Annotated in this window: 59 protein-coding genes, 1 tRNA gene and 2 pseudogenes (2 of these 62 only partly in view); 35 read left to right on the top strand and 27 right to left on the bottom strand. The window is 66.9% G+C overall.

Annotation, left to right across the window (positions count from 1 at the left end):
- The 3 genes in view from NLF94_RS05620 to cofG are tightly spaced (at most 47 nt apart) and all read left to right on the top strand, a layout consistent with a single transcriptional unit that may run on beyond the window.
- Positions 1-151, top strand: partial view of a hypothetical protein gene (locus tag NLF94_RS05620; protein WP_254840487.1) — the end only. It extends 608 nt beyond the left edge of the window; the window shows 151 of its 759 coding nt (coding positions 609-759); its start codon lies off the left edge, out of view; the stop codon is at positions 149-151.
- Positions 152-760 (top strand): 2-phospho-L-lactate guanylyltransferase, encoded by a 609-nt coding sequence (gene cofC, locus NLF94_RS05615; RefSeq protein WP_254840486.1) that lies wholly within the window; start codon positions 152-154, stop codon positions 758-760. It abuts the gene before it with no gap.
- Positions 761-807: 47 nt separating this feature from the next.
- Positions 808-1,890, top strand: a complete 1,083-nt coding sequence (gene cofG, locus NLF94_RS05610) for a 7,8-didemethyl-8-hydroxy-5-deazariboflavin synthase subunit CofG (protein ID WP_254840485.1) — start codon at positions 808-810, stop codon at positions 1,888-1,890.
- 16 nt (positions 1,891-1,906) lie between these two features.
- On the opposite strand, the gene NLF94_RS05605 is transcribed toward cofG, so the two are convergent.
- Both NLF94_RS05605 and cofH read right to left on the bottom strand, forming a co-directional pair.
- Positions 1,907-2,311, bottom strand: a complete 405-nt coding sequence (locus tag NLF94_RS05605) for a hypothetical protein (RefSeq protein WP_254840484.1) — start codon at positions 2,309-2,311, stop codon at positions 1,907-1,909.
- Between the two features lie 135 nt (positions 2,312-2,446).
- Positions 2,447-3,796, bottom strand: coding sequence for a 7,8-didemethyl-8-hydroxy-5-deazariboflavin synthase subunit CofH (gene cofH / locus NLF94_RS05600; protein WP_254840483.1), 1,350 nt, complete (start codon positions 3,794-3,796; stop codon positions 2,447-2,449).
- Positions 3,797-3,924: 128 nt separating this feature from the next.
- On the opposite strand from cofH, the gene NLF94_RS05595 reads away from it, so the two are divergent.
- Positions 3,925-5,580: a class I adenylate-forming enzyme family protein gene (locus tag NLF94_RS05595; RefSeq protein WP_254840482.1), complete on the top strand. Its 1,656-nt coding sequence runs from the start codon at positions 3,925-3,927 to the stop codon at positions 5,578-5,580.
- Positions 5,581-5,601: 21 nt separating this feature from the next.
- On the opposite strand, the gene NLF94_RS05590 is transcribed toward NLF94_RS05595, so the two are convergent.
- On the bottom strand, positions 5,602-6,189 hold the full coding sequence (locus tag NLF94_RS05590) for a DUF4382 domain-containing protein (protein WP_254840481.1): 588 nt from the start codon (positions 6,187-6,189) through the stop codon (positions 5,602-5,604).
- Between the two features lie 260 nt (positions 6,190-6,449).
- On the opposite strand from NLF94_RS05590, the gene thrS reads away from it, so the two are divergent.
- Both thrS and NLF94_RS05580 read left to right on the top strand, forming a co-directional pair.
- Positions 6,450-8,378 (top strand): threonine--tRNA ligase, encoded by a 1,929-nt coding sequence (thrS, locus tag NLF94_RS05585; protein WP_254840480.1) that lies wholly within the window; start codon positions 6,450-6,452, stop codon positions 8,376-8,378.
- Positions 8,375-8,755 carry an acyl-CoA thioesterase gene (locus NLF94_RS05580; protein ID WP_254840479.1) on the top strand — a complete coding sequence of 127 codons (381 nt, stop codon included), beginning with the start codon at positions 8,375-8,377 and terminating at the stop codon, positions 8,753-8,755. Before thrS ends, NLF94_RS05580 begins: the two co-directional genes overlap by 4 nt.
- Here the strand turns inward: NLF94_RS05580 and NLF94_RS05575 are convergent, their stop codons facing one another.
- From NLF94_RS05575 to NLF94_RS05560, 4 genes and pseudogenes are all read right to left on the bottom strand, one after another.
- A complete protein-coding gene (locus NLF94_RS05575; protein WP_254840478.1) occupies positions 8,756-9,604 on the bottom strand; it encodes a PspA/IM30 family protein in 849 nt (282 codons plus the stop codon). It lies immediately after the preceding gene.
- A 237-nt stretch (positions 9,605-9,841) separates the two neighbouring features.
- Positions 9,842-10,696 (bottom strand): annotated as a pseudogene (locus NLF94_RS05570) (RNA-guided endonuclease InsQ/TnpB family protein); the annotation flags it as partial.
- A 212-nt stretch (positions 10,697-10,908) separates the two neighbouring features.
- Positions 10,909-11,724, bottom strand: coding sequence for an IS5 family transposase (locus tag NLF94_RS05565; protein WP_254838721.1), 816 nt, complete (start codon positions 11,722-11,724; stop codon positions 10,909-10,911).
- 93 nt (positions 11,725-11,817) lie between these two features.
- Positions 11,818-12,219: pseudogene (locus NLF94_RS05560) on the bottom strand (RNA-guided endonuclease TnpB family protein); the annotation flags it as partial.
- Between the two features lie 299 nt (positions 12,220-12,518).
- Between NLF94_RS05560 and NLF94_RS05555 the strand changes: the two are divergent.
- Complete coding sequence (locus tag NLF94_RS05555; RefSeq protein WP_254840475.1) at positions 12,519-13,103, top strand: alpha/beta hydrolase; 585 nt, start codon at positions 12,519-12,521, stop codon at positions 13,101-13,103.
- A gap of 77 nt (positions 13,104-13,180) precedes the next feature.
- Positions 13,181-13,831: a hypothetical protein gene (locus tag NLF94_RS05550; protein WP_254840474.1), complete on the top strand. Its 651-nt coding sequence runs from the start codon at positions 13,181-13,183 to the stop codon at positions 13,829-13,831.
- 76 nt (positions 13,832-13,907) lie between these two features.
- Here the strand turns inward: NLF94_RS05550 and NLF94_RS05545 are convergent, their stop codons facing one another.
- Positions 13,908-14,585, bottom strand: coding sequence for a hypothetical protein (locus NLF94_RS05545; protein WP_254840473.1), 678 nt, complete (start codon positions 14,583-14,585; stop codon positions 13,908-13,910).
- 79 nt (positions 14,586-14,664) lie between these two features.
- On the opposite strand from NLF94_RS05545, the gene NLF94_RS05540 reads away from it, so the two are divergent.
- The 4 genes from NLF94_RS05540 (at position 14,665) to NLF94_RS05525 (ending at position 18,423) form a co-directional block, all read left to right on the top strand.
- Positions 14,665-15,354: a hypothetical protein gene (locus tag NLF94_RS05540; protein WP_254840472.1), complete on the top strand. Its 690-nt coding sequence runs from the start codon at positions 14,665-14,667 to the stop codon at positions 15,352-15,354.
- 192 nt (positions 15,355-15,546) lie between these two features.
- Positions 15,547-17,193, top strand: a complete 1,647-nt coding sequence (gene pyrG / locus NLF94_RS05535; RefSeq protein WP_254840471.1) for a CTP synthase — start codon at positions 15,547-15,549, stop codon at positions 17,191-17,193.
- The gene (guaA, locus tag NLF94_RS05530) at positions 17,193-18,110 is read left to right on the top strand and encodes a glutamine-hydrolyzing GMP synthase (RefSeq protein WP_254840470.1); all 918 of its coding nucleotides are present in this window, start codon (positions 17,193-17,195) and stop codon (positions 18,108-18,110) included. Before pyrG ends, guaA begins: the two co-directional genes overlap by 1 nt.
- The gene (locus tag NLF94_RS05525; RefSeq protein WP_254840469.1) at positions 18,103-18,423 is read left to right on the top strand and encodes a DUF7126 family protein; all 321 of its coding nucleotides are present in this window, start codon (positions 18,103-18,105) and stop codon (positions 18,421-18,423) included. Before guaA ends, NLF94_RS05525 begins: the two co-directional genes overlap by 8 nt.
- Here the strand turns inward: NLF94_RS05525 and NLF94_RS05520 are convergent.
- On the bottom strand, positions 18,420-19,100 hold the full coding sequence (locus NLF94_RS05520) for an MBL fold metallo-hydrolase (RefSeq protein ID WP_254840468.1): 681 nt from the start codon (positions 19,098-19,100) through the stop codon (positions 18,420-18,422). The two genes, NLF94_RS05525 and NLF94_RS05520, sit on opposite strands and share 4 nt — an antisense overlap.
- Before the next feature lie 42 nt (positions 19,101-19,142).
- Positions 19,143-20,138 carry a phosphate uptake regulator PhoU gene (locus tag NLF94_RS05515; protein ID WP_254840467.1) on the bottom strand — a complete coding sequence of 332 codons (996 nt, stop codon included), beginning with the start codon at positions 20,136-20,138 and terminating at the stop codon, positions 19,143-19,145.
- 225 nt (positions 20,139-20,363) lie between these two features.
- On the opposite strand from NLF94_RS05515, the gene pstB reads away from it, so the two are divergent.
- From pstB to NLF94_RS05500, 3 genes are all read left to right on the top strand, one after another.
- A complete protein-coding gene (gene pstB / locus NLF94_RS05510) occupies positions 20,364-21,257 on the top strand; it encodes a phosphate ABC transporter ATP-binding protein PstB (RefSeq protein ID WP_254840466.1) in 894 nt (297 codons plus the stop codon).
- Between the two features lie 51 nt (positions 21,258-21,308).
- Positions 21,309-21,989, top strand: coding sequence for a phosphate signaling complex protein PhoU (gene phoU, locus NLF94_RS05505; protein ID WP_254840465.1), 681 nt, complete (start codon positions 21,309-21,311; stop codon positions 21,987-21,989).
- A 206-nt stretch (positions 21,990-22,195) separates the two neighbouring features.
- The gene (locus NLF94_RS05500; RefSeq protein WP_254840464.1) at positions 22,196-22,924 is read left to right on the top strand and encodes a GIY-YIG domain-containing protein; all 729 of its coding nucleotides are present in this window, start codon (positions 22,196-22,198) and stop codon (positions 22,922-22,924) included.
- A gap of 306 nt (positions 22,925-23,230) precedes the next feature.
- Here NLF94_RS05500 and NLF94_RS05495 read toward each other — a convergent pair whose 3' ends face one another.
- Positions 23,231-23,620 (bottom strand): hypothetical protein, encoded by a 390-nt coding sequence (locus NLF94_RS05495; RefSeq protein WP_254840463.1) that lies wholly within the window; start codon positions 23,618-23,620, stop codon positions 23,231-23,233.
- 189 nt (positions 23,621-23,809) lie between these two features.
- Here NLF94_RS05495 and NLF94_RS05490 point away from each other — a divergent pair, with 189 nt between their 5' ends.
- Entirely contained in the window at positions 23,810-24,514 is a 705-nt protein-coding gene (locus NLF94_RS05490) for a helix-turn-helix domain-containing protein (protein WP_254840462.1), read from the top strand.
- Between the two features lie 9 nt (positions 24,515-24,523).
- On the opposite strand, the gene NLF94_RS05485 is transcribed toward NLF94_RS05490, so the two are convergent.
- Positions 24,524-24,895 (bottom strand): 30S ribosomal protein S8e, encoded by a 372-nt coding sequence (locus NLF94_RS05485; RefSeq protein WP_254840461.1) that lies wholly within the window; start codon positions 24,893-24,895, stop codon positions 24,524-24,526.
- A gap of 83 nt (positions 24,896-24,978) precedes the next feature.
- Between NLF94_RS05485 and NLF94_RS05480 the strand changes: the two genes are divergently transcribed.
- On the top strand, positions 24,979-25,293 hold the full coding sequence (locus NLF94_RS05480; RefSeq protein ID WP_254840460.1) for a cupin domain-containing protein: 315 nt from the start codon (positions 24,979-24,981) through the stop codon (positions 25,291-25,293).
- Here the strand turns inward: NLF94_RS05480 and NLF94_RS05475 are convergent.
- Positions 25,290-25,868 carry a MogA/MoaB family molybdenum cofactor biosynthesis protein gene (locus tag NLF94_RS05475; protein ID WP_254840459.1) on the bottom strand — a complete coding sequence of 193 codons (579 nt, stop codon included), beginning with the start codon at positions 25,866-25,868 and terminating at the stop codon, positions 25,290-25,292. The two genes, NLF94_RS05480 and NLF94_RS05475, sit on opposite strands and share 4 nt — an antisense overlap.
- A 100-nt stretch (positions 25,869-25,968) precedes the next feature.
- On the opposite strand from NLF94_RS05475, the gene NLF94_RS05470 reads away from it, so the two are divergent.
- From NLF94_RS05470 to NLF94_RS05460, 3 genes are read left to right on the top strand one after another with little or no spacing between them, the layout of a single operon-like run.
- Entirely contained in the window at positions 25,969-27,024 is a 1,056-nt protein-coding gene (locus NLF94_RS05470; RefSeq protein WP_254840458.1) for a zinc-binding dehydrogenase, read from the top strand.
- 7 nt (positions 27,025-27,031) lie between these two features.
- Complete coding sequence (locus tag NLF94_RS05465) at positions 27,032-27,355, top strand: DUF7977 family protein (RefSeq protein ID WP_254840457.1); 324 nt, start codon at positions 27,032-27,034, stop codon at positions 27,353-27,355.
- A gap of 45 nt (positions 27,356-27,400) precedes the next feature.
- Positions 27,401-28,648: an MmgE/PrpD family protein gene (locus NLF94_RS05460; RefSeq protein WP_254840456.1), complete on the top strand. Its 1,248-nt coding sequence runs from the start codon at positions 27,401-27,403 to the stop codon at positions 28,646-28,648.
- Here NLF94_RS05460 and NLF94_RS05455 read toward each other — a convergent pair.
- A complete protein-coding gene (locus NLF94_RS05455) occupies positions 28,645-28,830 on the bottom strand; it encodes a DUF7317 family protein (RefSeq protein ID WP_254840455.1) in 186 nt (61 codons plus the stop codon). The two genes, NLF94_RS05460 and NLF94_RS05455, sit on opposite strands and share 4 nt — an antisense overlap.
- Before the next feature lie 295 nt (positions 28,831-29,125).
- Here NLF94_RS05455 and NLF94_RS05450 point away from each other — a divergent pair, with 295 nt between their 5' ends.
- Positions 29,126-31,282 (top strand): MmgE/PrpD family protein, encoded by a 2,157-nt coding sequence (locus NLF94_RS05450; protein WP_254840454.1) that lies wholly within the window; start codon positions 29,126-29,128, stop codon positions 31,280-31,282.
- Between the two features lie 58 nt (positions 31,283-31,340).
- On the opposite strand, the gene NLF94_RS05445 is transcribed toward NLF94_RS05450, so the two are convergent.
- Genes NLF94_RS05445 through NLF94_RS05435 form a run of 3 tightly spaced genes read right to left on the bottom strand, consistent with a single transcriptional unit; the run spans position 31,341 to position 33,196 of the window.
- On the bottom strand, positions 31,341-31,589 hold the full coding sequence (locus tag NLF94_RS05445; RefSeq protein WP_254840453.1) for a hypothetical protein: 249 nt from the start codon (positions 31,587-31,589) through the stop codon (positions 31,341-31,343).
- A gap of 57 nt (positions 31,590-31,646) precedes the next feature.
- Positions 31,647-32,231: an NUDIX hydrolase gene (locus NLF94_RS05440; protein ID WP_254840452.1), complete on the bottom strand. Its 585-nt coding sequence runs from the start codon at positions 32,229-32,231 to the stop codon at positions 31,647-31,649.
- Positions 32,232-32,254: 23 nt separating this feature from the next.
- Positions 32,255-33,196, bottom strand: coding sequence for a diacylglycerol/lipid kinase family protein (locus tag NLF94_RS05435; RefSeq protein ID WP_254840451.1), 942 nt, complete (start codon positions 33,194-33,196; stop codon positions 32,255-32,257).
- 52 nt (positions 33,197-33,248) lie between these two features.
- On the opposite strand from NLF94_RS05435, the gene NLF94_RS05430 reads away from it, so the two are divergent.
- On the top strand, positions 33,249-33,971 hold the full coding sequence (locus tag NLF94_RS05430) for a PHP-associated domain-containing protein (protein ID WP_254840450.1): 723 nt from the start codon (positions 33,249-33,251) through the stop codon (positions 33,969-33,971).
- Positions 33,972-34,040: 69 nt separating this feature from the next.
- On the opposite strand, the gene NLF94_RS05425 is transcribed toward NLF94_RS05430, so the two are convergent.
- Positions 34,041-34,184 (bottom strand): hypothetical protein, encoded by a 144-nt coding sequence (locus NLF94_RS05425; RefSeq protein ID WP_159435703.1) that lies wholly within the window; start codon positions 34,182-34,184, stop codon positions 34,041-34,043.
- A gap of 38 nt (positions 34,185-34,222) precedes the next feature.
- On the opposite strand from NLF94_RS05425, the gene NLF94_RS05420 reads away from it, so the two are divergent.
- The gene (locus tag NLF94_RS05420) at positions 34,223-35,536 is read left to right on the top strand and encodes an RNA-guided endonuclease InsQ/TnpB family protein (RefSeq protein ID WP_350355865.1); all 1,314 of its coding nucleotides are present in this window, start codon (positions 34,223-34,225) and stop codon (positions 35,534-35,536) included.
- Positions 35,537-35,590: 54 nt separating this feature from the next.
- Here the strand turns inward: NLF94_RS05420 and NLF94_RS05415 are convergent, their stop codons facing one another.
- Positions 35,591-36,004 carry an Lrp/AsnC family transcriptional regulator gene (locus NLF94_RS05415; protein ID WP_254840449.1) on the bottom strand — a complete coding sequence of 138 codons (414 nt, stop codon included), beginning with the start codon at positions 36,002-36,004 and terminating at the stop codon, positions 35,591-35,593.
- Positions 36,005-36,105: 101 nt separating this feature from the next.
- On the opposite strand from NLF94_RS05415, the gene carA reads away from it, so the two are divergent.
- The 3 genes from carA (at position 36,106) to NLF94_RS05400 (ending at position 38,866) form a co-directional block, all read left to right on the top strand.
- Positions 36,106-37,179, top strand: a complete 1,074-nt coding sequence (carA, locus tag NLF94_RS05410) for a glutamine-hydrolyzing carbamoyl-phosphate synthase small subunit (RefSeq protein WP_254840448.1) — start codon at positions 36,106-36,108, stop codon at positions 37,177-37,179.
- A gap of 63 nt (positions 37,180-37,242) precedes the next feature.
- Positions 37,243-37,878, top strand: a complete 636-nt coding sequence (locus tag NLF94_RS05405; RefSeq protein ID WP_254840447.1) for a GNAT family N-acetyltransferase — start codon at positions 37,243-37,245, stop codon at positions 37,876-37,878.
- A gap of 88 nt (positions 37,879-37,966) precedes the next feature.
- Entirely contained in the window at positions 37,967-38,866 is a 900-nt protein-coding gene (locus tag NLF94_RS05400) for a DUF3267 domain-containing protein (RefSeq protein WP_254840446.1), read from the top strand.
- A gap of 32 nt (positions 38,867-38,898) precedes the next feature.
- On the opposite strand, the gene NLF94_RS05395 is transcribed toward NLF94_RS05400, so the two are convergent.
- The 3 genes from NLF94_RS05395 to NLF94_RS05385 form a co-directional block, all read right to left on the bottom strand.
- The gene (locus NLF94_RS05395; protein WP_254840445.1) at positions 38,899-39,957 is read right to left on the bottom strand and encodes a hypothetical protein; all 1,059 of its coding nucleotides are present in this window, start codon (positions 39,955-39,957) and stop codon (positions 38,899-38,901) included.
- 53 nt (positions 39,958-40,010) lie between these two features.
- Entirely contained in the window at positions 40,011-41,354 is a 1,344-nt protein-coding gene (gene hmgB, locus NLF94_RS05390; protein ID WP_254840444.1) for a hydroxymethylglutaryl-CoA synthase, read from the bottom strand.
- 103 nt (positions 41,355-41,457) lie between these two features.
- Entirely contained in the window at positions 41,458-44,190 is a 2,733-nt protein-coding gene (locus NLF94_RS05385; protein ID WP_254840443.1) for a lamin tail domain-containing protein, read from the bottom strand.
- Between the two features lie 158 nt (positions 44,191-44,348).
- On the opposite strand from NLF94_RS05385, the gene NLF94_RS05380 reads away from it, so the two are divergent.
- Positions 44,349-44,621 (top strand): alpha/beta fold hydrolase, encoded by a 273-nt coding sequence (locus NLF94_RS05380; RefSeq protein WP_254840442.1) that lies wholly within the window; start codon positions 44,349-44,351, stop codon positions 44,619-44,621.
- On the opposite strand, the gene NLF94_RS05375 is transcribed toward NLF94_RS05380, so the two are convergent.
- The 3 genes from NLF94_RS05375 to NLF94_RS05365 all read right to left on the bottom strand — a co-directional run bounded on the left by NLF94_RS05375 (position 44,618) and on the right by NLF94_RS05365 (position 47,233).
- Positions 44,618-46,222: a hypothetical protein gene (locus NLF94_RS05375; RefSeq protein WP_254840441.1), complete on the bottom strand. Its 1,605-nt coding sequence runs from the start codon at positions 46,220-46,222 to the stop codon at positions 44,618-44,620. The genes NLF94_RS05380 and NLF94_RS05375 overlap by 4 nt on opposite strands.
- A 42-nt stretch (positions 46,223-46,264) precedes the next feature.
- A complete protein-coding gene (locus NLF94_RS05370) occupies positions 46,265-46,846 on the bottom strand; it encodes a DUF2150 family protein (protein WP_254840440.1) in 582 nt (193 codons plus the stop codon).
- A gap of 75 nt (positions 46,847-46,921) precedes the next feature.
- A complete protein-coding gene (locus tag NLF94_RS05365) occupies positions 46,922-47,233 on the bottom strand; it encodes a thiamine-binding protein (RefSeq protein ID WP_254840439.1) in 312 nt (103 codons plus the stop codon).
- A 191-nt stretch (positions 47,234-47,424) separates the two neighbouring features.
- Between NLF94_RS05365 and NLF94_RS05360 the strand changes: the two genes are divergently transcribed.
- Together NLF94_RS05360 and NLF94_RS05355 are read left to right on the top strand one after the other, a co-directional pair.
- A complete protein-coding gene (locus tag NLF94_RS05360; protein WP_254840438.1) occupies positions 47,425-48,693 on the top strand; it encodes an RNA-guided endonuclease InsQ/TnpB family protein in 1,269 nt (422 codons plus the stop codon).
- 75 nt (positions 48,694-48,768) lie between these two features.
- A complete protein-coding gene (locus tag NLF94_RS05355; RefSeq protein WP_254840437.1) occupies positions 48,769-49,692 on the top strand; it encodes an alpha/beta fold hydrolase in 924 nt (307 codons plus the stop codon).
- Between the two features lies 1 nt (position 49,693).
- Here NLF94_RS05355 and NLF94_RS20765 read toward each other — a convergent pair whose 3' ends face one another.
- The gene (locus NLF94_RS20765; protein ID WP_256558706.1) at positions 49,694-49,819 is read right to left on the bottom strand and encodes a hypothetical protein; all 126 of its coding nucleotides are present in this window, start codon (positions 49,817-49,819) and stop codon (positions 49,694-49,696) included.
- A 281-nt stretch (positions 49,820-50,100) separates the two neighbouring features.
- Positions 50,101-50,171, bottom strand: a tRNA-Gly gene (locus tag NLF94_RS05350).
- Positions 50,172-50,370: 199 nt separating this feature from the next.
- On the opposite strand from NLF94_RS05350, the gene NLF94_RS05345 reads away from it, so the two are divergent.
- The 6 genes in view from NLF94_RS05345 to NLF94_RS05320 are tightly spaced (at most 5 nt apart) and all read left to right on the top strand, a layout consistent with a single transcriptional unit that may run on beyond the window.
- Positions 50,371-51,201, top strand: a complete 831-nt coding sequence (locus tag NLF94_RS05345; RefSeq protein ID WP_254840436.1) for an RNA methyltransferase — start codon at positions 50,371-50,373, stop codon at positions 51,199-51,201.
- 5 nt (positions 51,202-51,206) lie between these two features.
- Positions 51,207-52,217, top strand: coding sequence for a 50S ribosomal protein L3 (locus NLF94_RS05340; RefSeq protein WP_254840435.1), 1,011 nt, complete (start codon positions 51,207-51,209; stop codon positions 52,215-52,217).
- A 3-nt stretch (positions 52,218-52,220) separates the two neighbouring features.
- On the top strand, positions 52,221-52,967 hold the full coding sequence (rpl4p, locus tag NLF94_RS05335) for a 50S ribosomal protein L4 (protein ID WP_254840434.1): 747 nt from the start codon (positions 52,221-52,223) through the stop codon (positions 52,965-52,967).
- Positions 52,964-53,212: a 50S ribosomal protein L23 gene (locus tag NLF94_RS05330; protein WP_254840433.1), complete on the top strand. Its 249-nt coding sequence runs from the start codon at positions 52,964-52,966 to the stop codon at positions 53,210-53,212. The genes rpl4p and NLF94_RS05330 overlap by 4 nt, the downstream gene beginning before the upstream one ends.
- Positions 53,213-53,214: 2 nt before the next feature.
- Positions 53,215-53,946: a 50S ribosomal protein L2 gene (locus NLF94_RS05325; RefSeq protein WP_254840432.1), complete on the top strand. Its 732-nt coding sequence runs from the start codon at positions 53,215-53,217 to the stop codon at positions 53,944-53,946.
- Positions 53,943-54,281, top strand: partial view of a 30S ribosomal protein S19 gene (locus NLF94_RS05320; RefSeq protein ID WP_254840431.1) — the 5' portion only. It continues 84 nt past the right edge of the window; 339 of the gene's 423 nt are visible here — the first part of the coding sequence; its start codon is at positions 53,943-53,945; its stop codon lies beyond the right edge, outside the window. Before NLF94_RS05325 ends, NLF94_RS05320 begins: the two co-directional genes overlap by 4 nt.

Here is a 54,281-nt window from a genome sequence, read left to right as displayed (position 1 = left end):
CGCCGAGGAGGCCGAAAACGAGGCCCAGCAGAGCCAGCGCAACAGAACGCTCCTGCTGTACGGCGGCGCGGCCGTCGTCGTGGGCCTTCTCATCGGTGTTGGCTTCTACGTCTACCAGTCCCGCAAGCAGGGTCCCAGCCGACTGCGGTAGATGGAGGTTCTCGTCCCGTTCGCGGCCGACGAACCGAAGACGCGACTCGGCGACGCCCTCGAACCGGACGAGCGTGCGGCCTTCGCCCGCGCGATGCTTCTCGACGTCTGTGAGGCAGTCGCCGAGGCCGACGGTGAGCCGACGGTGCTCTCGACGGCACCCGTCGAGACGTCCTGGCCGACCGTCGTCGACGACCGGCCGCTCACCGACGCGGTCAACGCCCACCTCGATCCGCCGACGGCGGTCGTGATGGCGGACCTGGCGCTCGCCACGCCGGCCGCACTGACGCGGCTCTTCGAGACCGACGGCGACGTCGTCGTCGCGCCCGGCCTGGGCGGCGGTACCAACGCGGCCGTCGTCCGTCACGACGGCTTCGCCTTCGACTACCACGGCGTCTCGATTCGGGACCACCGGCGGCGGGCCCGCGATGCCGGCGCCGACCTCGCGACCGTCGACTCGTTCCGACTCGCCGTCGACGTCGACGAGACGCGGGACCTCGTCGAACTGCTGTTGCACGGCGGGGGCCGGTCCCGGGCGTGGCTAACAGAGGCCGGCTTCGAGGTCGAGACCACCGACGGCCGGGTCACCGCGCGGCGAACGGGGCCGTAACCGCCACTGTCGAGCGATTTAATTCCCCCGGGACACACCGTTTCGCTGTGTTCGGAGGGGAGGCCTACGGCGTCGAGGTGTCGGTCGAGGAGTCGGACGTCGAGCGCCTGCTTTCGGTGACGCCCGACGACGTCACTGCTGCACCCGAACTCTCCTTCGCCCGGAACGTCTTCGTCCCGCTGACGACGGCGTGCCGGTACACCTGCACCTACTGTACCTACTACGACCCGCCCGGGGAGGCCTCACTGCTGGCCCCCGAGGAGGTCCGGCGGATCTGCGAACGCGGCGCCGACGCTGGCTGTACGGAGGCGCTTTTCACGTTCGGCGACGACCCCGACGACCGCTACGAGGCGATTCACGACCAGCTCGAGGCGTGGGGTCACGACTCGATTCACTCCTACCTGCGGTCGGCCTGCGAGATCGCGCTGGACTGCGGTCTGCTCCCCCACGCGAACCCGGGCGACCAGACCCGCGAGCAGATGGAACTGGTCGCCGACGTCAACGCCTCGATGGGCGTGATGCTGGAGACGACGGCCGACGTCCGCGCCCACGCCGGCACCAGACGCAAGGAGCCGGGACAGCGCCTTGCGACCATCGCAACCGCGGGCGAACTCGGGGTGCCGTTCACGACCGGCATCCTCGTCGGCGTGGGCGAAACCTGGCGCGACCGGGCGGAGTCGGTCCTGGCCATCCGGGACCTCCACGAGCGGTACGGCCACGTCCAGGAGGTCATCGTCCAGCCGGTCGCCGAGAACGAGCGCTGGCGGAACGGGTCACCGAGCCTCGAGACGATGCGGCGCGTGACCGCGATGGCACGCACGGGACTCCCCGACGAGATAAGCGTCCAGTCGCCGCCGAACCTCGCGCCCGTCCGGGACCTGCTGGACTGCGGCGTCGACGACCTCGGCGGCGTCTCGCCGGTCACCGACGACCACATCAACCCCGACTACGCCTGGCCCGAACTGCGGGAATTGGAGGAGATCGCCGAGACGGGCGGGGTCCCCCTGGTCGAGCGGCTCCCGGTCCACGAGAGATACGTCGAAGAGGGCTGGCTCTCGTCGCGCATCGAGAGCGAACTCGCGGCCGATTCCGTGCCCGGCCGGCGCTACCGGGCGGTGCTCGGGGCGTAGGAGCCCAGGCGTTCCCTCAGTTCTCGGGATCCGGTTCTCCCATAATCTTGGTTTCCGGAATCGGTCCGGGGGTCCCGTGGATGACAAATATCTTGTCGGTCCCGTCCGGATTCCGGAGGTCGGCACGGGCCGGCACGTCATCGACGATGACGTGCAGCCTGATGACCTCGGAGACGCTGACCTGCTCCAAGTCCATCGCTTCCCCGTATTTGGTTCCGACTCGTTGGCTGACCCACTCTCCGAGCCCTTCCTCCGTCTCGAAGGCCCAGTGGAACGTTTTGGGTTCGCTTTTGTGGTTGATCAGTGAGTACTCGTAGGTTTCGAGCGGGACGGCGTCGGTCCCGTTACCCAACCCGACACAGCCGCCGAGGCCGGCCAGCAGCATCGATCCGCCCGCCAGTACCGCTCTCCGCTCGGGCATAATTGCTGATTCGAGAGTCTGATAATAAGCTTTCTCCCGCTGTCGTGGGCGTCACACTGAGAGACGCTGTCGGTCGCCCGCGAACTCTCGGAGCGACGCATCGGGACGGAGCTTTCGTCGTCCGGGACGCTACCGCTACAGCAGCGGCGTCCCGTCGGCCTTCGGCCCGAGCGTCGGACCCACCTCGTCGGCGTCGGGGTCGATTCGCCGCCGCGTTTCGTAGTCCGTCGAACGCTCGACCGGCACCCGGCCCATCGCCGTTATCATGTCGACGTACTCCCTGAACGAGCGGAATTCGCCGTAGTCGCCGCCCGCCCGCTTCGTAATCTCCTCGGAGAGAATGGTGCCCATGAAGTCGTTGGCGCCGCACGACAGCATCTTCAGCCCCTGGCCGTCGCCGTACTTCACCCACGACGACTGGATGTGCTCGACGTTGTCGAGGTAGAGCCGCGAGACAGCGATCATCAGTTCGTCCTCGTGGACGCTGGCGCCCGAGTCGACCATGCCGCGCTCGGCCAGCGGCGTGTCGTGGTGGACGAACGACAGCGGGACGAACTCGGTGATGGCGCCGGTTCTGTCCTGCAACTCGCGTACCCGGTCGAGGTGCAGCGCACGGTGGGCCTCGTTCTCGACGTGGCCGTACATGATGGTCGCCGTCGTATCGAGACCGACCGAAGCGGCGGCCTCCATCGCCTCGAGCCACTCGCCGGTGTCGATTTTCGCGGGGCAGATGACCTCCCGGACCTCGTCGACGAGGATTTCGGCGGCGGTGCCGGGTACGCTGTCGAGACCGGCAGCCTGCAATCGCCGGAAGACCTCCTCGTAGCTCCACTCGGTCCCGCGACGGGCGTGGTAGGCCTCCTCGGGCGTCATCGAGTGGACGTGGACGCCGCCGACGTCCATCGCCTCCAGCTGTGCGGTGTAGGTGCGGGGGTCGACGTCGTATTCGGCGGGCGGCCGGTAGTTGAGGTCGCCGCGGTCGCTGTTTTCGAGTATCTCGCGGTGTTCGTCGTCGAGCGCGAAGGCGGGGTGGAGTCCCGAGACGGAACAGACCTCGTAGATGCCGCGTTCGACGGCGTCGCGGACGATGTCGCGGGACTCGTCGGGCGTCTTCGTGAAGCCGTCGTGGTCGTCCTGGTACTCGGTTCGGAACTGCTCGGAGCGGTCCTTGAAGTTACAGAACAGACAGCCGGTGTTGCAGGCGGTCGTGACGTTGTTGTTGAGGTTGGCGACGAAGGTGACCTCCTCGCCGACGACCTCGGCCCGGCGCCGGTCGGCCGCCTCCAGTACCTGCTCCTTGCGGTCGAGGTCGATGCCCTCGCGGTCGGTGCCGGTCGTCAGCAACTCGACGGCGTCGTCGACGTCGAGGCGGTGGCCGGCCCGCGCCTTCGCCAGCGCGTTCTCGAAGGCCTGGTCGGTCGACGGGCGACGGTCGAACTCGAAGTCGCCGCGCGGCACGTTCGCCGACGCCTCGAACGCGTCCATACCGCACCCTGCCGCCGGAAGGTAAAAACCTCCCGGGGTACCGGCCATCCCGGCGAGTTTCTGTCAAAAAAGACACCGACATCCTGGCCCAAGGCTTTTGATAACACGAAACAAGCACGACGCCAGCGATGAAGTACCACGACCGGGAGCCGCTCCGACACCTCGGCGACGTGCCGGCAATGGGCGCCGAGCGGTACGGCGACGCGCTCGCCTTCGAGTACCGCGGCGACGAGCAGAGTTACGCGGACCTGGAGGCCCGCTCGAACCGGGTCGCCAACGCTCTCGTCGAAGCGGGCATCGAACCGGGCGACCGGGTGGCGCTGTACCTCGAGAACTCGATTCAGTTTCCCGAATCGTTCTTCGGCGTCGTCAAGGCCGGCGCGGTGGCGGTCCCGCTGAACCACCGGATGGACCGCGAGCGCCTGCGCTACATCCTCGAGGACTCGGGCGCCGAGGCCCTCGTCACGTCGCCCGTCTTCCCGAGCGTCGGCACCGACCTCGCCGAGGCGGTGCCACTGGCGTTCATCCCGGGCGGTGCCGATGGCCTGGAGGACTACGACGAACACGTCGACGCCGCCGACCCCGAGTTCGACCGGCCCGACCGCGACTTCGAGGACGTCGCCGTCCAGCCGTACACCTCGGGGACGACCGGCGACCCGAAGGGCGTGCTGACGACCCATCGGAACCTGCTCTCGACGGCGCAGTCGTACTCTTCGCGGGGCGGGGCCGACCCCGAATCCGACGTGGCGCTTTGTTTCCTCCCGCTGTTTCACATGTACGGACTCAGCGTCGTGATGCTGACGGGGCTGTACAACGGCGCGACCATCGTCCTCCGGACGATGCCGGTGCCCGCCGAGTTGCTCTCGGCCATCACCGAGTTCGAGGTGACGCAGTTCGCGGCGGTTCCGGCAGTCTACATCGAGATGCTGGAGGAACTGGAGGAGAACCCCGATGCCTACGACGTCTCCAGCGTCCAGACGCTCGGCAGCGGGGCGGCCCCGCTGGCGGACGACACGCGCCGCCGCATCGAGGACGCCTTCGACACGCCGCTGACCGAGGGGTGGGGCATGACCGAGACGTCGCCGGCGGGTACGACCTCCTCGACGTACGGTGTCCGGAAGGGCGCGGGCTGTATCGGCCAGCCACTGCCCGACGTCGAGATCAAGCTCGTCGACCCAGAGACGCGAGAGACGAAGGTTCCCGCGGCGGCGCTTGACCCCACGGCCGCGACGACGCTCGCCGAGTACGGCATCGACCCCGACGACGAGCAACAGGTGACCGGCGAAATCGCCGTCCGCGGCCCGCAGGTCTTCGAGGGCTACCACGGGATGCCCGAAAAGAACGACGAGGTGTTCGACGCCGACGGCTGGTTCTACACCGCCGACATCGCCCGCGTCGACGAGGACCGCTTCCTGTGGATGGTCGACCGAACCGACGACATGCTCATCGTCGGCGGCGAGAACGTCTACCCCGCCGAGGTCGAGGACGCGCTGTTCGACCATCCCGACGTCCAGGCCGCCGCGGTCGTCGGCGCCGACCACGAGACCAAAGGTGAGGCGCCGGTCGCCTACGTCGTTCTCGAACCGCGCGTCGAGGAGCCGCCGACCGAGCGAGCACTCCGGGAGTTCGCCCTCGAGCGGGTGCCCACCTACGCGCACCCGCGGCGCGTCTTCGTCGTCGACGAACTCCCCCGCAGCGGCACCCGGAAGGTCCAGCGGTACAAACTCGAAGCCGACGCCGCCGAGCGACTCGACGGGCCGCTGGCGTCGAGCGAGACGCTGTAGGCTGTCGCCCTCGGTCCGGGGCTACCGGACCCCCCACCCGAGCGTGTACGTCCAGGGACCGTCGCCGGCGACACGCACGAGGGCGACCGTCGTCGTTATCTCGACGCTCCCCCCGGAGCGAACCGTGATCGGGTCCCCCCGAACCTCCCGTGAGGCTGGCACCGTTCGAGTGAATTCGGGGTCGCCCCCGTCGGCGAGGGTCGCACTCCGGATCGGAAGGTAGAGCTTCGCCTCCGTGTAGTCACCTGCTGGTACCGTCGCCTCGAACAGGTCGACGCTCCCGCCGGCTCCCACCTCCGTGAGGTCGACGTCCATCGTCGTCTCGTCCAGACGAACCGTCGTTCCGTCCGAGGCGACCAACTCGAGGGCCTCGAACGTCGTCTGCAGCGTCCGGAAGCTGTCGACGTTCGACTGCGAGGACCGAACGCCGAGGGAGACGGTCGCACTCACGCCGTCCGACCCCGACCCCTCCCCGTCGGTCGGGGTCGCGGTCGACTGCTCGGTCGCGGTCGTCGTTGCGGTGCTCGTGCCGTCGCCGTTCCCGCCGTTTCCGCCGTTCCCGTCGCCCGAGCAGCCAGCGACGCCGACGCCGAGTCCGGCCGTTCCCACTGTCTTGAGCCATCGTCGTCGATTCCAAACGTCCCGAACCTTCTCGGTCACTGTTACATACCCCCCACCGGGTCCAAAACCACCGTCTGTTAATAATTTTTCATTGGCGCAAATGATATGAAAGGAGACACGACGACGCTCGGTCCGGCACCATCGTCCCGCCGTGCGCCGCGAGAACCGCCAGGCGGTTCCGCGCCGACCGCGGGGCGAGAGAAAGCCGTCTCTTAACACTTATCCCCCCGCCTCGGCTTGTCGTAGGCATGAGCGACATCGTCGTCACGTTGCCGGACGGCTCCGAACTCTCCGTGGAGTCGGGGTCGACGGTCGAGGACGTCGCCTACGAGATCGGACCGGGCCTCGGCGAGGACACGGTCGGCGGGATCGTCGACGGCGAACTCGCCGGCAAGGAGGAACCGCTCGTCGAGGACTGCGAACTCGTCATCATCACCGAGGACTCCGAGGAGTACCTGCGGGCGCTGCGGCACTCGGCGGCCCACGTTTTCGCCCAGGCGCTCCAGCGCCTGTATCCCGAGGCCGAACTGGCCATCGGGCCGCCGACCGACGAGGGGTTCTACTACGACGTGGCGGGCGTCGACCTCGACGCCGACGACCTCGAGGACATCGAGGCCGAGATGTACGACATCATCGAGGCCGACTACGACATCGAACGGGTCGAGCGGTCCCGCGAGGAGGCGCTTGACCTGTACGCCGACAACCCCTACAAGCAGGACATCCTCGAAGAGGAAGCGGCCGGCTCCGAGACCGTCTCCTTCTACGTCCAGGACGACTGGCAGGACCTCTGTCGCGGCCCGCACGTCGAGTCGACGGGCGAGATCGGCGCGGTCGAACTGCTGAACATCGCGGCGGCCTACTGGCGCGGCGACGAGGACAACGACACGCTCACCCGTGTGTACGGGACGGCATTCGAGACCGAGGCCGACCTCGAGCAGTTCCTCGAACGCCGGGAACAGGCCAAAGAGCGGGACCACCGGAAGATCGGCCAGGAGATGGCCCTGTTTTCCATTCCGGACGTCACGGGACCGGGGCTGCCGCTGTATCACCCCAACGGGAAGACGGTCCTCCACGAACTCCAGCGGTACGTGAACGAACTGAACCGGGAGGCGGGCTACGAGCAGGTCGAGACGCCCCACGTTTTCCGGACGGAACTGTGGAAGAAGTCGGGCCACTACGACAACTACGTCGACGACATGTTCCTGCTCGACGTCAACGACGAGGAGTACGGGCTCAAGCCGATGAACTGCCCGGGCCACGCCACCATCTTCGACCAGCACAACTGGTCGTACCGCGACCTCCCGGTGCGGTACTTCGAGAACGGCAAGGTGTACCGCAAGGAGCAGCGCGGCGAACTGTCGGGCCTGTCGCGGACGTGGTCGTTCACCATCGACGACGGCCACCTGTTCTGCCGTCCGGACCAGATCGAAGCCGAGATACGGCAGATCATGGACATGATCTTCGAGGTCATCGGCCACTTCGACCTCGACGTCGAGGTGGCGCTTGCGACCCGACCCGAGAAGTCCGTCGGGAGCGACGAGATATGGGAGCAGGCCGAGTCCCAGCTCCGGGAGGTGCTCGAGTCGGACGGCTACGACTACGGCCTCGAACCGGGCGACGGCGCCTTTTACGGCCCGAAGATTGATTTCACGTTCGAGGACGCGCTGGGTCGTAGCTGGGACGGCCCGACGGTCCAACTGGACTTCACTATCCCCGAGCGGTTCGATCTCACCTACACCGGCGAGGATAACGAGGAACACCGGCCGGTGATGATCCACCGCGCGCTGTACGGCAGTTACGAGCGGTTCTTCATGGTACTCATCGAGCACTTCGACGGGAACTTCCCGACGTGGCTGGCGCCCGAGCAGGTTCGCATCCTGCCCATCTCCGACGACAACGTCGGCTACGCCAAGCAGGTCAAGAACCGCTACCTCTCGGAGTTCCGCGTCGAGATCGAGGACCGCTCGTGGACCATCGGCAAGAAGATACAGCAGGCCCACGACGACCGCGTCCCCTACATGCTCGTCGTCGGCGACGACGAGGCGGAGGCGGGAACCGTCTCGGTCCGGGACCGCTTCGAGGCCGAGCGGAAGGACGTCGACGTCGAGCGGTTCCGCGAGCACCTCCGGGCGGAGGTCGACGACAAGCGCATCGAACCGGACTTCGTCGGCCAGTGACCGACCGACCCTTCGAGCACGAACTCGTCGTCGGAACGCGGGATATGGGCGACAGCCACGTCGACAACGCCGTCTTTCCGGCGTACGTCGCCCGGGTCCGGCAGGCGTTCCTCCGGGAGACGGTGCCGCGGTTCGAGGCCTACGACCGCCACGTCGCACGGCTGGAACTGGACTACCACGCCGAACTGTTCGCCGGCGACCGCGTCACCGGGACCGTCGAGGTGGCCGACATCGGGGAGACGAGCCTCACGACGGAGGTGACGCTCGCGTGCGATGGGACACGGGTAGCGATGGGGCGGACGGTACTGGTCGTCGTCGACCCGGCGAGCGGCGATCCGACGCGGGTCCCCGACGCCTGGCGGGCGGCCCTGGAGTAGTCACTCCTCGGTTTCCGAATCCGACGTCGAGGTCGACGTCGACTCCTCGGCTTCCGTCTCCTCCTGCTTCAGTTCCTCGAGTTCGGCCTCGATGTCGGGGTCGGAGGACGGTTCGGCGTCGGCGGCCCCGCTTTCGGCGTCGGCGGTCTCCTCGTCGCCGGCCTCGGCCTTCAGCGTCTCGAGTTCGGCCTCGACCTCGCCCTCCCGGCGCATCGCCTCGAGTTCGCGGTCGATCTCGTCGCCCTCCGAGAGCGCGCCCTCGAAGGCGCCGGACTGTTCGAGTTCGTCCATGGCGGCCGCCCGGGCCTCCATGTCCTCGGTCCGTTCGCGGGCCCGGTCGATCGAGCGGGAGATGTTCTCCATCTCGTCGCCGGCGCCGGTCATCGCCTCGCTGACCCGGGCGCTGGCCTCGGCGGCCTCGTAGCGGGCCTTCATCGTCTCCTTCTCGGTGCGGAACTGCTCGATGCGGCTCTGGAGTTCGTTCTTCTTCTCGACGAGGTCGTCCTGGGTGTTCTGGAGGTCGGCGATCTGGGTCTCCAGCTCCTCGATCTGGGTCATCTTCTGCTTTTTCTTTTCGAGGGCCTTCCGTGCGAGGTCGTCGCGGCCCTGTTCGACGGCCTGTCTGGCCTGCTCGTTGTGCTTGTCGACGTTCTCATCGAGGCGGCGCTTCTGTATCTCCAGGCGCTTCTTCTGGGTCGTCAGGTCCGCGATACCCTTCTTTACGTCCTGTAACTCGTCCCGGAGGCGCTCGTAGGAGTAATCGAGCGTCTCGGAGGGGTCTTCCGCGCGGTTCAACACCGCGTTGAGCTTCGACCGGATGACGTAGGATGCCCGCGAGAGGATGCCCATACTCGTGTTGTGTGTCCCGAGACCTTAAATGACAGCGCCGCGGTGGCGTTAGCTGGGCTTGCGAACGTACCGCCGTGGATTCTACCGGATCGCGTTGCTGTTCACTGAGGGTTGCTGAAGACAACGCGCGAATGCAGGACTAATTATCTCATCCGATGTAAACTACCCCACCCTACTCCCTCGGCGCATACGCGCCTCGGTCCTTGAGGGTGGGGCTTTGATGTGGACTCCCGGCAATCAGTCACCAGCAATAGGCCGGTGACTCTCGCCGTTCAACGTCCCACCATTCACACGCAGGTCTACTTCTGCGTCTCCGCTCCCCGACTTGGGCGAGGAACGGAGTCTGTGTGTCCGCTTTCGGGCGTACCGTAGCCCGATATTCTTCGCACCGTTGTAATCCGCGTTCACCTCGTAGCCACACTTCTGACAACAGAAGTGTTCTCCGTGGCGGTTGTCCTCGTGCGTGAACCCACAATCCGTCCGAGAACAGCGTTGAGACGTGTGGTTCGGTTCGACTTGCTCCACGGAGACGCCCTGTTCGGGCGCTTTGTAGGAGACGTACTCGAACAGGCGTCGGAACGCCCAAACGTGGTGCCACTTCGCTTGCGGAAGCCGCTCTCGAATGTCGGTCAACTCCTCGAACACAATAACGTCGCAGTCGTGTTCGACAGCTTCCGCGACAAGTTCGTTAGCGACCGTGTGGATGTACTGTTTCCGCCACGCTTCTTCGCGCTTCCCGAGGCGAAGCAAGGCGTTGTGCGCGGCTTGTGTGCCGCGCTGTTGCATCTCACCACGCCGCTTCTCGAACTCACGGCACCAGTGGTCGTAGTCGTCTCCCTGCCAAAACGTACCGGTCGAGGAGACTGCCAACGAGTTGACGCCGAGGTCGATACCGAGGACCGTTTGGTCGGGGTGCCCGGTATCTTCCGAAACCTCTGCGTCACCGTCTATCCGCCGCATCGAGAGTTGGATGTAGAACTCGCCGTCCACCGCGTCGTATCGAACCGTACTTTCGCGGAACTCGTAGTCCTCGGAGAGAACGTACCGCTCGTAGGGCGTCGGGCTGTCTGCGGGGAGAACGAACGATGGTTGCCTCGTTGAATCACAAGACAGCGTCGGGGTAGGATCGATTATTCGCGGTTTCACGGCGCCAGAGACGGATTCGTGGACTCAGAAGATGCAGTCGTTGTCAGGAGCGGCGCTCGCTGAAGGGTCACAACTATGGTATCTTGTTCCGTTGATCCAGCGACGACGGCGATGCCTCTCCCGGATACGTCCGGAGAAGGGGAGCAGGCGGCGAGCCCCTAACTCGCCGCCTGCGTCAGGTTATGCACGATGCACTTCCGAGTCAGCTCCCGGAACTGGCCGTGCCAGCTCCGGGAGCGGAGCTTCTCGCCGTCGTCCTCCTTCAACTGCGAGAAGCCGGTTTCACTCATCCAGCGCTGGTTGTAGTCATCGTTCATCCGGGCGTTGTGAGCCTTCTGTAACGGTGTCTGCTCCCTGTGTTTGATCAACGGTCGCGTCGAGTTGGAGCGACACTCCTCCCGGAGGTCGCTCCACGAATAGTTCGCGTCGGCAGACAACACCCGCAGGTCTTCCGCGTTCCGGCGGAAGACCTGCATCCCGATGTGACCGTCCCACGCCTTCTTCGTCGTGTAGTGAACGTCCTTGATCGCCAGGGAGTTCACGTCGATCAAGATGGTCGTCTTCAGCGACTGCAACGAGTAGTTCGCGCGGTCGCGGTAGTGGTAGCTGGTTTGATCGCGCTGGAAGCCACTCGCGTCAATCGCGGCTTCACCACTCCAGCCCGCCTGCTCCGCCGACGCGCGGAGCAGGCGGCGGAGTTCCCGCATCCGGTACTGATCTTCCCACCGGCAGAACGAACTGTAGTGCGGTGCTTCCTTGAGTTCGAACACGCCGAGGACATGTGGCATCTCGTTGAGGTAGTCCTCGGTCTCACGGAGACTCTTCTCCAGTTCGACGCGGAACAGAATCACCGCGATTTGCACCCACTCGGCGTACCCGTCCGCGCCGTCCGGCGCGGCGGGTACGTCCGGGTCGTCAACGTGCTGTTTGGCAAGGTTTCGACACATCCAGGCAAGCCGTCTGAGCGATGCCATATCGCCAGACGGCGTCCATTTCCGGGTTAATCTGGCGGAATATCACCGTGAGAACGCCTGAGGATACCCTTAGTCGGCGGCAAAACAAGGCAACGATGGTTCTACCCGCCCCTCAACGGTTGCCAGCGATACCTTGTTGCGGTAGAAGGTCGCGCTCCGTGCGTCGTAGTCCATCGTTTCAGCGGTAAACGTCGGGCAAGAGACACGCTGCCCCTTCTTCCACCGTTCGACACACGCTTTGACGGCTTCGACGGCGCGGCGTATCGCGGCTTGAACGAGTTGTGCCTGTAAGTCCGTCTCCTCTCGCAATTCGGAGTACAGAGCGTCACGAACCTGTCTCTTGTTGGTTCTGCACTCGGTGTAGGTGGTGTCGGACCAACAGTAGTCGGCGGTTCGGTTCGCGCAATACAGGTATTGCTCGGCAGTTCGGTGGAGTGCATCACGTTGCTCGTCGGAAAGGTCGAGTTTCACGACGGCAGTTCGACGCACGTCCATAACTTCAGAGAACACCCGATGGTATTTATATATTTGGGAGTCAGTCGGTCGCAGTATGCCGGTTGTGTCGTACCATGTCGGTTTCCTCTCCGGCCTGCTCACTCCCTTTGCTACGCTTCGGTCGCTCCTTGAGGCCGGAGGCTCCACCTCGAAAACGCTGAATCCAGCCTCCCTATTCAGCAGCCGGGTCCTGACAGGGATCGGGTAGCTACCGGGGGCAGCCCGATACAGCGTTCCACTTGTCGGAGCACTACCGAACGCCACAGCCTCAAGAGCGTGGGCCGCCTACGCCCGCCGACATGAGCGAGGAGATACTCGTGCCCTCGGACCGGGACGTCCGCGGGACGCTGGACGACCCGGACCGCGAGGCGTGCGTGGTCGCCTGTCCGCCGCACCCCGAGCACGGCGGCAGTCGGACCGACCGGAATCTCCGGGCGGTGAGCGACGCCGTCGACTGTGCGTGTCTCCGGTTCGACTACGGGGCGTGGGACGAGGGTCGCGGCGAGTTGGCGGACACCCGCGACGCCCTCGCGTGGGCGCGGGACCGCTACGAGTCGGTCTCGCTTTTCGGTTACAGCTTCGGCGGCTGTCTGGCACTGGTCGCGGCCGCCCGGGAGAGCCGCGCGGGCCGGCCGCCGGCCGCCGTCGGGGCACTCGCGCCAGCCGCCCGAATCTCGCCGGACATCGACGCCGTCGCCGCCGTCGACGACATCGCCTGTCCGGTCGGGGTGGTCTACGGCCGGCGCGACACCACCGTCGACGCGGCGGCGGTCGCCGAGCGGGTCCGCGAGCGGGGCGGTCTCGTCGAGGCGGTCGGCGCCGACCACTTCTTCGTCGGACAGAGCGCCAAAGCCGCCGAACACCTCGCAGCGTTGCTCTGTTGACATATTTTACCCGGCATATCAATCTATTTTCATAGATTAGCCACCGAGTATTTAAGTTAACCCCGGCTTGCTACGGTATGCTCGACGTGAACTGGACCGCCACGAGACCACCTCTGGACGCCATTGATCAACTCTGGTCATCGAAGGACTTCGATGTCGTGGACCCGGACGCGAGCGGTGTCGAGCGGTTCGTCGACGCGATGAACGACACTCGAGCGAGCGGCGACGCCCGCTGGTGCTGTGTCCACATCCCCGATTCGCCCGCCCTGGACTGGTTCGCGGCCCGCAACTGCCTCGCCGACGCGGAGTTCTTCGGACACCTGCTGGCCTCCGAGGCCGTCACCGACCGACTCGGTATCGAGGTCCCCGAGCGACCGGAGCCGACGTTCACCGTCGAGTCCGGGCTGGCGCTGGACGGCGTGCTGGCCGAGGCGCTCGTCCACGGCGGCTCCCGGTCGTTCGACGCGACGGTCGACCAGGAGTACGGCACCTACGCGAAGGCAAAGCGACTCGCCCGCGAGTGCTGTGGGGAGGTCATCGAGGACCGCTACGAGGAGATCACGATCCACCGAACGCGGGAGGCGTGGTGCGACTACTTCGGCGAGCCCCACTGGAACCTCACGCTCGTGGCGGTCGACCGCCGCTACCGGTGGGCGTGGGTGCTGATTTCGACCGACGACGGCGGGCTGGAGGCCGCACGCGAGCAGGCCGCCGCGGGCGTCAACTGACACGTAGCGAGCGGAAGCCCACCCCTTCAGGGGTGGGAGGATGTCAAGCGCCGGTCCTACCGTGTTTCTCGGCGGATCAATCCGCAGTTTCGCCCGCAGAAACGTGATCCCGGAACTTTTCGAGCCGCCGCTTTGGGGTCGGTGTCAGCCACCGGAGCCAGACCGGCCGGGACGGTTCGACTCGTGCCGTGGTTTCGAGGAAGTCGAGATACGTCTCGGTGTCACAGTTCGCCGCTGCCCGGCGGTCCGCCCGGTAGACCAGCCACCGTTTGACCGCCGGCAGGCAGACGGCGAAGTCCCCGACGGCCACCAGTACCACCGAGACGAGTGGCGGAACCCCGGACACGACGGTGGCAATCAACTCGGGCGCAAAGAACACGGGCAGGGCTCCTACCGCTGCCGTCCCGTAATAGATCCACGGACCTCTGCTGTGGACGTAGGACACCTCGTGTGAAACCAGACAGTCCCGCTGGGCTCTCGAGAGCGACGTTACAGCGGCCGAACTCACCATCCATCGCGGGGTGATGGTGCTGAACCGCGTCGCCGAGACCCACCGGCTGTCGATGACCTTCACCTTCGCATCTCTCTTTTGATCCGCCGGCGGAACGTCGATGTCGGCTTCGAGATCGGTGGCCGATCCTTTCACCGCCCAGACGACGTAGCCGGTAGCCACGTATATCGTCCACGTCGCAGCGATCGCCACCGGTAGAGCGATTATACTTACGGCGATGGATGACGCGACTTGTCCGGTCATTATGCCCTACAAATCACCCATTCATTAATATATTTTATCTAAAGACAATATTTAATATACAGAAAAAGTATCTTGTAATATGAAACGGAGAGATGTGTTCCGAACAGCTGCACTGAGTACTAGTGGGATGGCTGCAAGCGGTATTTTGACAAAAGTTGTCAGTGCCAGATATCCATACTACGAATATTGTACTGATTATATTCAAGAGTTAAAAGATGCGGGGATGACTGACTCTGAGGCGCATGATTATTTTGAAGACGTTCACGACGCAGAGTGTTCGCCTAGTGGAGTCCAATCAACCTCCTCTTCAGGTCCGTTCCCCATTAGTGCCTGTCAAAAGGTCAGCTTATTTGGAGAAGAATATTGCCTATCTACGTCGTATGTAGATTCAAACGCAAACCGTTCCTGTGGCCCGGATAATACTCGCGACCTTGATGCGGCTGTGGATATCACCTTTGAGAGAACGAAACTTGATGAAGGGATTACTTTTGACCATCAGTTTTGGATAGGAGTTCGAGAGAATCCTTTCAACGGGAACCTTTGTTTCGAGATCGGTCAAGAAACAGCAGGGATCTGTTTTAGCACATGTACTCCAAGCGGAACCCCAACGTCTGGAGAAATGCAAGATGCAATGGAGGATATGATGGAATGGGCTAATAAAAATATCATGGACGAAGAAATCGGCGAAGCAGTCCTGTTCATAATAATTGCCATTTTCGTGGCTGTGGCAGCCGGCCTAAGTTGTGTTGTCACAGGCTCAACCTGTTAGGTTTGTATCGGAATGTGGGAACTATTGTTCTATATACTTCCAGCCGTTTAACATCCGAACTGTACGAATGATTCGTCTGCCTGCGCACCGGACGGAGCATCCTGCCGGGGCTCTCGGTCAGCCGACCGACCGGTCGTCCAGGGAGGGCGACGGGTCCGTAACGGTTTAGTCGGACGCTCGCGCACCGTCAGTATGCCGACGGAGCTTACTGAGTACGACCCCTCGCTGGGGAACAAGTTCATCTTCGTCACCGGCGGCGTGATGTCCGGGTTGGGCAAGGGCATCACCGCGGCGAGCACCGGCCGACTGCTCGCCAACGCCGGCTTCGACGTGACGGCGGTGAAGATAGACCCCTACCTCAACGTCGACGCGGGGACGATGAACCCCTACCAGCACGGCGAGGTGTACGTCCTGAAGGACGGCGGCGAGGTCGACCTCGATCTGGGGAACTACGAGCGGTTCCTCGACATCGACATGACGTTCGATCACAACGTCACGACGGGCAAGACCTACCGCCACGTCATCGAGAAGGAACGCGCCGGCGACTACCTGGGCAAGACCGTCCAGATCATTCCCCACATCACCGACGACATCAAGCGGCGCATCCGGGAGGCCGCCGAGGGCCACGACATCTGTCTCATCGAGGTCGGCGGCACGGTCGGCGACATCGAGAGCATGCCGTACCTCGAGGCGCTCCGGCAGTTCGCCCACGAGGAAGACGACGAGGACATCCTCTTTACCCACGTCACGCTGGTCCCCTACTCGAAGAACGGCGAGCAGAAGACCAAGCCGACCCAACACTCCGTCAAGGAACTCCGTTCTATCGGTCTCCAGCCGGACATCCTCGTCGGCCGGTGCGACGACCGCCTCGACCCCGAGACCAAGGAGAAGATCGCGCTGTTCTGCGACGTCCCGACCGACGCCGTCTTCTCGAACCCCGACGTCGAGGACATCTACCACGTCCCGCTGATGGTCGAAGACGAGGGCCTCGACGAGTACGTGATGCGCGAACTCGGCCTGGCGTCGGAGGCAGTGCCGGCCGACGAGCGGGAAAACGAGTGGCGCGACATCGTCACACAGGAGACGACCGACACGGTCGAAATCGCGCTGGTCGGCAAGTACGCCCTCGAGGACGCCTATCTCTCGATCCACGAGGCACTGAAGCACGCCGGCTTCGAGACCAACACCGAGGTCGAGGTGCTGTGGGTCGACGCCGACGAGATGGACGAGGCTCACGCCGAGCGGCTCCACCGCGCCGACGGGGTCATCGTCCCCGGCGGCTTCGGAGCCCGCGGCACCGAGGGGAAAATCGACGCCGTCCGGTACGCCCGCGAGAACGGCGTTCCCTTCCTGGGGCTCTGTCTCGGCTTCCAGATGGCCGTCGTCGACGTCGCACGGAACGTCTGCGGGTTCGAGGGCGCCCACTCCGCCGAGATGGACGAGGACACGCCCCACCCGGTCATCGACATCCTGCCCGAACAGTACGAGATCGAGGACATGGGCGGGACGATGCGACTCGGCGCCCACGAGACCGACATCGAACCGGGGACCCTGGCCCACGAGATATACGGTGCCGACGCCTGCACCGAGCGCCACCGGCACCGCTACGAGGTCAACCCCGAGTACATCGACCGCCTCGAGGACGCGGGGCTGGTCTTCTCCGGGCGGGCGGGCAACCGGATGGAGATACTCGAGTTGCCCGACCACCCGTTCTTCCTCGGGACGCAGTTCCACCCCGAGTTCCGCTCCCGTCCCGGGCGGGCCTCGCCGCCCTTCCTGGCGCTGGTCGAGACGATACTCGAGGGCGTCGAGACCGACACCGGCGAGGTGACGGCCTGATGGTCGACCCCGGGACGTTCATCGACGAGCAGATCGCGGCCATCGCCGACGAGATCGGCGACGACAACGCCGTCATCGCGCTGTCGGGCGGCGTCGACTCCTCGACGGCCGCCGCCCTGGCCTACGAGGCCGTCGGCGCCCAGTTGACGCCCGTCTACGTCGACACCGGCCTGATGCGGAAGGGCGAAACCGAGGGCGTCCGCGAGACGTTCGCCTACATGGAGGGCCTCCGCATCGTCGACGCCCGCGAGCGCTTCCTCGACGCCCTCTCGGGCGTGACCGACCCCGAGGAGAAGCGCCACGTCATCGGCGAGCAGTTCATCCGCGAGTTCGAGACCGTCGCCCGCGAGGTCGACGCCGACTACCTCGTGCAGGGCACCATCTACCCCGACCGCATCGAGTCGGAGGGCACCATCAAGTCCCACCACAACGTCGGTGGCCTGCCCGAACGGATCGACTTCGAGGGCATCGTCGAACCCATGCGGGACCTCTACAAGGACGAGGTCCGGGAGGTCGCCCGCGAACTGGACCTCGAAGAGGTCGTCTCCGAGCGGATGCCGTTCCCCGGTCCCGGTCTCGCCGTCCGCGTGCTGGGCGAGGTGACCGAGGAGAAACTCGAGGTGGCCCGCGAGGCCAACCACGTCGTCGAGGAGGAACTCGGGGCGTACGAACCCTGGCAGGCGCTGGCGGCGGTGCTTGGGAAGGCCACCGGCGTCAAGGGCGACAACCGAGTCCACGGGTGGGTCGTCTCCGTCCGCTCGGTGGAGTCCCGCGACGGCATGACCGCCCGCGCCCAGGAGATAGACTGGGAAACGCTCCAGCGCATCCAGTCGCGCATCACCGGGACCCACGACAACGTCTCGCGCGTCGTCTACGACGTGACGCACAAGCCGCCGGCCACCATCGAATATGAGTAGGGTCGTCGTCGCCGGGGACGACCCCGACGGCCTGGGCGAGGCGCTGGCGGACCGCGGCGCCGACGTGCGCTTCGCCGCCGGGACCGCGAACCGCCCCGCCCTCGAGGAGGCCGGCATCGTCGAGGCGGACGTCCTCGTCGTGACCGACGCCGGCCTGGCGACGAGCGTCCCGATAGCGGTCGACCTCAATCCCGACCTCCGGGTGGTCGTCTACAGCCGCGATTCTGTCCCCGAGTTCGTCAAGGGGCAGGCGGGCCACATCGTCGACCCCGAGTTGCTCGGGCCCGAGGCGGTTGCCGAGGAGATCGTCTAACCGTCGAGGGAGTCGGCCAACTCCGAGAGCCGCTGGCCGCCGCCGCGCTCGAAGGGCGTCCCGTGGCCCATCCCGAGCGCCTCGAAGGGCGGCGCCCGCTCGGCGAGGTCGCCGACGCTGCGTTCGACCGCGTCGGTGTCGTAGGAGATGAACCACGGCGAGGGTCGGAGCCGGCCGTCACGCTCGACGACGAGGTCGCCGAGGAAGGCCGCCTCCCGCTCCTCGTGGACGTAGGCGACGTGGCCGGGCGTGTGGCCGGGGGTGTGGTAGGCGGTGAAGCCGCCCATCTCGTCGCCGTCCTCGACCCGGCGGACCCGGTCCGTGGGCACGTCCGGGACCAGCGGCCCGAGGGCCAACTGGAGGAGCGGTTTCGCGCCGGTCAGCGGCGGGCGGCCCTGCCCGGTCAGGAGGTCGGCGTCCTCGTGGCCGACGTACACCGGCGCGTCGACGGAGAGTTTCGCGACCGAGCCGACGTGGTCGAAGTCGTAGTGGGTCACGAGCACCCGGTTCACCGCCGAGAGGTCGTATCCGGCCGCGTCGACGGCGCCCTCGACGCGGGCGGCGTCGAACGGCGTCCCCGCGTCGACGACGGTGATGCCGTCACCGTCGGCGACGAGGTAGGCGTTGACGCCCTTGCACTCGTAGCACCAGACCCCGTCGCGCAACTCGGTGAGCATACCGGGACCACGGACGGCACGTACAAAAAGAACCGCGCCCGCTCAGGGGCGCGGCGCGGCCTTCTGGAGTGCGGTCTCGGCGATGTTGCCGCCGTAGTCGGCGCTCCGGGACAGCGAGTCGACGACCAGGCCGAGCAACTGGGCTTCCTGTGGTTCCAGTTCGCGTATCTCCTCGTCGACGGCCCGCGCCAGTTCGTCGATCTCCGTGACGCGCTGGCGGGCGTCGTTGGCCAGTTGCGTCGCGCGGTCGGGGTCGTCCTCGAGCAGCGCGTCCATCGCCATCTCGACGACATCGCTGGCCTCCTCGTGGAGGTCCGCGATGGCGTCGGCGGCGGCCTCGGGCGGTGCGGCCATCGTCTCGGCGTGGGTGGCTATCTTCGTCGCGTGGTCGCCGACGCGCTCGAGCTGGCGGGCGCTGGAGTGGTAGTCGAAGCAGGTCTCCCGGTCCAGGCCGACCGTCGCGGCGGCGCTGGGGTCCCGGAGCACCGACCGGAACACCCGCGAGACCATCGACCACAGCCGGTCGACGTCATCGTCGCGCTGGACGACGTCGGCCGCGAGGTCGTCGTCGTTCTCCAGCAGGGCGGTGACGGCGTCCGACAGCATCGTCGTCGAGACCAGCCGCATCCGGGTGATGGCGTTGTGCATCGACAGCTCCGAGGAGTCCAGCAGGTCCTGCAACTGGACGTGCTCTGCGGTCTCGCCGATGACCTCCAGGCCGACGAGTCCCTGCGTCGTCTCTCGTATCGTGCGGCGCTGGGCGGCGCTGACGCGGGAGGCCTCCAGCGTGATGATGTCGAACCCGCTGACGTACATCGTCACGACCGTCCGCGTCAGTTCGTCGCCCTCCAGCCCCGAGACGTCCAGCGTGCCCTCGACCTTCTCCTCGTCCTGGCGGGGCGTCAGCAGGAGCGAGTCCTCCTCGGGGTAGAACTCGACGACGCTGCCGCCGCTGATGTCGTTGCCGGTCGCCCAGTCCTTCGGCAACGAGACCGTGTAGGTCGACCCCCCCGTCACCTGCACCTTGCGGGTTTCCATACGAGCGCTACTTGCCGACGATATAAATCTCTGATGGAATATATAGGGGTTGGGGTAGTGAGCGACCCGAAACGCCGAAATCGACGGAAAAGACGCGAAAGGGGCGATGATGGCCGCGATAGGCTGGGATATATAGTAATAAATAGCGATAATAGAACAGTATTTACGAGTGGGGGCACTCGCGTCTGTCAACGGGGCCGCGGGGAGGCCCCCTCGAGACAACCAATGAGTTCCGAGGACACCGCCCAGTCGACGGCCGAAGCCGACTCGTCCCGCGAGGAGGGAACAGCCGACCCGACCGCCGGGGGAGCAGGCGTCACCGAGTCGCCGACCCAGGGACTCGGCGGCACCGGTCGCAACGGGACGGGCCGGACCGTCGTCGAGGCCCGCAACATCGACGTCTACTACGGCGACACGCAGGCGCTCGACGACATCTCGCTTTCCATCCCCGAACAGCAGGTGACGGCGCTCATCGGGCCGTCGGGCTGCGGCAAGTCCACCTTCCTCCGGTGTATCAACCGGATGAACGACCTCATCGACACCGCCCGCGTCGAGGGCGAACTCCTCTTGCGCGGCAAGAACGTCTACGACGACGACGTCGACCCGGTCGCGCTGCGGCGGAAGGTCGGCATGGTGTTCCAGGAGCCGAACCCCTTCCCCAAGAGCATCTACGACAACGTCGCCTACGGCCTGAAGGTCCAGGGCTTCGAGGGCGACGTCGACGCCCGGGTCGAGCAGTCGCTGAAGGACGCGGCGCTGTGGGACGAGGTGAAAGACCAGCTCGACTCGTCGGGACTGGACCTCTCCGGCGGCCAGCAACAGCGGCTCTGTATCGCCCGCGCCATCGCCGCCGACCCCGAGGTGGTCCTGATGGACGAACCCGCCTCGGCGCTGGACCCCATCGCCACCTCGAAGATCGAGGACCTCATCGACGATTTGGCCGAGGAGTACACCGTCGTCATCGTCACCCACAACATGCAGCAGGCCGCCCGCATCTCCGACCGGACGGCCGTCTTCCTCACCGGCGGCGAACTCGTCGAGGTCGACGACACCGACGAGATATTCGAGAACCCCGACAGCCAGCGCGTCGAGGACTACATCACCGGCAAGTTCGGCTGAGACGGCCGCGCTCCCCGAACTTACATACACCCGCACGACGCAGGGCGACGTATGGCACGCGAAGGGTTTCAGGAACAGCTGACGGATCTCCGGGAGAACGTCCTCTACATGAGCGAGGTGGTCATCGACCGGGTCCGGATGGGTCTGCGGGCGCTGGAGTCGAAGGACGAGGAACTCGCCCGCGAGGTCATCGAGGGCGACCACGAGATCAACGAGATGTACCTCGAACTCGAGCAGGACTGTATCGACCTCTTTGCCCTCCAGCAGCCGGTGGCCGGCGACCTCCGCTTCATCGCCGCCTCGTTCAAGATAATCACCGACCTCGAGCGGGTCGCCGACCTGGCGACCAACCTCGGCGACTACACCCTCGAGGCCGAGCGGGACCTCTACCCCGACCTCGACGTCCAGGGCATCGGCGACGCCGTCCTCGAGATGATAGACGACGCGATGGCCGCCTACGCCGACGAGGACGTCGAGGCCTGCTTCGCCATCGACGAGCGCGACGACGAGGTCGACGCCCTCTGCGAGGACGCCTCCAGCGCCGTCGTCCGGGACCTCATCGAGACCGAAATCGAGACCGGCGCCTCCGGCGAGGACATCGAGAACCTGATGAGCGAGGTGTCCCGACTGCTCCTCACCATCCGGGACCTCGAACGCGTCGGGGACCACGCCGTCAACATCGCCGCCCGCACGCTGTACATGGCCGAGAACAGCGACGAACTCATCTACTGACGGCCCCCGTCCCTCCGACTGGCGGCCAGGCCCGTTCTCTCCGGGGGCGCCCCCTCCGTCGCAACGCCATCCTGCGGTAGGCGGTGGTTGTGTCCGGGACAGACTCCCCTTGACATCCTCCCCGCGCTGAAGCGCGAGGATTCCAGCGCGGGACACGCGCCGAGTGGTGAAACTCTTTGTGCGTCGACGAGAGGACCACCGCACGAATGGCTCGTCGGGACGACATCGACCGTTTCTATGGCCTGCTCGACGACCTCGAGCGACGGGTCGGCGGCACGCGGAAGCTCAAGAACTGCACCGGGTACATGGACTGGCCCGACCGCGGCGTCTACTTCTTCCTCGAACCGGGCGAGACGCGCGACTCCACCGACCAGTCGCGCGTCACCCGGGTCGGGACGCACGCCGTGTCCGCGGGGAGCAGCACGTCGCTCTGGGACAGGCTGAAACAGCACTACGGAACGGGCAGCGGCAGTTCCGACCATGCTCACGGGGGCGCTCACCGCGGCTCCGTGTATCGCAAGCGGGTCGGCGAGGCCATCATCGAGAAACACGCCCTCCACGACGACTATCCCGACTGGGACGAGCGCTGGTCCGGCATCGACCGCGAGCGGTCGGAGGTGCGTGACGAGGAATATATCCTCGAACGACGGGTGAGCACCTACGTCCGCGAACAGCCGTTCCTCTGGGTGAACCTCGACGACGAACCGAGTGCCGACAGCGACCGGGCGTACCTCGAACGGAATGTTATCGCCCTCCTCAGCAACTTCGAGGAGCGACCGATCGACCCCCGGCGAGGCGAATGGCTCGGTCGGTACAGTCGGAGCCGGGAGATTCGAAAGTCCGGGCTCTGGAACGTGAATCACGTCGACGAGCGGTACGACGGTGGGGTCCTGGACCTGCTCGAGAACGCCGTCGGCGAGACGACGCCCCCGTAGCCGCCCGGTCGCGTGGGCGGACGCATATTCCGCTGGAGGGGTCCGCGCGGTGGGGCTGTCCCGGGGTGACGGCTCGTGTGACGCCCGGGGGACACCGGGCGCCGCTCGGTTTCGCTCGGCCGTTCGCGGAGCGGTACCGGCTCGGTTCTCCCGCACGTTCTCCCACCCTTCCGAAGGTGCATGGACGGAAAGCTGGCCTCGGTACTCATAGGGCTCGTCACGGCCGGTTGCCTACGCCGGCTCGGCCCGGTCGCTCGTCATCGGCCGGTCGGGGGTACAGGTCCCGCGAGCAAGTGCGTTCCGACGCTACTCGTCGTCGGCGCTGGGGATGAAGCCGAGTTGTTCGCCGATGCCGAAGAGGTCGAGGCTGCGGAGCATGTCCTCGAACTCCTCGGAGGTGGGGTCGACGAACAGCAGGTCGTCCTCGAAATCGAACTGGAAGTCCTCGTCGCCGAAGTCGACGAGGAAGTCGCCGTCGGTGACGCCTCCCATCACCTCGTCGCTGTTCTGGATGGCGTCCTGCAGGAGTTCGCCGACGGACTGGCCGGTGTCGGCGGCCTCCTCGAGCAGGTCGACGGCGACGTCCGGCGCCGAGGAGGGGTCCTCGATGGCCTGCTGGAGCAGGTCGCCGAGCGTCTGGCCGGTGTCTTGCAGTTCCGCCTGGAGGTCCTCGAAGAGTTCTTCGGCGTCCGTCATCGTGAGCGGTGGGTCGGCCCGCACCCGCATATGTATGGTGGTTGCGCCCGCTCGGCGGATGCTGTCGAGAGACGCCGAGCGTGGTCCCTGGACCGCGTCGAACGCCCCGACTCGCTGGCGTCGGGGGCCTCGTTGGGTTCGCTCGTCACGCGAGCGGGAGCTTATATCGGCGGCCGTCCATCGGACGGTATGCACGACCCACGGGCGGAGCTCGCCGAGCGCATCGCCGGCGAGGTGGCGCTCTCGGAGGACCCCGGCGCCACGCTCCGGAAGTGGCGCGAGGAGTTCGACGTCACCCAGACCCAGCTGGCCGAGGAGATGGGGGTGTCGGCGTCGGTCGTCTCCGACTACGAGAGCGGCCGGCGCGAGAATCCGGGCATCCGGGTGGTCAGCCGGGTCGTCGAGGGGTTGCTCGACGTCGACGAGCGCCGCGGCGGCGACCGGGTCCGCCAGCACGCCCGGGTGCTGTCGGCTGGCTTCGACCAGGACGTCGTCTACGACCTCCGGGAGTACGAGGCGACGGTCCCGCTGCGGCGGTTCCACCACGCCATCGAGGCGGAGACGGTCGCCGCCGGCCAGGCCGACACCCTCGCCGGCCACACCGTCATCAACAGCGTCGAGGCCATCAAACGGCTCTCGAGCGAGGAGTTCTACCGCCTCTACGGCCAGTCGACCAACCGGGCGCTCGTCTTCACCGGCGTCACCCGCGGGGAGTCGCCGCTGGTCGCGCTGCGGGTCGTCACGCCGACCCCCTCGGCGGTCGTTTTGCACGGCATCGAACCCGACGACCTCTGGGAGCACGCGCCCGCGCTGGCGCGTGCCGACGGCGTCGCGCTCTCGACGACGACGCTGCCGCTGGATGAACTGCTGGAGACGATCCGGGAGTTCCCCTGAACGGTCGGATTACTCGTCGACGAGGACGGCGTTGACCTGGCCGTCCTGGCCGGGCCGGGAGGTGACGCGTGCGCGACCGGCCGACGTCTCGATGACGGCGCCCTTCGTGATGATGTTCCGCCGGACGTAGTTGGGGTTCGACGGGTTCTCGACGACGTCCTCGATGTCGGCGCTCTCGACGCCGTCGTCGGTGGCGACGCTGGCGACGCTGCGGGCGATGGCCCGGACCTTCGTGTTGCCGCCGCGGGTCTCGGCTATCTTCAGTTTCTCCTCGCCGAGGGTGGTCTCGGTGGGGGCCGACCCCATCTCGTGTTTCTGCTTCTTTCGGACGGGCCGGCGGCGACCGCCGGTTCGCTTCTTCGCGGATCGAGCGTGGTTCATACCCTATCGGTTCCCTGCCGCGCACTTCAACTCCGCGGTTCCGCCCCGAGAGGTTCTTTGGCACCCGGCGTCAACCGGCGGGCGTGACCTTCGACGAACTCCCCGAGGTCGACCCGGCGCCCGGCGAAGTCGAGACCGCCGAACTGGTCGTCCACGACGACGTGCTGGTGAAACTGTTCGCGCTCGGTCCCGGCGGCGCCTTCGAGCCGCACGTCCACGAGGACTCGACGAACGTGTTCCACCTGCTGGAGGGCGAGGTGGTCGTGAGCCAGGACGGCAGCGAGGAGACGCTCTCGGCGCCCGCCGTGGTCCACAACGCCCGCGGCGTCGAACACGGCGCGCGCAACGACGGCGACGAGCGGGCGCTTCTGACGGCGAGCCTCTGTCCGCTTCCCTAGCGACCGGCCAGTCCTGCCAGGTGTGGCGCCTCCTCGACGATGATCTCGCCGGCGCCGAGCCGGGCGGCGTTCTCGCTGCCCGGCAGACAGAAGACGGGCACGCCGTCGGCGATCCCCGCGGCCGCGCGGGTGCCGACCACCTTCGTCCCGATCTCCTCGTAGGAGAGGGTCCGGAACAGTTCCCCGAACCCGGGAAGCCGCTTGTCGAAGAGCGGTTCGACGGCCTCGACGGTCACGTCGTCGGGCGTGACGCCGGTGCCGCCGGTGGTGACCACGCAGTCGGTGTCCTCGCGGTCGGCGAACCTGTCGACGGCGTCCTGAACGCCGTCGTAGCTGTCCCGGACCAGTTCCCGGACCGCCACCTCGTGGCCCGCGCCCTCGACGATTTCGGCGATGGCGTCGCCCGCCGGGTCGTCCTCGAGGCTCCGACTCGAGGAGATCGTGAGGACGGCGACGCCGAGTTCCGAGATGTCGTGGTGGTGGTGGTCGTGCCCGTCGCCGTCCTCGTGTCCGTGTCTGTCGTCCTCGTGTCCGTGTCTGTCGTCCTCGGGGTCCTCGTTCTCGTGTCCGCTCATGTCCCACTCACCGGTGGCGTGCCGCTAAAGGCCATCGCCGTCCTCGGGGGTGCCTGCCGTCTTCGCTACTGTTTTGCACCCCGCGGTCCGACGGCGGAGTATGAAGGCGGTCTTCTACGACGAACACGGCTCGACGGACGTACTGCAGTACGACGAGTTCCCGGACCCCGAAATCGACGACGACGAGGTACTCGTCGCGGTGAAGGCCGGCGGGCTGAACCACCTCGACGTCTGGACGCGCAAGGGGATGCCCAGCCCCGAGGAACTGCCGCACGTTCCGGGCAGCGACGCCGCGGGCGTTGTCGAGGCGGTCGGCGACGACGTGACCCGCTTCGAGGCCGGCGACCGCGTCGTCGTCGACCCCGGACTCTACTGCGGGGAGTGTGAGTTCTGCCGGAAGGGCGAGGAGTCGCTCTGTGTCGACTACAAGATGATGGGCGAGCACGTCCGCGGCGTCCACAGCGAGTACGCGGCGGTCCCGGAGACGAACCTCCTGCACCTGCCGGAGACGGTCGACTTCGTGACGGCCGCCTCGGCGCCGCTCGTCTTCCAGACCGCCTGGCGGATGCTGACGACCCGGGCGGAAATCCAGCAGTCCGACAGCGTCCTCGTCCTGGGCGCGTCGGGCGGCGTCGGCCACGCCTGCGTCCAGATAGCCGCCAACGAGGGCTGCGAGGTCTGGGCGACCGCCTCCAGCGAGGAGAAACTCGAGCACGCCGAGGCCTGCGGCGCCGACCACCTCGTCAACTACGCCGAGGAGAACTTCGCCGACGCGATAAAGTCCGAGACGGACGGCCGCGGCGTCGACGTCGTCGTCGACCACGTCGGCGAGGCGACCTGGGACGACTCCCTCTCCGTCGCCGCCCGCGGCGGCACCGTCGTCACCTGCGGGGCCACCTCCGGCATCTCCCCGGAGACCAACATCCCGAAGCTGTTCTGGAAGCAACTCGACGTCCTCGGGTCGACGATGGGCACGCCCGGCGAGATGGACGACGTGATGGCGAAGGTGTTCGACGGCACCTTCGAGCCGCGCGTGCGGGCTGTCCTGCCGATGAGCGAGATGGCCCGCGCCCACGAGATGCTCGAAGAGCGGGAGGGGTTCGGTTCGGTCGTCGTCGTCCCCGACGCCGAGTACGACCCCGACGCCCACGAGTGACCGCCCGATGGGAGACGGCTACACCCACGACCCGGAGAGCTTCGACGAGGACGACGAGTACGTCGACGACGCCGCCGAGGGCGCGCCCCGGGAGGACGACGACGAGGCGGGCGTCCACCCCGAGGCGGCCGACCGCGAGTTCGACTGGCGGGGCTGGGTACTCGTCGGCGCCGTCTTCGTCGCCTTCCTCGTCGTCCCGGCCGTCATCTTCCTGTACCCCTACGTGGGGCCGGCGCTCGGACTGACCTTCTACGACACCTACCTCGCGTTGCCGATGGTGCCGGCCATCGTGCTGGCCGCGCTTGCGGTGTGGGCGACGACCCGCCCCTGAGGGCCGCCGCGGAACCCTTTTGCCCGCCTGCCACGCATCGCGGGTATGACCTCGACAGCCGAACTGGCCCGATTCGCCGCCGAGGTGAGCTACGAGGGACTCCCCGAGTCGGTCAGGGAGGCGACGAAACGGCGCGTGCTCGACGCCGTCGGAGTCGGCCTCGGGAGCGTCGGCCGCGAGCCGACGGGCGGCATCCGGCGTGCGGTCTCCGTCCAGAACGCGACGGGTCGGAGTCGCCTGTGGGGGTCGGACCTCGGCGGGTCGCCGCCCGACGCCGCCCTCTACGACGCCGCACTGGTGGCTCGCGGCAACGGCGCCGTCTTCCTCTCGCCGACGCTTTCGGCGGCGGGCGGCACGGTCGCGGCCGTCCTCGCCGCCGCCGAGGCCCGCAGCGCGACCGGCGAAGCCGTCCTCGCGGGCCTCGCCGCGGGCCACGAGGTCCACGGCGAACTCGCCTGGAACGCGCCGATAGAGGGATTTCACCCGGCGACCCACGGCGCCGTCGCCGCCGCCGCTGGCGCCGCCCGCGCCGCTGGTCTCGACGCCGGCGAGATCGAAAACGCCGTCGGCATCGCGGCCGCCCGGGCGACGCTCGCCGTCGGGGACGACGACTTCGACACCCTCGCCGTCGGACTCGCCGCCCGTGCCGGCGTCGACGGCTGTCTGCTCGCCGAGAGCGGCGTCGAGGCCCCCGACGCCATCGGTGGGACCGGTGGCTGGCACGACCTGGTCGGGCCCTTCGACCTCGATTTCGATCCCGGCTGCGAGCGGGTCGGGGACGCCGCCGTTCGGCTCTTCGACGCCCACCCGTACGCGCAGGCGTCACTCGAGGCTGCGGTCGAACTCGTCGAGGACGCCGCCATCGATCCCGCGGAGGTCGACGCCGTGACCGTCGAGACGTTCGCCGACGCCGTCCCCGAGGTGACGCCGAGCGCCGTCGCGGCCGCCCTGGTCGACCGCGACGTGACGGTCCGGCCGACCGAGCGGGCCGACCTCCGGCCGGTCGCCGACGCCGTCGAGGTCCGCGCCGACGCCGACCTGACCGGCCGCGCCGACCGCGGCGAGACCCCCGCCCGGGTCACCGTCGAGTGCCGCGACGGCGCCGTCCACGAGGTGGAGACGGACCGCTTCACCGGCCACCCGGCGCGACCGGCGCCGTGGGGGACCGTCGAGGAGAAGTTCCACGCGCTGGCGGCACCGAGGTACGACGCCGAACGACGGACGGAAATCGTCGAGACGGTCCGGGGGCTGGAGGCCGAGACCGTCGCGGAGCTGTCGCGGCTGCTCGATTAGGTCTCGGAGCCGGCACACTCGAAGTCGGCCGCCGAAGAGGGGGCGGGAACGACCGACCCGCAGGTCCGGACGTACTGTCGAAGCTGGGCACGGGAGAGACCGCTGCACCGTGCGGCCTCCGCCTCGCTCAGGTCGCCGTTCAGGTACAGTGCGACGGCAGTGCGAACCTGTGTGCCCGACATCGTCGTAATATTTGTTACTACCGACCGGCACGTAAACCTTTTTTCGAGTTTCGGATACGTTCTTCCGCCACCGACCCAATTCGGTGACCGAACGTGCCCTTTGGTAGCTTCTCACACGAAATTCGACGACGAACGACGTATTTTGCCGGGTGCGGGGGCCGCCGCGGGACCCTGCCGTCCCGGGACCCGGTGTGGCAGGCAGGTCGTGACCGCCGCCGTGCCGGGTGGTGGTCACTGATAATTTCCCGGAGTGCTACGGCAGTAACGACTTCCCCCGTCACGCGGTGGCATGGGTATGCGTTTCGACAGGCGGTCCCTTCTGCAGGGACTCGGCGGACTGGGCGCGCTGACGGCTCTCGGCAGGAACGCGGTGCGAGAGGCGGACGCACAGGACGCCGCCACGACGGTTCCCGAGGCGGCGCGGTCGGTGGAGGCGGGACTCGAACTGTTCGCGGCGAAGTGGACGGCCGGCGGCCCGATCATCACCGCCACCAGGTTCGGCCGGTTCCTGACGAACAGGACGTTCAACTGCCGGGTCGTGCTACCGGCGACCGACGAGGACGGCGACGGCGAGGCCGACCCCTCCAGGGCCTACACGCTGGCGCTCGGGACCGCCGGGGCGACGGTGACGCCGGGCGCGACGCCGACGGCCCACGCCGAACTGACGATGGACGAGGGCGACTGGGAGGACGTCCTCTACGGCGAGTACACGGGGCTGGCACCGATCATGAACGGCCGCGCGTACCCGAACAAGGACCAGGCGAACTCGCTCGTCGGTCTCGCGCTCGTGATGTACGTCCTGGCACACGTACCCCACCCCGACGCTGACCCGCGGTTCACGGCCGAGACGCTCGACGGACTGCTCGCCCGCGGCGGCGTGCCGTCCTGCGAGGGCGAACCCGAGTCCTTCGAGACCCTCGCCCGGACCACCGAGGACCCCGCGGGCGAACTCCGGGAGCGGGCCTTCGGCGCCAACGACGCGCCGCCGGTCACCCGCCGGCTCGCCGAGTGGGTCGAGGCGCTCTCCTACGACCGCCTCGGCGACGAGCAGGTCCGTCTCGCCAAGGCCCAGCTGAAGAACATCCTCGGGGTCACCTTCGCCGGCGGGACGATGCCACCGGGCGAGACGTTCGCGGACTCGGTGACGGGATTCAGCCGCGGCGAGGCGACCGTCGTCGGGTTCGACGGGACCGCCGCGCCGCACGAGGCCGCGATGGTCAACAGCCATCTCTCGCAGGTGCTGGAGTGGGAGGACTTCACGAGCCACGCCCACTCCGGCGCGGCGGTGATCCCCGCGGCACTGGCAGCGGGTGAGGCCGCCGGCGCCACTGGCGAGGAGCTCGTCACCGCCATCGTCGCCGGCAACGAGATAATCGCACGGATCAGCCCCGTGATGACCGACCTGCTCAACACGGGACAGGCGCTCCCGATGCACCAGATCCAGACCCCGCTGGTGGCCGGGAAACTGTTCGGTCTCGACGCCGAGGAACTGCAGGACGCCGCCGGCATTGCCGCGACGCAGCCACAGCTGACGTCCATCCCGGCCTGGACCGCCGAGGCCAAGGGCATGGTGACCGCCGAACCGGTCGCGTCGGGCGTCCGGGCCGCGATGTTGGCCCGCGACGGGCTCTCCGGGCGGCGCGACCTGCTGGAGAACCCGCTGGGCTACTGCTACCGCGTCTCCGACATCCGCAGCCCCGGGGACCTGTGGCCCGCCGTCTCGGACCTGTCGACGACCGGCGACCCCGTCGAGAACTGGGGGTTCCGCCCGGACCACTACTTCAACAAGCGGTACCCCTGCGACGGGTTCACGACGACGGCGGTGCAGGCGACGCTGAACGTCCGCGAGAAGCTCCTCGAGGCCGGCGTCGACCCGGCCGACCCCGACGCGGTCGAGTCCATCAGGGTCCACATGAACCTCCCGATGGCCAGCACCGCCACCATGTTCAACGAGGCCGAACCGGACGTCCTCGACCGGGTTCTCGACGCCGACCAGCCGGACTGGACCTACATCTCGCTGCTGTTCGGCGGGCGCTATCCGCTGGCGGCGGCGCTGCTTTCCGGGGAACTGACCGACGAACAGTTCCGCGAGGACGCCATAGCCGACCCCCGGATCCGGGAGCTGTGGCCGAAGTTCGAGGAGGCGCCCGACCTCGCGGTCGGCGTGCTGGGCGCCCAGGTGAGCGTCACCACGGCCGGCGGCGACCCCGTCACCTCGGCGGTCGGCATCGACGACACGCCGCTCGGCGACGACGCGACGTACGACTCCTTCGTGAGCTGTATCCGGCGCGACGTCAACGGCCGCGGGCGCGACGATGTCGAGACCTACACTGCCGACCGGAAGTTCCACCGGACGGCACGGCGAGTTCCGGCCGGTCGCAGAGAGCGAATCGTCGAGCGAATCGACGACATCGAGGGCGGACCGGTCGACCGCCTGACGGCGCTGTTGTAACGGTCGCTGGAGACCGCCCGTTTCGGTACCGGTGCTTGGCGCGGGTCGGTCCGACCGTTCAGGCCCGTGCGGTCCCGTCCGCGACGAGCTTGTACAGCAGCGCCACGCTCCCGACGAAGGTGGCGACGAAGCCGACGACGGTGAATACGAGGTGGAGCAGGTCGCCGAGCGGGTGCGGGAGCCCCGCGACCAACAGCGTCGTCCCGACGAGCTGTAGCAACAGCCCCACCAACACGACGACGTATATCCGAACCATCTCGCGGCTGACGGCGTAGGTCAGCGCCTCCTTCGCGGTGAGCGGACTCATAATTCGAGTCCACTCGTCGTATGACAAAAGGGTGTCCATCGGCCCCGGCGGTGCCGGCTACTCCTCGAAGTCCCGCCGCATCGCGATCTCGAACCAGGGACACAGCCGGAGCTGGCGGTACCACTTCGGGTGCTCGTGGAGGCGCTCGTAGGGGACCCACAGCAGGCCGGTGACCTCCTCCTCGTCGGGGTCGAGTTCGACCTCGTCGAGCGTACACTGCAGGACCGCACAGACCTCCCACTCCAGGCCCTCGTCCATGTAGTAGCGCTTGTACTCGAACTTGTCCGTCACCCGGAGGTCGCTGTACTGGTCGGGCGTGACGCCGAGTTCCTCCTCGAGGCGCTGGCGGGTCGCCTCGGTCTGGCTCTGCCCCTCGACGGGGTGGGAGGCGACGGTGCCGTCCCAGTAGGTGTCCCAGAGCCGCTTGTCCGGCGCCCGCTGGGCGAGGAGGATGTGGCCGTCGCCGTCGAAGACCAGCGCGGTGAAGGCGCGGTGGCGGATGCCGTCGCCGGTGTGGGCCTCCAGCCGGTTGACCGTCCCCTCTGGGTCGTCGTTCTCGTCGACCGCGATGACGTCCTGGAGGGCGTTCTCGTGTTCGGTCCCCGTCCCCGACCCGACCGGGTCGATGTCGTCGGCGCTCATGGCGCCTAAATCGGCGACCGCTGTTAAGGCCTCTTCGACTCCGCGTCCGGGTCGGGGTCGTACGCCTCGCCGACGGGCATCGTCAGCCGGCCTGGGAGGGTCTCGATGGCCGTCTCGTGGCTCGTTATCATCTCGCCGTCGAGGCTGAACGAGACGGGGTCGTCGTCGTCGGCCGACCGGACGGTCAGCCCCGGCGTCGCCAGCCGGTATATGTGGTCGCCGGAATCGCCGAACAGCCGTTCGAGGGCGGCCTCACCGACGACGTCGACGGTCGGGCCGTCCTCGACGATGGTCACCTCGAAGAGACCGTCCTCCATGTTCGCCTGCGTGTCGCCCTCGACGGGGAACCGCCGGCCGTTGCCCACGAGGACGAACGCCGCCTCGCCGCTCCAGGTCCTGCTGTGGGCGTCGTCCGTCTCGACGGTCAACGAGAGGCTCTCGTAGGAGACGGCCCGCTTGACCGTGTTCAGGACGTAGGCCATCACGCCGAGGTTCCGCTTGCTGTCGGGCGTCGTCGCGGCGCTGGCCTCGGCGGTGATGCCGCCGACACAGGAGTTGACGAACGCCCGCCCGGCGGCGACGCCGACGTCGATGTCCCGCCTCTCGCCGGACTCGAACACCTCGAAGGCGTGCTCTAGCCCCTCGACGCCGACGTTCGAGGCGAAGTTGTTGCCCGTGCCCGCGGGCACCACGCCGACGGTGACGTCGTCGAGCGCCTCGGCGCCGTGGAGCCCGTTGACCACCTCGTTGAGCGTGCCGTCGCCGCCGGCCGCCGCCACGAAGTCCGCACCGGCAGCGGCGGCATCGCCGGCCAGTCGGATAGCGTCGCCCGCCTCCTCGGTCTCGCGGACGAGAAAGCCGTGCTCGTCGGCGAGGTCGTACACGTCCTCGGCGTGGTCCTCGCTCCCGCTCTTGGGGTTGAGGACTACCACGCGCCGTGCGTCGTCGGTGGAGGACTCGTTCATATCACTGAATCGTGTAGAAAAATAGAAAGGTGTTCCGGTCCTCCCGCCAGACGTGTACGCCGTCGACCTGCACGCACACACCAGATTCTTCCACGGTCGTCGGGCGCTCGGGGACCGCTTCGACCCGCTGGGCCACCGGCTGCTCGCCGGCGCCGCGTGGCTCCGGGACCTCGACGGGGTCGCCACGACGAACCACGACTACTACACGGCCTTGCCCGACCGTTTCGGCGTGGCGTCCCTGCCCGGCAACGAGATAACGACGACGCGAGGTCACCTGCTGGTGGTCGGGCCGGACCCGCCAGCCGAGACCGAACCGGGCGAGTTGACGCCCGCCGAGGCGGTCGAGTTGGCCCACGACCGGGGCTGTGCGGCCGTCCTCGCACACCCCTACCGGAACAGCACCATCCGCGAACTCGAGGACCTCCCGCTGGACGCCATCGAGGTCAACGGCAAGCACCCCCGGACCCGCAAGTGGGTCCGACGGCTCGCCGACCACCGGGAGTTGCCGCTCGTCGGCGGCAGCGACGCCCACTACCCCTTCGAGGTCGGTCGCGCCTACACCGAGATCGAGGCCGAGGAGCTTTCGCCGACCGCCGTCGTCGAGGCCGTCCGGGAGGGCCGCGTCGAGGCCCGCGTCGACGACTGGCTGCCCCACCGCCTGTTGCGCGGCGTCTACCGGAAGGTCCACGAGCGGAAACGCCACCTCGACCGACCGGACTCGGGAACGCCGGGGGTCGGCACGCCGCCCGGCGAGGACGACGACGACGCCGACTGACACGTAGCGAGCGGAAGCCCACCCCTTTAGGGTGGGTGTAAGCGACAGCATCGTCCACCAGTCCACGCGCTACGGCTCGTCTGGATGTTCCACCGCTTCCAACCCCGCTTCGATAATCTCCCGATACGCTTCTTCGAGGCTCACGTCCTGCTGTTCGGCGTAGTCTTTCACACGCCCGTTCAACGTGTGCGAGATGTCGATGTTCGGTCGCATCGTCTGTGTCCAAAAGACATTTAGACGTAAAGCTACAAATGTCTGTTGTCGTGAGGCGAACCAACACCTTCGCGGTGCGGCCGCTCTCCGACCGGGATGAGCGGCTGCTGCGGGATTTGTTGGACGCCTCCGCGAGCCTGTGGAACGAATTGAACTTCGAGCGCCGCCAGCAGTTCTTCGACGGCGACAGCGTGTGGGACACCGCCGACTACCGCAAACAGTACGTCGGTGTGCTCGGCTCCGCCACTGCCCAGCAGATCATCCGCAAGAACAGCGAAGCGTGGCGGTCGTTCTTTGCCGCCCGGGAGAACGGCGAGGACACCGCCCCGCCCGGCTACTGGGGCAACGAGGAGGATGGTCGAGAACTGCGGACGTACATCCGCAACGACCAATACACCCTCGAAACCGGCGGGCAGAGCCGACTCGAAATCCCAGTCGGTCAAGACCTGAAAGACGAGTACGGGCTTGGCTACCACGACCGCCTGCGTCTCGAAGTGGCTGGCGACCCGAAGTGGGAGGGCGAACAGGGTCGGTTGGAGCTGTACTACGACGAGCTCGAGGACACCGTCAGAGCTTTCCAGCCTGTCACCGTACCCGATTCTCGACAGGATTCACCACTAGCCGAGGAATCGGCTGCCCTGGACGTCGGTGCCAACAACCTCGTCGCCTGTACTACCACGACCGGCCAGCAGTACCTCTACGACGGCTGGGACCTATTCGCTCGCTTCCGCGAGACGACCGAGGAGATCGCCCGCTTGCAGTCGAAACTGTGTGAGGGGCGGTACAGTAGCCGACGGATTCGACGCCTCTACCGCAAGCGGACGCGACGACGCGACCACGCACAGGACACGCTCGTCCGCGACTTGATGGAACGATTATTCGACGAAGGCGTTGTCACCGTGTACGTGGGCGACCTCACCGACGTGTTGTCGGCCCATTGGAGCGCCGAGGTGAACGAGAAAACCCACCAGTTCTGGGCGTATCGCTCCTTCATCGACCGGCTTGCGACGACCGCCGAGGAGTACGGCATCACGGTCGAAGTCGAGTCAGAAGCGTACACGACGGCGGAGTGTCCGGTATGTGGCGAGCGCGACGAGACAGAGCGGGACGGCGACGTGTTCCGGTGTTCGTGTGGCTACGAAGGTCACGCCGACCTCGACGCTTCGCGGACGTTCCTCGAACGACAGGCTGGCGAATCCGAAGTCGGGTCGATGGCACGGCCCGTGCGCCTCAAGTGGGACGACCACAACTGGTCGGAGTTATCACGCTCTCCCGAGAGGGCAAGTCCCAACGAGGAGCGCACAAACCAGAGTACCGGCGACGGGAAACTTGCCTCCGTGGAGACGGCATAGCCAACATCCCCACCGGAGGAATCCCACCCCTGAAGGGGTGGGAGGATGTCAAGTTCAGCCGAGCTTCTCGTCGAGGATGAGCCGCGTCTTCGTGCTGACGACCTCGTCGAGTTCCCGGGCGCGAGTTATCATCTCGTTGAGCGCGCCGGTGTCGGCCGTGTCCGCGACGACGACGACGTCCTCCTCGCCGGAGACCTGCCAGACGAAGTCCACCTCGGTCCAGTCGGCCATCCGCTCGGAGATCTCGGAGGTGTCGACGTCGACGGCGACGCCGATCTCGATCATCGCCTTGACGTTGCCCGTCCGCGTCGCAACGGTGAACCGCTCGATGATGCCCTCCTCGACGAGTCGCTCGACCCGGTTGCGGACCGTCCCCTCGGAGGTGCCGACGGAGTCGGCTATCTCCGTGTAGGGCGTCCGGGAGTCCCGACGGAGGATGGTGAGTATCTGGCGGTCCAGCTCGTCCATGAGGTTCGCACCTTCGCGTCGCCCCCACTTACCGATTACGAATTTCGTAACCTTCCTTCGAACACAAGCGTTATTTGGGGGTCCATCGTACGTATCTCGTAATGACGGAGGCCTACGTCGCGCTGGAGGACGGGCGGGTCGTCGAGGCCCGCGCCCGCGCCCCCGGCCGCAGTCGCGGGGAACTCGTCTTCACCACCGCTTACACCGGCTACGAGGAGTCGCTCACGGACCCCAGTTACGAGGAGCAGGTGCTCACGTTCTCGTACCCGCTCATCGGCAACTACGGGGTCCGAGCCGAGCGCTTCGAGTCCGACCGCGTCCACCCGCGGGCCGCCGTCGCCCGGGAGTTCACCGAGGACGTCGCCGAGTGGCTCGAGAGCGAGGGCGTCCCCGCCGTCGACCACCTCGACACCCGCGACCTGGTGACCGGCATCCGCGAGCAGGGCGCCATGGAGTGCGGCATCGCCGCTGGCCCCGACGCTACCCCCGAGGCCGCCCGCGAGGAACTCGAACGGTGCGTCCCGATGAGCGACCACACCGACATCGGCGCACAGGTCAGCGTCGCGGAGGGCCTCACCCACAACCCCGAGGGCGACGGTCCGACGGTCGCACTGGTCGACTGCGGCGCGAAGGGCTCCATCGTCGACTCGCTGGTCGAGCGGGACGCCGTCGTCGAGGTGGTCCCCTACGACGCGACGGTCGCCGACATCGAGGCGGTCGACCCCGACGTGCTCTTCGTCTCCAACGGTCCCGGCGACCCCGAGAACTTCGAGCGAGCGGCCGCTCTCGTCGACGAGTACGCCGGCGAGTTGCCGCTGGCTGGCATCTGTCTCGGCCAGCAGGTCATCGCCAACGCCCTCGGCGGCGAGACCGAGAAGATGGAGTTCGGCCATCGCGGCGTCAACCAGCCCGTCCAGGACCTCCGCTCCGGCAAGGTCGTCATGACGACCCAGAACCACGGCTACACGGTCGCCGAACCCGGCGAACTGGAGGTCACCCAGATCAACGTCAACGACGACACCCCCGAGGGCCTGGAGAGCGACGAACTCGAAATCATCACCCGCCAGTACCACCCCGAGGCCAACCCCGGACCCCACGACACGCTGAGCTTCTTCGACGACGTCGTGGCGATGGTCGAGGGCGGGGCGAAGCCGACCCCCAGCGCCGGCGACTGACCACCACGTCACTTCCTGACACCCGCGAGCAACCCTTTTCGGTAGTCACTCACAGAGGTTGGTATGGCCCTCTTTCCGACGACCATCGAGACGCCACGCCTCCGGTTCGAGGTGATTCGCCCGGACAGCTTCGACCCATACGAGATGTACGAACACGTCCACGCGGACGCCCCGAACATCGAGGAGGTGACCCAGTGGCTAAACTGGGACCCTCACGAACACCCGAAGGAGACCGCCGAGTTCGTCGACTACGTTGGAAAGAACTACGACAACGACGAGGGTGCCGATTACGCTATCTATCCCCGCGACGGCGAGGACCGCGCCGGACAGTTCGCCGGCACCACTGGTCTCTCGGTCGACTGGGACCTCCGCCGCGGCACACTCGGCGCGTGGCTCCGCAAGCCGTTCTGGGGACGGGGATACTCCGGCGAGCGCGCGAAGGCCCTCGCCGCGCTGGCCTTCGACGTGCTCGACCTCGATGTCGTCGGCGTCACCCACGACCCCGAGAACGAAAAATCGGGCCGCGCCATCAAAAAGTACATCGGTGCGCTCGGCGGCCGCAAGGAGGGCGTCATCCGCAACGACATCGTCATGAACGGCGAACCGCGGGACTCGGTTCGCTACTCGGTGACCGCAGAGGAGTATCGAGAGGCGACCGATGGCGAACCCGAGGCGACCTTCGAGTGGCCGGACCGCTGAGGAGCCCCGCCCTTCACCGGCGTTCGGCCACGAGGGGTCGACCGGAACCACCTGCCTAACTTAATGAGCCGGCTCGCAACGACGTGGTATGTCGGACGCCACACCCGAGCACGTCGTCGGCGAGCTCGAGCTCACGAGGGGGCTGACGATACAGATGACGGCCATCGGGACCCTCGGGGTGGTGGTCGGGTGGACGCTCTTCACCGGACTCTACCAGCTCTGGACGGGCGATACGGTCGGGTTCCGGTTCGTCCCCGAGACCCTCGGTTGGATCGCGGGGCCGCTCGACGTCCTCGTCGTCGTGTTCCTGGGGACGTTCTTCCTCGTGCCACACGAGTGGTTACACGGGCTCGCCATCCGGTACTACGGCGGCGAACCCCGGTACGGGGTCGGCCTCGCGCACTTCATCCTGCCGTACGCCTACGCGACGACCGACCACGTCTTCACCCGCAACCAGTTCGTCGTCGTGCTGTTGACGCCGCTGGTGGTGATAACCGCCATCGGCGTCCCGCTGATGCTCGGACTGGGGTGGGGTTGGCTCGCAATCCCCCTGACGATGAACGCGGCCGGCGCCGTCGCCGACGTCTGGATGACGGCGGTCGTACTGGGCTATCCGGCCCACGTCCGGGTCGTTGACCACGAGACCGGCGTCAGGATCCTGGGCCGGGAGTCGGACGCGAACCGTGCACCGTCCGTGACTGCGGTGGTCTGGGACGCTCTGGCGGGCGCCGCCGTCGGCGTCGTCGCCTCGTTTCTCCTCCTCGCCGTCGGCGGGCCCCTCGTCCTCTCGGCGCTCGGCACGGAGTCAGTGACCGTCGGGACACCGGGCACGTTCACGTACCTCTTTTCGTTCGTCAACACGCCCGAGGAGATATCGCTCGGCGTCGGGCCGGGCGTCTTCGCCGTCGGCGGGTTCCTCGGACTCGTGTACGCACTCGTACGGACCGTCCGCCGTCGCGGCAGGCCCGCCGATGCCACCGCGACGTAGCGCCCCGGCCGGTCGGGGGCGGCGAGGTCCCCTCACCTATCTTCCCCACAAATCTCGCGCTGGTAGAAGCCCGACCCCCGGAACCGCGTCTCGTTCAACTGCGCCGCGGTCGCCGCCGAGAGGTACTCGTCGTCGGCGAGCCACCCCTCGCGGGTGTGGGCGCCCCCGTCCGGGAGACTGGGGTCGTCGATGTGGCCGACGACGTTGTGGAGCAACTCGTGGGTCATCACGCTGGCGCGGTGGGTGTAGGTGCCGCGCTGCTCCTCGAGGGGGACGCCGGTGACGAAACTGCTGTAGCCGGGGGTCGTGCCCCACCCGTGGACATCGTCCGTCGGTTCGCCGAGCACGACGAGGTGGTACCGGCAGTGCCGCGGGCCCATCCGCTCTTCGGTGTAGTAGCGGGTGTGGTCGGAGCCGTCGCCGACGCCGAAGGTCACCGACCGGTCCAGTTCGCCGCCGGACCGGATGTGGATGTCGATGCCCGTCGAGCCGTCGGGGTTCCGGACCGGCATCGTCGCCCAGATTTCCCGGAGATGGCGCCGGTCCCGGTCGGTCAGCGGTTCGACGTTCGACCCGTGGACGACGGTCACGTAGAGGTCCAGTCGGTCGACCGAACCGTTCGGTAGCGGGGTGCCCCCGGGCGTCTCGCCGGCCCGGAGCCAGGCGTCTTTCAGGCGGTCGCCGGCGGTGTCCGGCTCCGGCCGGTCGTAGCCCGTCGGGCTCAGGCTGACGGTCCCGTCGCCGGCCCGGACGACGCCGTCCCGTTCGTCGAACGCCGTCTCGAGGAAGCCGCCGGCGGTGTCGCCGGCGCCGCCATCGCCGAGCGTCCCGACCCGGTTCGGCAGGGGCGCGGCGACGCCGAAGACGAGCGCGGTCACGAGCAGCGTCGTGACCGCGACCACGCCGGCGGGTCCCTCGGGGAAGAGACCGACGACCCGCCTCGTCGGGCGGACGAGGACCGACACGAGACGGAAGCCGATTCTGACGAGGAGGTAGCCGACCCCGACGGTGACGGGGAGGGCGGCGACGGCCAGCACCGCGATACCGACCGGGCTGTTGAGAAACTCGATCAGTCCACCCCCGGCGAACATGCCCCGAGGACGAGGTGCGACCACAAAAGCGTCCGGTCGGGCTCAGTTGCCGACTACTCGACGTAGCGGTACTTCCGTTCGCCCATGCGGCCCCAGCCGTCGAAGACGAACTCGCCGTCCGGTGCGGTGAACTCCTCGACCGAGGTCTCCTCGTCGAAGTTGTGGGCGTCGTGGACGTCCTCGTACTCGTCGAACGAGAGGTCGTAGCGGGCCGCCAGTTGCTCGTCGACGTTCAGCGCCTCGATCTCCGATTCGTAGTTCTCCTGGATGGTCTCGACGTGGATCTCGGCCTGGGCACCGGAGCCGTACGAGCCGACCAGCAGCTTCTCGCCTTCGGCGTCCTCGCCGTCCTCGACGAGGGACCTGATGCCGGAGACGCGGGCGACGTGGACGGAGCCGGTGTACCAGTTGCCGACCTCACGGGAGAGGTCGAGCGTCGGGTCGATGGTCCGGTCGTACCACCCCTGATAGTGGTCGGTGTCCTTCAGGGCGTCCGTGTACTCGCCGAGGGCCTCGGTGTAGGCCTCCTCGTCGTCGAAGGCCTCGGGACGGGGCTGGCGGCCGATCTCCTCGGCGAGTTCCTCCTCGATTTCGGTGTCGCGGGTGATGTGGCGGTAGGCGAGCACGGCAGCCTTCCGGACCATGCCCGGGAACGGCGTGTGGAACGGGCCGAGCCGGAAGTCGTCGGGGTGGATGTCGCCGCCGACGGACTCGTAGTCGACGAGCGCCTCCCGCATCCGCGCCAGGTAGACGTTCACCGAGCGCTTGCCGTCGACGCTGGGGAACTGCTGCTGTGGCTTGAGGAAGTCCGTCTCGTCGGCGCTGCCGTACCCCTGTTCGGTCGACAACTCGACGAAGTCGGGGTCTTCGTCGATCAGCATGGCGACGGCACCGGCGCCCTGCGTCGCCTCGCCGGGGTCGTCGCGGGCGTAGAGTGCGGTGTCGGTCGCCACCACCAGCGCCGCGCGGCCGCGGTTCCGCCCGGCCCGGATCCAGTTGTAGGCGTCGTCGACGCTCTGGGTGCCCGAGACGCAGGCGAACTTCCGCTCGCCCTTGTTGGCGTGGTGGAAATCGCCCTCGAAGACCTGCTCCAGACAGCCCGCGATGTACGTCGAGACGGGCTTGGAGTGGTCGAAGGCCGACTCGGTTGCCACGTCGATGCGGCCGATGTCTTCGGGTTCCAGTCCCTTCCGCTCCATCAGCCGGTGGGCCGCGTTCGCGCCCATCGTCACGATGTCCTCGTAGGTATCCGGCAGCGAACTGGCGTACAGCCCCAGTCCCTTCGTGTACTTGCCGGGGTCGTCGCCCATCGCGGGTGCGAACGTCTCCGCGAGGTCGAGTTTTAGCTTGCCGGCGTGAATCTCTACGGCGTCGATGCCCACGCTGGTGTCGGTCATGTCCGGGTGGAGGGGAGACCGATATAAGGATTTGTCGACGGAGATTTCGTCAACTGTCGAACCCGGTCGGCGGGCGGCCCGCCGCTCGACCCCGCCCGGTCCGTCAGCCGACCCCTTTCTCCTTGACGACCTGCCCGTAGACGGTCCTGACCTTCGACTGGTCGGAACCGGCGTCGATTTCGATGAGCGTGAGACTCTTCTGTGGAGCGCCGGTCGTCGGCTGGCCGTTGATGTAGACGATCTCCAGGGTGCCGTCACCGTCCCAGTCGCGGGGCGCGATGGGCTTGCCGAGCGCCTTGTTGTTCCCGGACGCCCGGGTCGGAGTCGGGTTGTGTACCGGCGTCACGTCGCCGGACTCGTCGACCAGGGCGATGACGCCGCCGTCGACGATGGGGACCTGGACTGCCCCGTCGTAGGTGACGGGTTTGCCGATGCCCTGCGAGAGCTGGCGTTCGTTGAAGTCCGGCGGCGGCCGAGTGCCGAGATCGACGACCTCGACGGCCGTGCTGCCGCCCGTCTCGTCGAGATAGGCGATGGCGCTCTGGTTGAAGACGATGACCTCCTCGTCGCCCTCGCCGTCGAAGTCCGCGAGGCCGGCCACGCCCGTCGGCTTGAACGTGCCCGCGTTGCCGCTGCCGTTGAGGAGGTCCGGTTCGACGAGCGTCGGATTCTCGCCGTCCGCTACCCGGTAGAGGTAGTTGCTGCCGTTGACGTAGTAGACGCTCGCCTCGTCGTCGCCGGCCCGGGTGCCGACGCCGATGGGCTGCTTCTTGGGGTTGACCCGCTGGTCGTTGTTGTCGTAGGCCAGCACCGTTATCGAGCCGTCCGAGTCGGCGTACGCCAGACGGTTGTTGCCGTCGACGAACGGGATCTCGTCGGTACCGTCGCCGGTCAGGTCGGCCATCGGCCCGAGGATGCCGATCTGCGGGCCGACGGTGACGTTCGTGACCGAACTCGTGTTGTCGACCGTCAGGATGTTGTTCTGCTGGTCGCCGGGGACGAAGGCGACCCGCGGACGGGTCGCGCTCCCGAAGAAGTTCGACTGGTCGACCCGCTTCCAGTCGCCCTGGGTGTCGTTGTCGTAGTAGTCCGTGTTCGACTGGTTCCTGACGGCGACGGTGCCCTCGTCGATGGCGTCGATGCCCCACGCGCCCTTCGTCGTCGTCTCGCCGTTGTAGGCCATCTCGTCGCGGAGTCTGCCCTGGGAGTCGACGAGTTCGAGCGCGTCGCCGTCGTCCTCGACGGTGGTGTCGAGCGCGTAGACGGTGTCGTCGTCGAGACCCCGCTCGTCTTCGAAGGCCGTCTCGTCGACGGCGAAGTAGACGTCACCCGACAGGGTCGCGGACGGGAGGATGGTCGACTCGCCCTCGTCGTCCCGTAGTTGCCAGCCGGTCGTGTCGGTCGCCGTCTCGAAGTGCAACCGGACGAACGTCAGGTCGTCGTCGCCGCTCGGGTCCGGCTGGACCGCGGTCACGAGCGCCTCCTCCCGGATCGTCACGTCGGTTCGACCCCGGATTTCGGAGGTGATGACCTCGGTGTTCTCGCTCTCGAGGGCCTTGACGGCCGCGATCGCGTCGCTGACGTCGGCGCCGTCGTTGTAGTCGTAGGTGGTGGCGTCCAGCAGGTCGACGCCCCCGTAGGGACGCGTGCTGTCCGTTATGTTCTCGAATGTGCCGTCGTAGGGGACGCCGACCAGCGTGTTCTCGTTGTTGTCCTGTGGGTTGAAGACGACCTTCTCGGTGGGGCTGTTGCCCGGCTGTTTCGTGTAGACGTACCTGACGGTGTAGTTCCCCCCGGTTTCGGTGTTGCGGAACGTCACCGAGTACTCGAAGCGCTCCCGCGTGTTGTCGCCGGTCTCGAATATCGATTCGCCGCCGCTCAGGATTATCTCGTCGACGGCGGTGAGCCCGTTCCACTTGCCGTTGCGAACCGAGACGGTCTGTGTGTCCTCGTCGCTGGAGTAGTCGGTCTCGCTGCCCGTCCCGTACCCGCCGCCGCTATCCTCCTCGTCGGGAGGGTCCTCGCCGCCGCCGTCTGCCGGCGGCGTGAACGCGGGGTCGGACCCGAGGCCGACGACGGCACAGGAGACGTCGTAGGTACCGCCGGTGAAGTCGAGCGTGACCCGCTCGCCGCTGGCGGAGGCGGCGCTCACGTCGCCCCGGTTGTCGACGATTTCGGCGTTCCAGGTGTCGGCGTCGAACCGCGACGGCAGGACGATGGTGGGGCTCGTCAGCGTCGTGGTGTGGCGCTCCGACCCGTTGACCGCGAGGCTGTAGGCGTCGACGCCGCTCGCCGAGACGTCGCCGGTCAGGAGGTAGAGGCTTATCTCATCGTTGCCGCTGCCGGAGGTGACGAGCCGCTGGTCGTAGAGAGCTCCACTCTCGAACTGTCGGGAGATAATTCGGCTCCCGTAGCCGATGGTCTCCGGTGCCCGGTACTCGTTGTAGGAGGGGTCGTACACGAGCGAGCGCGTGGTCGGCGTGCCGCCGGTGCGACAGACGTCCTCGGTCGTGGTGGTGAACTCGACGTCGCCCGGCGCCGTCGTCTCCAGTTGCCCCCTCGCTGGCGGCGGGTTCAGCGCGAGCATTCGGTTCGGGTACCGGGCGCCGAGTCGAACGGCCGTCGAGCGGACCGCGTCGGTGCCGACCGAGTTGATGACGTTGCTCCGGAGCTGTGAGAACTGCGATTCGGTGTTCTGGAAGTGGTCGGCCTCCACCTCGGCGTTCTGGCTCGGGACGGCGAACGCCTGATACGCGGAAAACGAGAGGACGAGTATCGTGAAGACGAGCAACGAACCGACGACGACCGACTGGCCGCGCTCTCCCCCTCGGTCCATATTCGACCGGATGCGGTTAGAAAGTAAAAACGTACTGCCCGTTTTCATAAATGAGGCTGGATATATTGCTGACAACTCCGTGGAATAATTCCTCCGGCGGCGGTTGGGGCGGCGATTCTGGCGGATCGGTCCGACCAGGGCTGGACGAGGTGGCCGACTTGCCCTTAGCCGTACGGCGGTTTACCGCCGGGCCACGGTGGGCCGGTGAAGGCCGACGACTGTGCGGCGCTGATGGACGCGAAGGGCACGTTCCCGCCCTCGTCGTCCACGGCGAGGAGGACGTCGCCCTGGAGCCCGAGCGCTCGGACTCGCTCGTCGCGGAACTGGACGCCCGCCGGGAGATGGTTTCCGACGCGGGCCACTCATCGAACCTCGAGAACCCCGAGCCGGTCAACGAGGCCATCCGGGCGTTCCTCGGGGACGTGTACTAGGGCCAGGTCGCCGTCGCTTCGTCGGTTCGACTACCCTCGCTGTCCTCGACGACGACGCGGCCCGTGTCACCGGTAGAGGAGCACCCTGTGTCGGGCTTGTTGTTCCCCGAAGACTTGCAGTCGAGGGAGATGGTATCGGTCGTCGTCGTCCGTTCGAAGTCACCGTCGTCGTCGAAGTCCCACTTGTACGTCTCGATGTCGCTCGCCGGGGATGACCCGCTCGCGTCGAACTCGTACTTGTCGCTCCCCCCCGGCTCCGAGATAGACAGGCTCGCCGACAGAGGTGTGCCGGGCGTCGGCCCCGGTGTCGGCGTCGGTCCCGGCGTGGATGTCGGCGCTGGGGGCGAGTTGCCCGCGTCGTCCTGCAGCGAGATGAAGTACTGGCCCACTTCGTCGTTGTCGTACTGCAGCGTGAGAACGAACCATTCGTGGTTCTTGTTGATCTGTCCGTCGAAATCCAGACGGACGTCGGTCGTGTCGTCTCCCGCGAAGGTTATGTCCGGATTGAGTTCCTGATACTGGCCCTTGACAGTGAGGGTAGCCGAATTCGGCTCTCCGACCTCGAAGATGTCGGCGCTCGATGGCGGACTACTACCCGGCTTTGCATGATAGAAGTTGATCCGCGCCTCGGTAGCCGACGTAACGGTATTGGCGAGGTTCTCGAACTCGAGGTCCACCGTCCCCTGTCCGTTATTCACCGAGGTAACTCCATTGAGTTTGACATCACCGGGGGCGTTCGGATTGATGTCGGGGTCGCCGCCACCGCCGTCGCCGTTACCGTCGCCGTCATCCTCGGGCGGGCTGAACGCCGGCGCGCCGTCGAGGCCGACGACGGCGCAGGTGACCTCGTAGTCGCCGCCGGTGAACGTCAGTTCGACCCGATCACCGCCATCGACATCGGTCGCAGTGACGTCGGACTGCGCTTCGAGTATCTCGGTGTTCCAGGTCTGTGCGTCGAACCGGCTCGGTATCGTTATCGTTGGGTCCTCCAGGGTCACCGTGTTGCGGTTCGAGCCGTTCACTTCGAGGTTGTAGGTGCCGATGCCGTTCTCGGAAACCTCGCCGGTCAGCAGGAAGAGGTTGATCCGTTTGCTCGACGAGAAGACCATCCGCTGGTCGTAGAGGGAACCGCTCTCGAACTCCCGCGAGAGGACGCGGGTCTCGTAGCCGAGGGCCTGCGGCGGCCGGTACTCGTTGTAGTTGGGGGTGTATTCGAGCGAGCGCGTGGTCGGCGTGTTGCCGTCGCCCCGGCAGACGTCACCGGCGCCGCCGGTGGCGGTGATGTCGACGTCACCGGCCTCGGTCGTCTCCAGTTTTCCCCTCGATGGCGGCGGGTTCAGCGCCAAAAGTCGCGTGGGATAGCGGGTACCGAGCTGGATGGCCGTCGAGCGGGATTCGCCGGAGCCGACCGCGTTGACGACGTTGCTCTGGAACTGCGAGAACTGTTCGCTGATGTCCTGGAAGTGGTCGGCCTCCACCTCGGCGTTCTGGTCCGGGACGACGAACGCCTGGTAGCCCGAAAACGAGAGGACCAGTATCGTAAAGACCAGCAACGACCCGATGACGACGGACTGTCCCCGTTCGTCGTCCCGGAAGTTCATATCACCCCAACGGTGCTGACTAATAAAAGCGTACCGTCCGACTTACTCGTCGTCCTCGTCGATGACCTCGGGGTCGGCCAGCGCCGTCCCCAGCGAGTCGAGGCCGTTGACCCACTCGGCGACCAGCCCGTAATCGATGTCCTCGGCGACGTCCATGTCGAGGTTCTCGCCCTCGAACAGCAGCGTGCCGGCCTTCGCACAGTAGGCCAAGGCGCTGTCGAGGTCCTCCTCGGCCTCGGCGTCGGCGGCCGCACGGACCAACTCCTCGATGGAGCCGTCCTCGGCGGGGCCCCCGGCGACGTACTCCTCGGCCGCGTAGAAGACACAGACCAGTGACGTCTGGACGCCGTCGATGAGCATCAGCTTCTCCTCGTCGTCGAACTCCACCTCTGACAGAACGATGTCACGGATCTTCGCCAGTTCCTCCAGGGCCGGCTCCTCGTCGAGTTCCCCCTCGTCGTACTCGGTGACGATCTTGGCGACCGCGATGGCGGTGTCGTCCTGCAGGTTCAAGAGTAGGCGGGCCGAATCCTCGTTCTCCGGATCGATGTCTTCCTCGCGGAGCCTGTCGAGCCAGTTGTTCCACCGTTCCTCGGTGTAGTACTCGCCGGGGGGCGTGCTCATGCTCGAAGGTATGGTGGGCCGGGGATATGCCTTTTCCTTGTTCCCGGACGCGAGGGCGACGCTGGACGGGCGCGTTCACCGCTCTCGCTTCGGTTCCCGGCCCAGCTCGTCGGCGACGGCGGCGACCTTCTCGTCGGCCTCGAACGCCCGGGTCCGCTTGTCGTCCACCTTCAGGAACGTGCTCACGCGGTCGGCGTCGACGGCCTCGTGGGCGGCCTGGGCCGCGGCGAACAGTTCCCCGACCGACTCCGCCTCGATGATCGTCCCCATCGGGTTCGTCTCGTAGCTGACGTCGAACTCGTCGAGCGCGTCGACGGCCTTCGCCACCTCGCCCGCCATGCTGTCCTCGATTACCGGTGCGACGCTGAGGAGTGCTACCACCGTCATGACCCGACGTTCGGCCGGGCGACGGATAAGGGTCGCTGCCCCGCCGCGATTACAGAATTTCAAGGCGAAAGCCCACGGCTTCAGCCGTGGGATGAAGCCGACACGATGGGAGACAACCCACGCTCGCACGCTCGGCTGGATATTCCACGCTGACACCAACCTTTATGTAAGTAAAGATACTATGCTTACATATGGTGAATCGGGTCGTCACTCGGACACTCAAAGCGAGTATCCACAACCACTCGCAAGTCAGTGATGACCTCGATTCGCATGGCTTTGCCGCCAGTAAACTGTGGAACGTCGGCCGGTGGACAATCCAGCGCGTCTGGGACGCTATCGGCCACATTCCAGACACCGACGACCTCTGTTCGTACCTCAAAACACACGAACGGTATGCAGACTTGCACAGCCAATCTAGTCAGCGAGTTCTTCAGGAACTCGGTGAGGCGTTCGTCTCGTGGTACGAACAGGACGACCCGGACGCGAACCCGCCCGGCTACCGCAAACACGGCGACGACCACCCACGCTCGACGGTGACGTGGAAAAATCAGGGCTTCAAACTCGACACCCAGTACAACCGTGTCCGGCTCTCGAAAGGAACGAACCACAAAAAGTCGCGGTACGCCGCTGACTACATCCTCTGTGAATACACGCTCCAGACAGCCGAGCAGACACTCGACGCTGTTGAAAACGTCCAGACGGTGCGGGCTGTCTGGACTGGCGAGCAGTGGGACCTCCACTTCGTCTGCAAGATGCGAGTTGAGACAGCCGATGCTACCGGTGAGAACACGGCAGGAGTTGACCTCGGTATCTGCAATACGGCAGCTGTCTCTGTCGGTGACGAGACACTGCTGTATCCGGGTAACGCCCTGAAAGAGGACGCCCACTACTTCCGCCACGAAGAATACGGCACGGAAGGTGAAAACGGGCCGAGCAACCACGCAGCGTGGGCGCGGCGGAAGAAAGCACGCCGACAAAACCACTTCCTGCACGCCCTCTCCAAAGACATCGTGCAGCAGTGTGCCGACCGTGGCGTAGAGACAATCGCTGTCGGCCATCCGAAGAACATCCGTGACGATGAAGACTGGGGGCGGCACGGGAACAAACGCCTGCACGACTGGGCGTTCGAGACGCTCCTCAGTCACATTGAGTACAAGGCGGAAGAACGTGGCATCGACGTGGAGCGTGTTGACGAAGCAGGGGTGAAAACGTCGAAAACGTGCTGTGAGTGCGGCACTGAAGCCACCTCGAATCGTGTTGAGCGTGGGTTGTACGTCTGCGAGAACTGCGAACTGGTCGCCAATAGCGATTTGAACGCGGCGGAGAACATGCGAGCGACGGTAACTCCGAATCCTTCACAGGATAGGAGTAACGGCTGTTTGGCTCAGCCAGCAGTGCGCTTGTTCGACAAATCCACGGGCAGAGTACGCCCACAAGAACAAGTCGCCTGCAAAGCTTAATATCCCAATGCGGGAATCCCACGGCTTCAGCCGTGGGAGGAAGTCAATTTAAACCAGGGACGTGACTCCCCGGGTATGACCGCCGACTCCGAGGAGTCCGGCAGCGAGGACCGCCTCACCGTCGAGGCCAACGGCATCGAGTTCGAGTGTCTCCGCGCGGGCGACGGCGACCGACTGGCGCTGTGTCTGCACGGCTTCCCCGACGACGCCGGCTCGATGGCCCCGATACTGGAGCGGCTGGCCGACGCCGGCTTCACCGCCGTCGCGCCGTACATGCGCGGCTACGCGCCGACCGACCCGGCTCCCGACGGCGACTACTCCGCGACGGCGCTCGGTGCCGACGCCGTCGCGCTCGCCGAGACGCTGCCCGAGAAACTCGACGTTTCCGGCGACCCCGTTCTGGTGGGCCACGACTGGGGCGCCGTCGCCGCCTATGCTGCCGACCGGGCCGACCCCGGGGTCTTCGAGCGGATGGTCACCATGGCCGTCCCGCCGGGCTTCGAGGCCCTCCTTCTGGAGCATCCCCGCCAGGCGCTCCGGAGCTGGTACATGTGGTTCTTCCAGTTACCCGACACCCCCGAGCGCGCGCTGCGGTGGCGGGACTTCGCGCTCGTGGAGTTCCTCTGGGGGATGTGGAGCCCCGGCTGGAACTACCCACCGGAACGAATCGAGGCGGTCAAGGACACCTTCCGATCCGGCGACACCGCCGACCACGCCCTCCAGTACTACCGCGACACGATTCGCCCGCAGATCGAGGCTCTCGTCGGCTCGTTCCTCCGTCTCGACCCACACTCGATCGACGACGTGGCGCCGGTTCGGACGCCGACGCTCGTCGTCGCCGGCGAGCGGGACGGCTGTATCGGTCCCGAACTGTTCGAGCACGCCGACGAAGTGATCGAGGACTGCCGCGTCGTCCGCGTCCGCGAGGCCGGCCACTTCATGCACCAGGAACGCCCCGACGTGGTGGGCGAAGAGATCGTCGAGTACCTGACGGAGTGACCTACGACCCGAAGTACCGCGCGAGTACGCCCGCGAGAATCACCGAACCACCCGTGACGAACGTCCCGGGGATCGGCAGTACGAACAGTCCGACACCGACCGCGATGGCGAGCGTGGAGGCACGCATGTTATCGGAGGTGAGCGGAGCGAGACGCGACCGAAGGAAGCGTCTCGGAACGTCGAACGGTGACCGGAGGTAGCCGTGAGACAGCGAACGAGAGGTCGGGCGACGCACGACCGCAGGGAGTGCGTCGGCCGGGATTTGAACCGGAGGAAGACGGTCGCCTCCCTTCGGTCGGCGCTGCGTCTTCCAGGGTTCAAATCCGGGTTACGATTTCGTGGCTCCCGTTGGAGCGAACAGCGCCTCGCTGACGCTCGGCGCTGTTCGCGGGTAGGTCGCCACAGAAATGCGTCGGCCGGGATTTGAACCCGGGTTGTGACCATGGCAAGGTCACGTGATACCACTACACTACCGACGCGCCTTCGCACTCCGAGGTACCGGGGAGACGGATAAAAGGCTTGCGGAACCGCCGCCGGGACGGGGTTCGGTCCGTGGGAACGGCTCCCGTCGCGGACGCCTGTCAACGGGCCGCACGACCGCCGCATACCGCGTTGCTTTTAAGGTTGGGTTCGGTACGACCGGTACAGTCTAGTGAAGGGACACGGAAGCGTTACGGCATGACACTCAGCGTACTCGTGCCGTCGTCTCTGACCCGGGAAGCCGAGGACAAGCGCGAGGCGACTCGCAAACTCGGTTACGTCGCACGCGCGGCGGTCGTCTTCCGGGCGGACCGACTCGTCGTCTTCCCCGACCGGGGAAGCGAGGGTCGGTTCGGCGACGGGTTCGTCGGCACGGTGCTCGAGTACGCCGCCACGCCCCCATACCTCCGAAAGGAGGCGTGGGGCAGGCGGGACGAACTGGAGTACGCCGGTGTCTTGCCGCCGCTCCACGTCGCTTCGCAGACCGGCTCCGGATCGGACGGTTCGGGGTCGTTAAGACAGGGAATCGTGACCGAGGTCGGACCTGACGGGCGCGTCCGGGTCAATTGCGGACTGCAACACCCGATCTCCCTCCCCTCCGACGGGGAGTACGCGGAGGGAGAGCGCGTCACCATCAGGGTCTCTTCGCGACGGCCGGTTCGCGCGAAAATCGTCGACGAGCCCCCACCGGGGTTCGCCGTCGAGCGTGCGACCATCACCGAGGCACTCACCCGAGCGGACGCCGGCGTGCGGATCGCCGCGTCCCGCCACGGTGAGGCGCTGTCGGTCGATCGGCTCGGCCCGCTGACCGAACGGCGGGCCGAGCAGGGCATGACGGTTGTCTTCGGCGCCCCCGAGCGGGGGCTGCCGGAGATACTCGACTGCCAGCCGGGCGAGGAGACGCCGAACGACGACGAACCGCCAGCGCGGTTCGACCTTTGGCTCAATACGGTTCCGAACCAGGGTAGCGAGGTCGTGCGAACGGAGGAGGCGATGTTCGCCACCCTCGCGCCCCTCACACTGGAGTGAGATAAATGCCACAACCAAGCAGACCACGCAAAGGCTCGATGGGCTTCAGCCCCCGTAGCCGTGCGGCCAGCGAGGTACCGCGATTCAACTCCTGGCCGGACGACGAGGGACAGCCCGGGCTCCAGGGCTTCGCCGGATACAAGGCCGGTATGAGCCACGTCGTCGCTATCAACGACGAGCCCAACTCCCCCCGAGAGGGCCAGGAGGAGACCGTCCCGGTGACCGTCGTCGAGACGCCGCCGATGCGGGCTGTCGCCGTCCGAGCCTACGAAGACACGCCGTACGGAAAGCGCCCCCTCACGGAGTCGTGGGCCGCCGACGTCCACGAGGACTTAGAGCGGGCGCTGTCCGTCCCAGACGTACAGAACGACGACGCGGAAGGCCAGATTCGCGAGGCGCTCGAGGCGGGCGCCCTCGCGGACGTGCGGGTCATCACCCACACCGTCCCGCGCGGGCTTTCCAGCGTCCCGAAGAAGCGTCCCGACGTGATGGAGACGCGCGTCGGCGGCGGCTCGCTCGCAGAGCGCGTCGACTTCGCAGTCGACCTCCTCGAGGAGGGCGGGGAACACTCCGTGACGGACGTGTTCCGCGCCGGCGAGTACGCCGACGTCGCGGGCGTCACGAAGGGCAAGGGCACGCAGGGTCCCGTCAAGCGATGGGGCGTCCAGAAGCGGAAGGGCAAACACGCCCGACAGGGCTGGCGCCGACGCATCGGCAACCTCGGCCCCTGGAACCCCTCGCGCGTGCGGTCGACCGTCCCCCAGCAGGGACAGACGGGATACCACCAGCGCACGGAGCTGAACAAGCGCCTCGTGGACCTCGGCGACGACGACGTCACCCCCGACGGTGGCTTCGTCAACTACGGCGAGGTCGACGGGGACTACGCCTTGGTGAAGGGCTCGGTGCCGGGACCGGACAAGCGCCTCGTGCGCTTCCGCCCGGCGGTCCGACCCGCAGACCAGCCGCGCCTCGACCCCGAGGTGCGGTACGTCTCCACGGCCTCGAATCAGGGATAACACATGAAAGCAACAGTACGCGACCTGGACGGCGACGACGCGGGCGAGGTCGAGCTACCGGACGTCTTCGAGACGACCCACCGGCCCGACCTCGTCAAGCGCGCGGTGCTCGCCGCCCAGGCCAACCGAACGCAGGACGCCGGTACAGACGAGTACGCGGGGCTTCGGACCCCGGCGGAGTCCCAGGGCAGCGGCCGTGGGATGGCGCACGTCCCCCGACAGAACGGGCGTGCCCGCGAGGTACCGCAGGCCGTCTCCGGCCGTGCGGCCCACCCGCCGAAGGTCGAGGAGGACCGCGGACTCGAGATCAACGACAAGGAGCGGAAGCTCGCCGTTCGCAGCGCCATCGCGGCGACGGCGGACGGCGACACTGTCGCGGAGCGCGGCCACGCCTTCGACGACGATGTCGAGTTCCCGCTGGTCGTCGACGACGAGTTCGAGGAACTGAAGAAGACCCAGGAAGCGGTCGACGTCCTCGAATCGCTGGGCGTCCACGCGGACGTCGAGCGCGCCGAGGCGGGCAAGTCGGTCCGGTCCGGCCGCGGGACGACCCGCGGACGGAAGTACGACGAGCCGACGTCGGTGCTGGTCGTCACGAGCGAGGAGCCCTCGCTCGCGGCGCGGAACCTCGCGGGCGCCGACGTGGCGACCGCGGCGGAGGTCAACGCCGAGGACCTGGCGCCGGGCACCCAGCCCGGCCGACTCACGGTGTGGACCGAGTCCGCAATCGAGGAGGTGGCCGATCGATGACGCTGAAGCATCCCCTCGTCACCGAGAAGGCGATGAACGAGATGGACTTCGAGAACAAGTTGCAGTTCGTCTGTGACAGCGGCGCGACGAAGCCCGAGATCGCCGACGCGATCGAGACGCAGTTCGACGTCGTCGTCGCCTCGGTCAACACGCAGAACACGATGAACGGCGACAAGAAGGCGACCGTCCTCCTCTCGGAGGACGACGACGCCCAGGAAGTCGCATCCAGGATCGGGGTGTTCTGAGAATGGGACGCAGAATCCTCGGTCAACGACGCGGACGCGGCACCTCGACGTTCCGGGCGCCGTCGCACCGCTACAAGGCGGAGCTATCGCACCGCAACGTCGAGGACGAGGACGTCGTCAGCGGCGAGATCGTCGACATCGAGCACGACCCCGCTCGCTCGGCGCCGCTGGCGGACGTCCAGTTCGACGACGGCGACCGGCGACTCGTGCTCGCCCCCGAGGGCGTGACGGTCGGCGACGAGATTCAGGTCGGCGTCTCCGCGGAGATCGCGCCGGGGAACACGATGCCCCTGGCGGAGATCCCGGAGGGCGTCCCGGTGTGTAACGTCGAGCGCCAGCCCGGCGACGGTGGGAAGTTCGCGCGCGCCTCCGGCGTGTCCGCGACGCTTCTCACCCACGACCGCAACGCCGCGGTCGTGCAGTTGCCGAGCGGCGAGATGCGCCGGCTCTCGCCGGAGTGTCGCGCCACCATCGGCGTCGTCGCCGGCGGCGGACGGACGGAGAAGCCGTTCGTCAAGGCCGGCAACAAGCATCACAAGATGAAGGCGCGGGGCTCGAAGTACCCGCGCGTTCGCGGGGTTGCGATGAACGCCGTCGACCACCCGTTCGGTGGCGGCGGCCGCCAGCACCCCGGCAAACCCAAGAGTATCTCCCGCGACGCGCCGCCGGGCCGCAAGGTGGGCGACATCGCCTCCAAGCGGACCGGGCGCGGCGGGAAAGGAGGTCAGGAATGAGTTCGGAGTACCAGATCGGTCACGAGGGCGAGTTCACCTACCGTGGCCACACGCTCGACGAGCTGCAGGAGATGGCGCTCGACGAGGTCGCGGAACTGCTTCCCGCACGACAGCGGCGAACCATCAAGCGGGGCCTCTCGACGGAGCAGGAGAAGCTCCTCGAGGCGGCTCGCGAGGCGGACGAAGAGGAGACGGCCAACGACCCGATCCGGACGCACCTGCGGGACATGCCGATCCTGCCGGCGTTCGTCGGGCTCACGTTCGCGGTCCACGAGGGCCAGGGCTTCGAGCGCGTCGAGGTCGAACCCGAGATGATCGGGCACTACCTCGGCGAG

It is taken from the genome of Natronomonas marina (assembly GCF_024298905.1).
GTDB classification, from domain to species: domain Archaea; phylum Halobacteriota; class Halobacteria; order Halobacteriales; family Haloarculaceae; genus Natronomonas; species Natronomonas marina.
The sequence above is the reverse complement of the archived record's forward strand: the minus strand, read 5'-3'. Positions and strand labels throughout refer to the sequence as shown.

Bases quoted from the DNA above. Each gene is read 5' to 3' on its own strand.
- cofC (WP_254840486.1), top strand. From the start codon at position 152: ATGGAGGTTCTCGTCCCGTTCGCGGCCGACGAACCGAAGACGCGACTC.
- NLF94_RS05605 (WP_254840484.1), bottom strand. From the start codon at position 2,311: ATGCCCGAGCGGAGAGCGGTACTGGCGGGCGGATCGATGCTGCTGGCC.
- cofH (WP_254840483.1), bottom strand. From the start codon at position 3,796: ATGGACGCGTTCGAGGCGTCGGCGAACGTGCCGCGCGGCGACTTCGAG.
- NLF94_RS05595 (WP_254840482.1), top strand. From the start codon at position 3,925: ATGAAGTACCACGACCGGGAGCCGCTCCGACACCTCGGCGACGTGCCG.
- thrS (WP_254840480.1), top strand. From the start codon at position 6,450: ATGAGCGACATCGTCGTCACGTTGCCGGACGGCTCCGAACTCTCCGTG.
- NLF94_RS05575 (WP_254840478.1), bottom strand. From the start codon at position 9,604: ATGGGCATCCTCTCGCGGGCATCCTACGTCATCCGGTCGAAGCTCAAC.
- NLF94_RS05565 (WP_254838721.1), bottom strand. From the start codon at position 11,724: ATGGCATCGCTCAGACGGCTTGCCTGGATGTGTCGAAACCTTGCCAAA.
- NLF94_RS05555 (WP_254840475.1), top strand. From the start codon at position 12,519: ATGAGCGAGGAGATACTCGTGCCCTCGGACCGGGACGTCCGCGGGACG.
- NLF94_RS05550 (WP_254840474.1), top strand. From the start codon at position 13,181: ATGCTCGACGTGAACTGGACCGCCACGAGACCACCTCTGGACGCCATT.
- NLF94_RS05545 (WP_254840473.1), bottom strand. From the start codon at position 14,585: ATGACCGGACAAGTCGCGTCATCCATCGCCGTAAGTATAATCGCTCTA.
- NLF94_RS05540 (WP_254840472.1), top strand. From the start codon at position 14,665: ATGAAACGGAGAGATGTGTTCCGAACAGCTGCACTGAGTACTAGTGGG.
- pyrG (WP_254840471.1), top strand. From the start codon at position 15,547: ATGCCGACGGAGCTTACTGAGTACGACCCCTCGCTGGGGAACAAGTTC.
- guaA (WP_254840470.1), top strand. From the start codon at position 17,193: ATGGTCGACCCCGGGACGTTCATCGACGAGCAGATCGCGGCCATCGCC.
- NLF94_RS05525 (WP_254840469.1), top strand. From the start codon at position 18,103: ATGAGTAGGGTCGTCGTCGCCGGGGACGACCCCGACGGCCTGGGCGAG.
- NLF94_RS05520 (WP_254840468.1), bottom strand. From the start codon at position 19,100: ATGCTCACCGAGTTGCGCGACGGGGTCTGGTGCTACGAGTGCAAGGGC.
- NLF94_RS05515 (WP_254840467.1), bottom strand. From the start codon at position 20,138: ATGGAAACCCGCAAGGTGCAGGTGACGGGGGGGTCGACCTACACGGTC.
- pstB (WP_254840466.1), top strand. From the start codon at position 20,364: ATGAGTTCCGAGGACACCGCCCAGTCGACGGCCGAAGCCGACTCGTCC.
- phoU (WP_254840465.1), top strand. From the start codon at position 21,309: ATGGCACGCGAAGGGTTTCAGGAACAGCTGACGGATCTCCGGGAGAAC.
- NLF94_RS05500 (WP_254840464.1), top strand. From the start codon at position 22,196: ATGGCTCGTCGGGACGACATCGACCGTTTCTATGGCCTGCTCGACGAC.
- NLF94_RS05495 (WP_254840463.1), bottom strand. From the start codon at position 23,620: ATGACGGACGCCGAAGAACTCTTCGAGGACCTCCAGGCGGAACTGCAA.
- NLF94_RS05490 (WP_254840462.1), top strand. From the start codon at position 23,810: ATGCACGACCCACGGGCGGAGCTCGCCGAGCGCATCGCCGGCGAGGTG.
- NLF94_RS05485 (WP_254840461.1), bottom strand. From the start codon at position 24,895: ATGAACCACGCTCGATCCGCGAAGAAGCGAACCGGCGGTCGCCGCCGG.
- NLF94_RS05475 (WP_254840459.1), bottom strand. From the start codon at position 25,868: ATGAGCGGACACGAGAACGAGGACCCCGAGGACGACAGACACGGACAC.
- NLF94_RS05470 (WP_254840458.1), top strand. From the start codon at position 25,969: ATGAAGGCGGTCTTCTACGACGAACACGGCTCGACGGACGTACTGCAG.
- NLF94_RS05465 (WP_254840457.1), top strand. From the start codon at position 27,032: ATGGGAGACGGCTACACCCACGACCCGGAGAGCTTCGACGAGGACGAC.
- NLF94_RS05460 (WP_254840456.1), top strand. From the start codon at position 27,401: ATGACCTCGACAGCCGAACTGGCCCGATTCGCCGCCGAGGTGAGCTAC.
- NLF94_RS05455 (WP_254840455.1), bottom strand. From the start codon at position 28,830: ATGTCGGGCACACAGGTTCGCACTGCCGTCGCACTGTACCTGAACGGC.
- NLF94_RS05450 (WP_254840454.1), top strand. From the start codon at position 29,126: ATGCGTTTCGACAGGCGGTCCCTTCTGCAGGGACTCGGCGGACTGGGC.
- NLF94_RS05445 (WP_254840453.1), bottom strand. From the start codon at position 31,589: ATGAGTCCGCTCACCGCGAAGGAGGCGCTGACCTACGCCGTCAGCCGC.
- NLF94_RS05440 (WP_254840452.1), bottom strand. From the start codon at position 32,231: ATGAGCGCCGACGACATCGACCCGGTCGGGTCGGGGACGGGGACCGAA.
- NLF94_RS05435 (WP_254840451.1), bottom strand. From the start codon at position 33,196: ATGAACGAGTCCTCCACCGACGACGCACGGCGCGTGGTAGTCCTCAAC.
- NLF94_RS05425 (WP_159435703.1), bottom strand. From the start codon at position 34,184: ATGCGACCGAACATCGACATCTCGCACACGTTGAACGGGCGTGTGAAA.
- NLF94_RS05420 (WP_350355865.1), top strand. From the start codon at position 34,223: ATGTCTGTTGTCGTGAGGCGAACCAACACCTTCGCGGTGCGGCCGCTC.
- NLF94_RS05415 (WP_254840449.1), bottom strand. From the start codon at position 36,004: ATGGACGAGCTGGACCGCCAGATACTCACCATCCTCCGTCGGGACTCC.
- carA (WP_254840448.1), top strand. From the start codon at position 36,106: ATGACGGAGGCCTACGTCGCGCTGGAGGACGGGCGGGTCGTCGAGGCC.
- NLF94_RS05405 (WP_254840447.1), top strand. From the start codon at position 37,243: ATGGCCCTCTTTCCGACGACCATCGAGACGCCACGCCTCCGGTTCGAG.
- NLF94_RS05400 (WP_254840446.1), top strand. From the start codon at position 37,967: ATGTCGGACGCCACACCCGAGCACGTCGTCGGCGAGCTCGAGCTCACG.
- NLF94_RS05395 (WP_254840445.1), bottom strand. From the start codon at position 39,957: ATGTTCGCCGGGGGTGGACTGATCGAGTTTCTCAACAGCCCGGTCGGT.
- hmgB (WP_254840444.1), bottom strand. From the start codon at position 41,354: ATGACCGACACCAGCGTGGGCATCGACGCCGTAGAGATTCACGCCGGC.
- NLF94_RS05385 (WP_254840443.1), bottom strand. From the start codon at position 44,190: ATGGACCGAGGGGGAGAGCGCGGCCAGTCGGTCGTCGTCGGTTCGTTG.
- NLF94_RS05375 (WP_254840441.1), bottom strand. From the start codon at position 46,222: ATGAACTTCCGGGACGACGAACGGGGACAGTCCGTCGTCATCGGGTCG.
- NLF94_RS05370 (WP_254840440.1), bottom strand. From the start codon at position 46,846: ATGAGCACGCCCCCCGGCGAGTACTACACCGAGGAACGGTGGAACAAC.
- NLF94_RS05365 (WP_254840439.1), bottom strand. From the start codon at position 47,233: ATGACGGTGGTAGCACTCCTCAGCGTCGCACCGGTAATCGAGGACAGC.
- NLF94_RS05360 (WP_254840438.1), top strand. From the start codon at position 47,425: ATGGTGAATCGGGTCGTCACTCGGACACTCAAAGCGAGTATCCACAAC.
- NLF94_RS05355 (WP_254840437.1), top strand. From the start codon at position 48,769: ATGACCGCCGACTCCGAGGAGTCCGGCAGCGAGGACCGCCTCACCGTC.
- NLF94_RS20765 (WP_256558706.1), bottom strand. From the start codon at position 49,819: ATGCGTGCCTCCACGCTCGCCATCGCGGTCGGTGTCGGACTGTTCGTA.
- NLF94_RS05345 (WP_254840436.1), top strand. From the start codon at position 50,371: ATGACACTCAGCGTACTCGTGCCGTCGTCTCTGACCCGGGAAGCCGAG.
- NLF94_RS05340 (WP_254840435.1), top strand. From the start codon at position 51,207: ATGCCACAACCAAGCAGACCACGCAAAGGCTCGATGGGCTTCAGCCCC.
- rpl4p (WP_254840434.1), top strand. From the start codon at position 52,221: ATGAAAGCAACAGTACGCGACCTGGACGGCGACGACGCGGGCGAGGTC.
- NLF94_RS05330 (WP_254840433.1), top strand. From the start codon at position 52,964: ATGACGCTGAAGCATCCCCTCGTCACCGAGAAGGCGATGAACGAGATG.
- NLF94_RS05325 (WP_254840432.1), top strand. From the start codon at position 53,215: ATGGGACGCAGAATCCTCGGTCAACGACGCGGACGCGGCACCTCGACG.